52 protein-coding genes and 3 pseudogenes (2 of these 55 running past the window's edge) are annotated in these 56,416 nt (G+C 73.6%); 31 read left to right on the top strand and 24 right to left on the bottom strand.

Annotated elements, in window-relative coordinates; all coding sequences use genetic code 11:
• Together BJ961_RS10600 and BJ961_RS10595 are read right to left on the bottom strand one after the other, a co-directional pair.
• On the bottom strand, positions 1-1,004 hold the 5' portion of the coding sequence (locus tag BJ961_RS10600; protein WP_271321075.1) for a pyruvate dehydrogenase. Its footprint begins 739 nt before the window's first position; only the first 1,004 of its 1,743 coding nucleotides appear in the window; it begins with the start codon at positions 1,002-1,004; its stop codon lies beyond the left edge, outside the window.
• A 28-nt stretch (positions 1,005-1,032) separates the two neighbouring features.
• A pseudogene (locus tag BJ961_RS10595) lies at positions 1,033-2,432 on the bottom strand (protein phosphatase 2C domain-containing protein).
• 1,205 nt (positions 2,433-3,637) lie between these two features.
• On the opposite strand from BJ961_RS10595, the gene BJ961_RS10590 reads away from it, so the two are divergent.
• Together BJ961_RS10590 and BJ961_RS10585 are read left to right on the top strand one after the other, a co-directional pair.
• A complete protein-coding gene (locus BJ961_RS10590; protein ID WP_271321074.1) occupies positions 3,638-4,621 on the top strand; it encodes a helix-turn-helix transcriptional regulator in 984 nt (327 codons plus the stop codon).
• 62 nt (positions 4,622-4,683) lie between these two features.
• Positions 4,684-5,166, top strand: coding sequence for a DUF456 domain-containing protein (locus BJ961_RS10585; RefSeq protein ID WP_271321073.1), 483 nt, complete (start codon positions 4,684-4,686; stop codon positions 5,164-5,166).
• Here BJ961_RS10585 and BJ961_RS10580 read toward each other — a convergent pair.
• The 6 genes and pseudogenes from BJ961_RS10580 to BJ961_RS10555 form a co-directional block, all read right to left on the bottom strand.
• A complete protein-coding gene (locus BJ961_RS10580) occupies positions 5,129-5,671 on the bottom strand; it encodes a methylated-DNA--[protein]-cysteine S-methyltransferase (RefSeq protein WP_271321072.1) in 543 nt (180 codons plus the stop codon). The two genes, BJ961_RS10585 and BJ961_RS10580, sit on opposite strands and share 38 nt — an antisense overlap.
• Positions 5,668-7,103 (bottom strand): annotated as a pseudogene (locus BJ961_RS10575) (bifunctional transcriptional activator/DNA repair enzyme AdaA). The gene BJ961_RS10580 and the pseudogene BJ961_RS10575 overlap by 4 nt, the downstream one beginning before the upstream one ends.
• A gap of 128 nt (positions 7,104-7,231) precedes the next feature.
• A complete protein-coding gene (gene rsgA, locus BJ961_RS10570; RefSeq protein WP_271417010.1) occupies positions 7,232-8,356 on the bottom strand; it encodes a ribosome small subunit-dependent GTPase A in 1,125 nt (374 codons plus the stop codon).
• A 289-nt stretch (positions 8,357-8,645) separates the two neighbouring features.
• A complete protein-coding gene (locus BJ961_RS10565; RefSeq protein ID WP_271321071.1) occupies positions 8,646-9,191 on the bottom strand; it encodes a DUF1697 domain-containing protein in 546 nt (181 codons plus the stop codon).
• 49 nt (positions 9,192-9,240) lie between these two features.
• Positions 9,241-10,752: a cellulose-binding domain-containing protein gene (locus BJ961_RS10560; RefSeq protein ID WP_333782101.1), complete on the bottom strand. Its 1,512-nt coding sequence runs from the start codon at positions 10,750-10,752 to the stop codon at positions 9,241-9,243.
• 112 nt (positions 10,753-10,864) lie between these two features.
• Positions 10,865-12,184 carry a radical SAM protein gene (locus BJ961_RS10555; protein WP_271321070.1) on the bottom strand — a complete coding sequence of 440 codons (1,320 nt, stop codon included), beginning with the start codon at positions 12,182-12,184 and terminating at the stop codon, positions 10,865-10,867.
• A 107-nt stretch (positions 12,185-12,291) separates the two neighbouring features.
• On the opposite strand from BJ961_RS10555, the gene BJ961_RS10550 reads away from it, so the two are divergent.
• Both BJ961_RS10550 and BJ961_RS10545 read left to right on the top strand, forming a co-directional pair.
• Complete coding sequence (locus BJ961_RS10550) at positions 12,292-13,551, top strand: FAD-binding protein (protein ID WP_271321069.1); 1,260 nt, start codon at positions 12,292-12,294, stop codon at positions 13,549-13,551.
• Positions 13,552-13,590: 39 nt separating this feature from the next.
• A complete protein-coding gene (locus BJ961_RS10545; protein ID WP_271321068.1) occupies positions 13,591-14,184 on the top strand; it encodes a TetR/AcrR family transcriptional regulator in 594 nt (197 codons plus the stop codon).
• On the opposite strand, the gene BJ961_RS10540 is transcribed toward BJ961_RS10545, so the two are convergent.
• Positions 14,181-14,933, bottom strand: a complete 753-nt coding sequence (locus BJ961_RS10540; protein WP_271321067.1) for an isocitrate lyase/PEP mutase family protein — start codon at positions 14,931-14,933, stop codon at positions 14,181-14,183. The genes BJ961_RS10545 and BJ961_RS10540 overlap by 4 nt on opposite strands.
• Positions 14,930-15,400, bottom strand: coding sequence for a hypothetical protein (locus BJ961_RS10535; protein WP_271321066.1), 471 nt, complete (start codon positions 15,398-15,400; stop codon positions 14,930-14,932). The genes BJ961_RS10540 and BJ961_RS10535 overlap by 4 nt, the downstream gene beginning before the upstream one ends.
• A 115-nt stretch (positions 15,401-15,515) precedes the next feature.
• On the opposite strand from BJ961_RS10535, the gene BJ961_RS10530 reads away from it, so the two are divergent.
• Positions 15,516-16,055, top strand: coding sequence for a hypothetical protein (locus tag BJ961_RS10530; protein WP_271321065.1), 540 nt, complete (start codon positions 15,516-15,518; stop codon positions 16,053-16,055).
• A gap of 16 nt (positions 16,056-16,071) precedes the next feature.
• On the opposite strand, the gene BJ961_RS10525 is transcribed toward BJ961_RS10530, so the two are convergent.
• The 3 genes from BJ961_RS10525 to BJ961_RS10515 are packed head-to-tail and all read right to left on the bottom strand — an operon-like array spanning position 16,072 to position 18,727.
• Positions 16,072-16,734, bottom strand: a complete 663-nt coding sequence (locus tag BJ961_RS10525) for a response regulator (RefSeq protein WP_271321064.1) — start codon at positions 16,732-16,734, stop codon at positions 16,072-16,074.
• Entirely contained in the window at positions 16,731-17,888 is a 1,158-nt protein-coding gene (locus tag BJ961_RS10520) for a sensor histidine kinase (RefSeq protein ID WP_271321063.1), read from the bottom strand. Before BJ961_RS10520 ends, BJ961_RS10525 begins: the two co-directional genes overlap by 4 nt.
• Positions 17,885-18,727 carry a CPBP family intramembrane glutamic endopeptidase gene (locus BJ961_RS10515; protein WP_271321062.1) on the bottom strand — a complete coding sequence of 281 codons (843 nt, stop codon included), beginning with the start codon at positions 18,725-18,727 and terminating at the stop codon, positions 17,885-17,887. The genes BJ961_RS10520 and BJ961_RS10515 overlap by 4 nt, the downstream gene beginning before the upstream one ends.
• A gap of 161 nt (positions 18,728-18,888) precedes the next feature.
• Here BJ961_RS10515 and mmuM point away from each other — a divergent pair, with 161 nt between their 5' ends.
• The 6 genes from mmuM (at position 18,889) to BJ961_RS10485 (ending at position 24,311) form a co-directional block, all read left to right on the top strand.
• On the top strand, positions 18,889-19,806 hold the full coding sequence (gene mmuM, locus BJ961_RS10510; RefSeq protein ID WP_271321061.1) for a homocysteine S-methyltransferase: 918 nt from the start codon (positions 18,889-18,891) through the stop codon (positions 19,804-19,806).
• Positions 19,807-19,875: 69 nt separating this feature from the next.
• Complete coding sequence (locus BJ961_RS10505; protein ID WP_271321060.1) at positions 19,876-20,829, top strand: DUF4129 domain-containing protein; 954 nt, start codon at positions 19,876-19,878, stop codon at positions 20,827-20,829.
• Positions 20,830-20,861: 32 nt separating this feature from the next.
• The gene (locus BJ961_RS10500; protein ID WP_271321059.1) at positions 20,862-21,401 is read left to right on the top strand and encodes a hypothetical protein; all 540 of its coding nucleotides are present in this window, start codon (positions 20,862-20,864) and stop codon (positions 21,399-21,401) included.
• Complete coding sequence (locus BJ961_RS10495; protein WP_271321058.1) at positions 21,398-22,396, top strand: AAA family ATPase; 999 nt, start codon at positions 21,398-21,400, stop codon at positions 22,394-22,396. The genes BJ961_RS10500 and BJ961_RS10495 overlap by 4 nt, the downstream gene beginning before the upstream one ends.
• The gene (locus BJ961_RS10490) at positions 22,393-23,745 is read left to right on the top strand and encodes a DUF58 domain-containing protein (protein ID WP_271321057.1); all 1,353 of its coding nucleotides are present in this window, start codon (positions 22,393-22,395) and stop codon (positions 23,743-23,745) included. Before BJ961_RS10495 ends, BJ961_RS10490 begins: the two co-directional genes overlap by 4 nt.
• The gene (locus BJ961_RS10485) at positions 23,742-24,311 is read left to right on the top strand and encodes a hypothetical protein (protein ID WP_271321056.1); all 570 of its coding nucleotides are present in this window, start codon (positions 23,742-23,744) and stop codon (positions 24,309-24,311) included. The genes BJ961_RS10490 and BJ961_RS10485 overlap by 4 nt, the downstream gene beginning before the upstream one ends.
• 1,036 nt (positions 24,312-25,347) lie before the next feature.
• On the opposite strand, the gene BJ961_RS10480 is transcribed toward BJ961_RS10485, so the two are convergent.
• Positions 25,348-25,755, bottom strand: coding sequence for an ATP-binding protein (locus BJ961_RS10480; protein WP_381156938.1), 408 nt, complete (start codon positions 25,753-25,755; stop codon positions 25,348-25,350).
• A gap of 112 nt (positions 25,756-25,867) precedes the next feature.
• Here BJ961_RS10480 and BJ961_RS10475 point away from each other — a divergent pair, with 112 nt between their 5' ends.
• Entirely contained in the window at positions 25,868-26,686 is an 819-nt protein-coding gene (locus tag BJ961_RS10475; RefSeq protein ID WP_271321054.1) for a helix-turn-helix domain-containing protein, read from the top strand.
• Positions 26,683-26,856 carry a DUF397 domain-containing protein gene (locus BJ961_RS10470; RefSeq protein ID WP_271321053.1) on the top strand — a complete coding sequence of 58 codons (174 nt, stop codon included), beginning with the start codon at positions 26,683-26,685 and terminating at the stop codon, positions 26,854-26,856. The genes BJ961_RS10475 and BJ961_RS10470 overlap by 4 nt, the downstream gene beginning before the upstream one ends.
• Here the strand turns inward: BJ961_RS10470 and BJ961_RS10465 are convergent.
• Positions 26,810-28,318: a carboxylesterase/lipase family protein gene (locus BJ961_RS10465; protein ID WP_271321052.1), complete on the bottom strand. Its 1,509-nt coding sequence runs from the start codon at positions 28,316-28,318 to the stop codon at positions 26,810-26,812. The genes BJ961_RS10470 and BJ961_RS10465 overlap by 47 nt on opposite strands.
• 150 nt (positions 28,319-28,468) lie before the next feature.
• On the opposite strand from BJ961_RS10465, the gene BJ961_RS10460 reads away from it, so the two are divergent.
• Positions 28,469-28,783, top strand: a complete 315-nt coding sequence (locus BJ961_RS10460; protein WP_271321051.1) for an STAS domain-containing protein — start codon at positions 28,469-28,471, stop codon at positions 28,781-28,783.
• Positions 28,784-28,803: 20 nt separating this feature from the next.
• Here the strand turns inward: BJ961_RS10460 and BJ961_RS10455 are convergent, their stop codons facing one another.
• Both BJ961_RS10455 and BJ961_RS10450 read right to left on the bottom strand, forming a co-directional pair.
• Positions 28,804-29,454: a hypothetical protein gene (locus BJ961_RS10455; RefSeq protein WP_271321050.1), complete on the bottom strand. Its 651-nt coding sequence runs from the start codon at positions 29,452-29,454 to the stop codon at positions 28,804-28,806.
• A gap of 60 nt (positions 29,455-29,514) precedes the next feature.
• A complete protein-coding gene (locus BJ961_RS10450; protein WP_271321049.1) occupies positions 29,515-29,844 on the bottom strand; it encodes a hypothetical protein in 330 nt (109 codons plus the stop codon).
• A 127-nt stretch (positions 29,845-29,971) separates the two neighbouring features.
• Here BJ961_RS10450 and BJ961_RS10445 point away from each other — a divergent pair, with 127 nt between their 5' ends.
• Complete coding sequence (locus tag BJ961_RS10445; RefSeq protein ID WP_271321048.1) at positions 29,972-30,370, top strand: VOC family protein; 399 nt, start codon at positions 29,972-29,974, stop codon at positions 30,368-30,370.
• Here BJ961_RS10445 and BJ961_RS10440 read toward each other — a convergent pair.
• From BJ961_RS10440 to BJ961_RS10420, 5 genes and pseudogenes are all read right to left on the bottom strand, one after another.
• Positions 30,356-31,039: a helix-turn-helix transcriptional regulator gene (locus tag BJ961_RS10440; protein ID WP_271321047.1), complete on the bottom strand. Its 684-nt coding sequence runs from the start codon at positions 31,037-31,039 to the stop codon at positions 30,356-30,358. The genes BJ961_RS10445 and BJ961_RS10440 overlap by 15 nt on opposite strands.
• 10 nt (positions 31,040-31,049) lie before the next feature.
• Positions 31,050-32,075, bottom strand: coding sequence for an AraC family transcriptional regulator (locus tag BJ961_RS10435; RefSeq protein WP_271321046.1), 1,026 nt, complete (start codon positions 32,073-32,075; stop codon positions 31,050-31,052).
• Positions 32,076-32,108: 33 nt separating this feature from the next.
• Positions 32,109-32,898: pseudogene (locus tag BJ961_RS10430) on the bottom strand (copper homeostasis protein CutC).
• Positions 32,895-34,421 carry a M81 family metallopeptidase gene (locus BJ961_RS10425; protein ID WP_271321045.1) on the bottom strand — a complete coding sequence of 509 codons (1,527 nt, stop codon included), beginning with the start codon at positions 34,419-34,421 and terminating at the stop codon, positions 32,895-32,897. The pseudogene BJ961_RS10430 and the gene BJ961_RS10425 overlap by 4 nt, the downstream one beginning before the upstream one ends.
• Positions 34,422-34,477: 56 nt before the next feature.
• Positions 34,478-35,698, bottom strand: a complete 1,221-nt coding sequence (locus tag BJ961_RS10420) for an ROK family protein (protein ID WP_271321044.1) — start codon at positions 35,696-35,698, stop codon at positions 34,478-34,480.
• Positions 35,699-35,929: 231 nt separating this feature from the next.
• Here BJ961_RS10420 and BJ961_RS10415 point away from each other — a divergent pair, with 231 nt between their 5' ends.
• The 5 genes from BJ961_RS10415 (at position 35,930) to BJ961_RS10395 (ending at position 42,290) form a co-directional block, all read left to right on the top strand.
• Positions 35,930-37,738: a peptide ABC transporter substrate-binding protein gene (locus BJ961_RS10415; protein ID WP_271321043.1), complete on the top strand. Its 1,809-nt coding sequence runs from the start codon at positions 35,930-35,932 to the stop codon at positions 37,736-37,738.
• A gap of 61 nt (positions 37,739-37,799) precedes the next feature.
• Entirely contained in the window at positions 37,800-38,759 is a 960-nt protein-coding gene (locus tag BJ961_RS10410) for an ABC transporter permease (RefSeq protein WP_271321042.1), read from the top strand.
• Complete coding sequence (locus tag BJ961_RS10405; protein ID WP_271321041.1) at positions 38,756-39,649, top strand: ABC transporter permease; 894 nt, start codon at positions 38,756-38,758, stop codon at positions 39,647-39,649. Before BJ961_RS10410 ends, BJ961_RS10405 begins: the two co-directional genes overlap by 4 nt.
• Positions 39,646-41,367, top strand: coding sequence for a dipeptide ABC transporter ATP-binding protein (locus BJ961_RS10400; RefSeq protein WP_271321040.1), 1,722 nt, complete (start codon positions 39,646-39,648; stop codon positions 41,365-41,367). Before BJ961_RS10405 ends, BJ961_RS10400 begins: the two co-directional genes overlap by 4 nt.
• On the top strand, positions 41,364-42,290 hold the full coding sequence (locus tag BJ961_RS10395) for an ROK family protein (protein WP_271321039.1): 927 nt from the start codon (positions 41,364-41,366) through the stop codon (positions 42,288-42,290). Before BJ961_RS10400 ends, BJ961_RS10395 begins: the two co-directional genes overlap by 4 nt.
• Before the next feature lie 78 nt (positions 42,291-42,368).
• Here BJ961_RS10395 and BJ961_RS10390 read toward each other — a convergent pair whose 3' ends face one another.
• Positions 42,369-43,877 carry an FG-GAP-like repeat-containing protein gene (locus tag BJ961_RS10390; RefSeq protein WP_271321038.1) on the bottom strand — a complete coding sequence of 503 codons (1,509 nt, stop codon included), beginning with the start codon at positions 43,875-43,877 and terminating at the stop codon, positions 42,369-42,371.
• Between the two features lie 207 nt (positions 43,878-44,084).
• The gene (locus tag BJ961_RS10385; protein ID WP_271321037.1) at positions 44,085-45,257 is read right to left on the bottom strand and encodes a YihY/virulence factor BrkB family protein; all 1,173 of its coding nucleotides are present in this window, start codon (positions 45,255-45,257) and stop codon (positions 44,085-44,087) included.
• Between the two features lie 100 nt (positions 45,258-45,357).
• On the opposite strand from BJ961_RS10385, the gene BJ961_RS10380 reads away from it, so the two are divergent.
• The 11 genes from BJ961_RS10380 to BJ961_RS10335 form a co-directional block, all read left to right on the top strand.
• A complete protein-coding gene (locus BJ961_RS10380) occupies positions 45,358-47,001 on the top strand; it encodes an acyl-CoA dehydrogenase family protein (protein WP_271321036.1) in 1,644 nt (547 codons plus the stop codon).
• 249 nt (positions 47,002-47,250) lie between these two features.
• Positions 47,251-48,540, top strand: a complete 1,290-nt coding sequence (locus BJ961_RS10375) for a GAF domain-containing protein (protein ID WP_271321035.1) — start codon at positions 47,251-47,253, stop codon at positions 48,538-48,540.
• Positions 48,541-48,771: 231 nt separating this feature from the next.
• Entirely contained in the window at positions 48,772-50,085 is a 1,314-nt protein-coding gene (locus BJ961_RS10370) for a hypothetical protein (RefSeq protein ID WP_271321034.1), read from the top strand.
• Positions 50,086-50,176: 91 nt separating this feature from the next.
• Positions 50,177-50,749 (top strand): GNAT family N-acetyltransferase, encoded by a 573-nt coding sequence (locus BJ961_RS10365; RefSeq protein ID WP_271321033.1) that lies wholly within the window; start codon positions 50,177-50,179, stop codon positions 50,747-50,749.
• Between the two features lie 149 nt (positions 50,750-50,898).
• Entirely contained in the window at positions 50,899-50,982 is an 84-nt protein-coding gene (locus BJ961_RS36120) for a putative leader peptide (RefSeq protein ID WP_309475039.1), read from the top strand.
• Between the two features lie 151 nt (positions 50,983-51,133).
• Positions 51,134-52,831 (top strand): nitrite/sulfite reductase, encoded by a 1,698-nt coding sequence (locus BJ961_RS10360; protein ID WP_271321032.1) that lies wholly within the window; start codon positions 51,134-51,136, stop codon positions 52,829-52,831.
• Positions 52,828-53,007, top strand: coding sequence for a hypothetical protein (locus BJ961_RS10355; protein WP_003972819.1), 180 nt, complete (start codon positions 52,828-52,830; stop codon positions 53,005-53,007). The genes BJ961_RS10360 and BJ961_RS10355 overlap by 4 nt, the downstream gene beginning before the upstream one ends.
• The gene (locus BJ961_RS10350) at positions 53,004-53,714 is read left to right on the top strand and encodes a phosphoadenylyl-sulfate reductase (RefSeq protein ID WP_271321031.1); all 711 of its coding nucleotides are present in this window, start codon (positions 53,004-53,006) and stop codon (positions 53,712-53,714) included. The genes BJ961_RS10355 and BJ961_RS10350 overlap by 4 nt, the downstream gene beginning before the upstream one ends.
• A gap of 1 nt (position 53,715) precedes the next feature.
• Positions 53,716-54,324, top strand: coding sequence for an adenylyl-sulfate kinase (cysC, locus tag BJ961_RS10345; RefSeq protein WP_271321030.1), 609 nt, complete (start codon positions 53,716-53,718; stop codon positions 54,322-54,324).
• Positions 54,321-55,259 (top strand): sulfate adenylyltransferase subunit CysD, encoded by a 939-nt coding sequence (gene cysD, locus BJ961_RS10340; protein ID WP_271321029.1) that lies wholly within the window; start codon positions 54,321-54,323, stop codon positions 55,257-55,259. Before cysC ends, cysD begins: the two co-directional genes overlap by 4 nt.
• 2 nt (positions 55,260-55,261) lie before the next feature.
• Positions 55,262-56,416 carry the 5' portion of a sulfate adenylyltransferase subunit 1 gene (locus tag BJ961_RS10335; protein WP_271321028.1) on the top strand. Its footprint extends 201 nt past the window's final position, so the window shows 1,155 of its 1,356 coding nt (coding positions 1-1,155); its start codon is at positions 55,262-55,264; its stop codon lies off the right edge, out of view.

The raw sequence follows: 56,416 nt of genomic DNA, 5'->3' as shown, positions 1-56,416 counted from the left end.
CGGTCGAGGAAGCGGCGGTTCTTCTTCTCCTTCACCCGCGGGATCAGGCAGCGCAGCGTCTCCCGCGCGTCGCCCCACACCGCGAGGTCCAGCTTGGAGCGCCGGCCCAGGTGCTCGGGCCGGACGTCGATCTGGGCGATCTTCACGTCGTTCGGCAGGAAGGCGTTGTACGGGAAGTCGGTGCCGATCAGGAGCAGCAGGTCGCACTCGTGGGTGGCCTCGTAGGCGGCGCCGTAGCCGAGCAGCCCGCTCATGCCGACGTCGTACGGGTTGTCGTACTGGATGAACTCCTTGCCGCGCAGGGCGTGCCCCACCGGCGCCTTGAGTTTCCCGGCGAACGCCATGACCTCGGCGTGCGCGCCCGCCGTGCCGCTGCCGCAGAACAGGGTGACCCGGTCGGCGTCGTCGATCATCCGCACCAGCCGGTCGATCTCCTCGTCGCCGGGGCGGACGGTGGGCCGGGAGGTGACCAGTGCCGTCTCGGCGGCCCGCTCCGGTGCGGGCTCGTCGGCGATGTCGCCGGGCAGCGAGACGACGCTGACGCCGCCCTGGCCGACGGCGTGCTGGATGGCGGTCTGCAGCAGCCTCGGCATCTGCTTCGGGCTGGAGATCAGCTCGCTGTAGTGGCTGCACTCGCGGAACAGCTGATCGGGGTGGGTCTCCTGGAAGAAGCCCAGGCCGATCTCGCTGGACGGGATCTGCGAAGCGAGGGCGAGGACGGGGGCCATGGAGCGGTGGGCGTCGTAGAGCCCGTTGATGAGGTGGAGGTTGCCGGGACCGCAGGAGCCCGCGCACGCGGCCAGCTTCCCGGTGATCTGCGCCTCCGCCCCGGCGGCGAAGGCGGCGGTCTCCTCGTGCCGGACGTGCACCCATTCGATGCCGGAGTGGCGGCGCACGGCGTCCACGACCGGGTTGAGGCTGTCTCCGACGACTCCGTAGAGGCGTTCGACCCCGGCGCGAGTGAGGATGTCGACGAACTGTTCCGCGACGTTCTGTTTGGCCATGGCTCCAGCTATGCCACAGCGGGCGGCCTCACGCCTCCCAAACGGCGGCGGCCGTACGGTCGTCCGCGTATCCCTTGACCCGTACACCGCTGTCGCCGAGGAACTCGCCGAGGCCGGGCGGGGTGCGGTCCGCCCATCGCCGCGCCAGGAGTTCGCCCAGCTCCGGCTCGCTGAGCAGCGGCTCGGCGAGGCCCGTGGTGCACATCAGCAGCACGTCACCCGGGCGGGCTACGGAGGCCCGGAAGCGGAAGGGTTCGCGCTGCGGCTGGACGGGCGGGCCGTCGTGCGGACCGGGGGCCGCGGTGATGCCGAGGTCCATGGTGAGCCGGTCGCCGTCGGGCGTCTCGCTCGGCGCGTCGTTCACGTCGGGGGGCGTGCCGCCGGGCGGGCGTCGCGGCGCCGACCCGAAGCCGAGCACCGGCTCGCCGGTGACGTCGCCGACGCTCGGCTCCATGTTCCGCCAGGCGCCGTCGCGCAGCCGGAGCAGTCCGCCCGCGCCGACGCCGAAGAAGACCCGGGTGCGGCATCCGGGGTCGGCGGGCAGCAGCAGGCAGCGCAGGGACGCCGCGTACTCGTCCGGGGCGAGGCCCTGTTCGGCGGCGCCGGCGCGGAGCCGGCCGAGGCTGCGGTCGGTGAGGCGGTGCAGGCCGGACTTGAGTTCGCCGCGCCGGGCGGCCCGCAGGTCCTCGGCGAGCCGGGCGTGGCTGCGGCCCACGGCCCGGCCGATCCACCGGCACACCTCGGCCGCCGCCCGGTGCGCTCCGGGGTCGCGCGGACGCCGGTCGCCATCGCCACCAGGACCAGCGCCTGATCCCCGGCGCCGAACCGGGCGACGAGCAGCGCGTCGCGCCGCGGCTCGCCCCGGTAGCGCGCGGAGTCCCCGCGCACGGAGACGGCCCGCAGCGTGCACGTCCCGTACCGGGCGCCGTCGAGCACGGTGTCCGGAACCAGCCCGTCGAGACCGTCCGGGTCGGCGGGCGGCAACGCGGTCGGCTCGGCGTCGTAGGTGGGCGGCCCCGAGCCGACGTGACCGGGCTGCGAGGGGAGGAACGGGGGCGGCAACGGGGGCAGGTCGAACACGGTCCGGGGCGGCGGACCCACGGCGTCCGGCTCGGTGAGATCCGCGGCGCCGGTCCCCGAGGTGGTGAGCCCGCGCGGGCCACCGCGCCGCCCGGCGCTGCGCGGGGGCGCCTGGGACGCTGGGGACGGCGACGGAGGCGAGGGTGGCGGCGGCTGGAGCGGGGGCGGCGGCGCTTCCCCACCGGACGCCGGCCGGTCCGCCGGCTTCGATGTGCCGCCGGGCCACTCGTCCCCCGAGGACCCGGCGCCGACCCCGGGGCTCCTCGACGCCGCGGTGCCGGTCCGAGGCTCCCCGGCGGCACGGCGCGGGACCAGGGCTCCCCGGCGACGGCAGGCTGCCGGGCTCACGCTCCCCGGCAACGGCGGGGCACCGGGCCCCTGGCCCCCCGACGACACGGTGCCGGGCTCACGCTCCCCCGACGACACCGTGCCGCGCCGGGACTCCCCCGGCGGCACGGCATCTGGCCCCCGCTCCCCGGGCGACGCGGCCCGAGACCAAGGCTCCCCCGGCAACGGCAGGCTGCCGGGCTCACGCTCCCCCGGCAACGGCGGGGCACCGGGCCCCTGGCCCCCCGACGACACCGTGCCGGGCTCACGCTCCCCCAACGCCGCCGTGCCGGGCCGGGACTCCCCCGACGACACCGTGCCGCGCCGGGACTCCCCCGGCGGCACGGCATCTGGCCCCCGCTCCCCGGGCGACGCGGCCCGAGACCAAGGCTCCCCCGGCAACGGCAAGGTGCCGGGCCCCTGGCCCCCCGACGACACGGTGCCGGGCTCGCGCTCCCCAACGCCGCCGTGCCGGGCCGGGACTCCCCGGCGGCACGACATCTGGCCCCCGCTCCTCCGGCGACGCGGCGCCCGGCCCCGGCTCCCCGGCGGCACGGTGCCGGGTCGGCCCGGGCCCGGCGGGAAGCTCGCCGGGGCGGGGGTGTCGTGGGCGGGGGTTCCCAGGGGGCCCGGGGCGGGGCGGGTCCGCAGGGGGCGGTGGGGGCGCCGTGCTGCGGGGGCCGGGGACTCCCGGGGGCTTCGCCTGGGCCCACCAGGGGGCCCGGGGTTCGGGTGGGGGCGGCGGCGCGTCCCCGGTGTCGTGGTCCGGTCGGCGGGCCACCGTGCCCGATGCCGAGGCGAAGCGGTCGTCCAGGGAATCGGGCGCGACCGTCGGGCCGGTGTCGTCGGTGGAGCCGTCGTACAGCTGCCCCCACCAGTCGTCCTCAGGACCGGTGGGACCCGTGGGACCGGTGGGACTTCCCCCCTGCTGACTCATGCTCCTGATTGTCCACCGACGGAGCCGGATGGAAATGGGGCATCGGAGAATTCGGGCGGATCGGCGCGCGTCGGGCGGCGTTTCGGGGGACGCGTCGAACGGTTCTACGAGGTGGGGTGGCCGAGCGGTCCCACCCCCCACGGGAGAACCGCCCGGCGACGCCACCTTGGCAGAGTGACCGACGGTACGGCGATGATGTCCCGAGGCGGGTTTGCGCCGTGGCCGTTTTCCGCCACGGGTGTCCGCGCGGCCTGGTGGTGGTCATGGTTCTGGGGAGGGGCGACACCTGATGCTGGGAGTGCTGGGGCTGGAGGACACGCACGAGGCGGCGTACCGGGCGCTGGTGTCCGTGGGCGCGGCCGACGTGCCGGATCTGGCGCGGCGGCTGACGCTGGGCGAGCGGGACACCGAGCGCGCGCTGCGCCGGCTGGAGCAGAACGGGCTCGCCGCCCAGTCCTCGGCCCGCCCCGGACGCTGGGTGGCGGCCCCGCCGGGCGTCGCCCTGGGCGCCCTGCTCACCCAGCAGCGGCACGAGCTGGACCGGGCGGAGCTGGCGGCGGCGCTGCTGGCGGAGGAGTACCGGGCGGCGGCGGCCGAGCCGGCGGTGCACGACCTGGTGGAGGTGGTGACCGGCGCCGCGGCGGTGGCGCAGCGCTTCCTCCAGCTCCAGCTCGGCGCGAGCGAGGAGGTGTGCGCGCTGGTGACGGACAAGCCGGTGGCCGTGACCGGCATGGAGAACGACGCGGAGGAGCAGGCCACCGGGCGCGGCGTCCGCTACCGCGTGGTGGTCGAGCGGTCGGTCCTCGACCTGCCGACCGGCATCACCGAGCTGACCGCCGCCCTGGGCCGCGACGAGCAGGTGCGGGTCGTGGACCGGGTGCCGACCAAGCTGATCGTCGCCGACCGGTCGCTCGCGCTGGTGCCGCTCACCGCGCGCTCCTCGGAGCCGGCCGCGCTGGTCGTGCACGCCAGCGGCCTGCTGGAGCTGCTGTCGGGGCTGTTCGAGGCGGTGTGGCGGGAGGGCCTCCCACTGCGCCTGGGCGCCTCCGGCGTGAGCGAACACGGCCGGGACGCCCCCGACGCCACCGACCTGGAGATCCTCTCCCTGCTGCTCGCCGGGCTGACCGACGCGAGCGTCGCCAAACAGCTCGACCTGGGCCTGCGGACCGTGCAGCGGCGGGTGAAGCGCCTGATGGAGCTGACCGGTGTCACGACCCGCCTCCAACTGGGCTGGCACGCCTACGAGCGGGACTGGGTGGCCAGAACCCACTGACCGGCCACCGTCCACCACGGCGGACTTCTGCGGACCGCGCCGGACTCCGGCACCCTGGACAGATGGGAGCGTGGGACCTCCTGCTGGCCGGCCTGGTCATCCTGCTCGGGCTGTGCGGCGTCCTGCTCCCCGGCGTGCCCGGGTCGTGGCTGGTGTGGGCCGGGGTGCTGTGGTGGGCGCTGAAGGATCCGCGTCCGCTCGCGTGGGCGGTGTTCGTGGGCGCCACCGTCGTGCTGCTGCTGTCCCGGGCGGTGCGCTGGGCGCTGCCGACCCGCAGGAGACGCCGGGACGAGGCGATGCGTCGGCTGACGGCGTACGGGGGCGCGGGCGCCGTCCTCGGCTTCGTGCTGCTCCCCGTGCTCGGCGCGGTCCCCGGCTTCCTGGGCGGCATCTACCTCGCCGAGCGGCTGCGGCTCGGGCGGCACGGCGAGGCGATGGCGTCGCTGCGGACGGCGATGCGCACGGGTGGCGCCGACACCCTCGCGGAACTGTTCGCGTGCCTGCTGATCACCGGGGCGTGGGCCGGCGCGGTGCTGGCGGGGTGAGCGGGGCGCCCTCCAGGGACAGCAGCCGCGTCTTGCGGTCCAGGCCGCCCGCGTACCCGGTCAGCGAACCGTCCGCGCCGATCACGCGGTGGCAGGGGCGCAGGATCAGCAGCGGGTTGGCGCCGATCGCGCCGCCGACGGCGCGGACCGCCGGCCGGGAGGCCCCGATGCGCGCGGCGATCTCGCCGTACGTCGTCGTCGACCCGTAGGGCACGTCGTCCAGGGCGGCCCACACGCGCTCGCGGAAGGCGGTGCCCTCGGCCCGCAGCGGCAGCCGGAAGGCGGTCAGCTCCCCGGCGAAGTAGGCGGTGAGCTGCTCCTGGGCCGCCCGGAACGGCCCGGCGTCGTGCCGCCAGCCGTCCTGGACGTTCCGGCCGCCCTTCTGCCCGGGCACGGACAGGGAGGTGATCGCCCCGTCCGGGCCCGCGGTCAGCAGCAGCCGCCCGACGGGACTGTCGATCTCGTGCCAGTGGACGGAGGCCGTCGTGGTCGTCGTGGTCGTCATCGGTCGTTCTCCCACTCTCCTGCTGCGCGCAGGTGGTTCAGTGCGTACGAGCGCCAGGGGCGCCAGGTGTCGGGCAGGGCGGCGCCGGGCGGGGCGACGTCGGGGTCGCCGAGGGCGCGGGTGCGGACGGCGGCGGCGGTACGGGCGTCCACGCCGGGCACGGCGAGCAGGGCGCGCTCAGCGTCGTCCCGGTCGGCGCCCGGGTCCAGGCGTACGGCGCCGTCGGCGAGGGCGGCGGCGAGCGCGCCCGCGGGGCCGTCGGGCTCGGCCTGCGCGAGGGCGGCCGGTTCGGGGAAGAGGTGGGTCAGGGAGCCGCAGGGGGCGTCGAGCGCCTTGCCGTACCGCTGGACGAGCCGCTCGGCCTCCGTCCGCCCCACCAGGGCCCGCACCGCCAGTTCCTCGGGGTCGGCGGTGCCCGGTGAGCGCAGCCCGGGGCGGGCGGCGACCAGCGGGGCGAGCCGGGGATCGGTGCCGAGCCGCTCGTCGACGGCGTAGGGGTCGGCGTCGAGGTCGAACAGGCGCCGCAGCCGTTGCACGGCGGTGGTCAGGTCGCGGAGGTCGGTGAGGTGGAGGCGGGCCTCGAGCCAGCCGCCGCTGCCCGGGTCCGGGCGGCCCGGCCGTTCCTGGACGGCCACGATCCCGGTGCCGTGCGGCAGGCGCAGGGTGCGCCGGTAGACGCGGTGGCCGGGTGCGCCGCTCACCTCCTCGACCCCGGCGACGGCCTCCCGCTGGAGCAGGTCGAAGACGGGGCCGGGCTGGTAGGGGCCCCGGTGGGCGAGGCGCAGCGGGACGCCGGCCGAGGGGTGGCCGCGCGCCGGGCGGCCCGGTCGCGTGCCGGGGCCGTGGCGCGCAGCTCGCTCGGGGTGGCCGCGTACACGGCCCGGATCGTGTCGTTGAACTGGCGCACGCTGGCGAACCCGGACGCGAAGGCGATCTCGGTGACCGGCAGGCCGGTGGTCTGGAGCAGGACGCGCGCGGTGTGGGCCCGCTGGGCGCGGGCGAGGGCCACGGGTCCGGCGCCCACTTCGGCGGTGAGCTGCCGCTGCACCTGGCGGGCGCTGTAGCCGAGCCGGCCGGCGAGTCCGGTGACGCCCTCGCGGTCGACGACGCCGTCGCCGATCAGCCGCATGGCCCGGCCGACGACGTCGGCGCGGACGTTCCAGTCCGCGGAGCCCGGCACGGCGTCGGGACGGCACCGCCGGCAGGCCCGGAAGCCGGAGCCCTGCGCGGCGGCGGCCGTCGCGAAGAACCGCACGTTGTGCCGCTTCGGGGTGACCGCGGGGCAGCTGGGCCGGCAGTAGATGCCGGTCGTCTCGACGGCGAAGAAGAACGCGCCGTCGAACCGGGCGTCCCGGCTCCGCACGGCCTCGTACCTGCCGTCCTCGCGCGTGCTCGCGTACGCCGCGGTCGCCGCCGCCTCCGCGGCCCGCACCGTCTCCGCCGTCTCCGCCGTCTCCGCCGTCTCCGCTGTCCGTGTCACGCTGTCCAGTCTCCGCCAGACCGGAGGGCCGGGCTGGCGGGAATCGGACATCGCGTTGGACACGGCTGCCGGCTGTCGGGCTACCGCGGGCCGCCCCTCTTGGCCTCCATCGCGGCCTTGCCGATGGCGCCCCGGCGCTTCCACTCCTTGCGGATCTCGGCCCGCATCCGGGCGTCGGTCTTGGCGACGATGCGCTGGTTCTCCCGCATCAGCTTGCGGTAGCTGTCCAGCCGCCGCTCGGGCAGCGCACCGCTGTCGATGGCGGCGAGGACGGCGCAGCCGGGCTCGCTCTCGTGGGCGCAGTCGTGGAACCGGCATCCCTCGGCCAGCTCCTCGATCTCGGCGAACACCTGACCGACCCCGCTGCTCGCGTCCCACAGCCCGACGCCCCGCAGCCCCGGGGTGTCGATCAGCACTCCCCCGCCGGGCAGGGCGAGGAGGTTGCGGGTGGTGGTGGTGTGCCGGCCCTTGCCGTCCACGTCGCGGGTCGCCTGTACGTCCATGGCGTCCTCGCCGAGCAGTGCGTTGGCGAGCGTGGACTTCCCGGCGCCGGACTGCCCGAGCAGCACGGCCGTACCGCCGCCGACGACGGCGTTCAGGACGTCGAGCCCTTCCCTCCGCTCGGCGCTGACGGACAGCACCGGCACGCCGGGGGCGGCGGTCTCCACGTCCTGGACGAGGTACGCCAGGGTCACCGGCTCGGGAACGAGGTCGGCCTTGGTGAGGACGACCACGGGCTGCGCCCCGGACTCCCAGGCGAGCGCCAGGAAGCGTTCGATCCGGGCGAGGTCCAGTTCGACGGCCAGCGACACGGCGACGATCGCGTGGTCGACGTTGGCCGCCAGGATCTGCCCCTCCGACCGCTTGGAGGAGGTGGAGCGGACGAAGGCGGTACGGCGCGGCAGGTACGTGCGTACGTAGCGCGGGGTGCCGCCCTCGGGGTCGACGGCGACCCAGTCGCCGGTGCAGACGACGCGCAGCGGGTCGTGGGGGGTGACGAACGCGGTGTCGGCCCGCAGTACGCCGTCCGCGGTGACGACGTCGCACTGCCCGCGGTCGACCCGGACGACCCGGCCGGGCAGGCAGCCCTGCTCGGCGTACGGGGCGAACTCCGACTCCCACTGCGCGTCCCAGCCGTACGGGGCGAGCGGATGCGAGACACCGCAGAAGGCGGAAGAAGAGGCGGAGAGGGACGAGGAGGACAGGGAGGACGGGGAGGAGGAAGACGGGAGGTTCAAGGGAGACCCTTCACAGGGCGGCCCCGGCGTCCGCGTGCCGTACGCGGGAAGTGAGGTGGGTGTCAGCCGGTGGCCACGGAGGTGGACGTGACGAACTTCCGGATGCGGGCAGCGCCCGTCTCAGCGACAGTCATCGGTCGACACCTCCCGGGTCTCACACAGCGAAGGGCGGTGGCGCGGTGGCCACCGGAACGCGGCAACTCTAGCCACCCCCTCCTGGACGCGCCAGCCATTTACCTCGGTCGCGCCCAGCCGTTCAGGACGCGCCCTTCTTCGCGGCGGCGAGGATGTCGACGACGGTGTGGAAGAAGCGGGTCGTCGCGTCGCCACCGAGGTGGCGTTCCTGGAATCCCTTGGCGGCGGGCGCCCTGCCCTTGATCAGGTGCCACACCACGAAGGCCTCGTACCCGGTGGTCCCGATGATCTCCATGTCCTTCTTGGGGGAGAGCAGCGGCAGTTCCAGCGCCGGATCGATCGGCTCGGTGGTGAACACCACGCAGCAGCGCGTGCTGTCGGTGACGTCGACGTCCTTGAAGGGGTCGAGCGCGACCAGTTCCTCCATCTCGGGGACGGTGCGCAGGCAGACCGCGACCTCGTACCCGAGGGCCTCCCGCAGGTGGGTGCCGATGGTCCGGCTCAGCACCGACCGGTCCTCCTCGGGGGTCTCGAAGAAGACGTTGCCGCTCTGGATGTGGCTGCGGACCGCGTCGAAGCCCATGTCCCGGAACAGGCCGCGCAGGCGGTCCATCCTCACCGAGCGTCCGGGGACGTTCAGGCCGCGCAGGAATGCGAGATACAACAAGGGACCAGCCATCCTCTTCGCGGGGGATCGTGACGTCCGGGGAGCCAGGCTACGCGCACTCCCGGCCGTTCAGGGCGAAGTCGTACGGCGGTGCGTTCCTGCCGCTCCAGGAGGCGACGAAGCCGAAGGTGAGGGTGCCGTGCGCGGGCACGGTCCGGTTGTACGCGGCGGCGGTGGCGGTGATGCGGGAGCCGCTGCGGGTGTGGCTCGCGTCCCACATCTGGCCGATGCGCTGGCCGTCCGGGAAGGTCCAGGCCAACTGCCAGGAGTCGAGGGCCTCGTCGGTGGTGACGGTGACGGCGGCCTGGAATCCGTCGGGCCACTGGTTGACGAGGTCGTAGCGGACGCGGCAGGAGGCGGGAGCGGGGCCCGGGGCGAGGGGCTCCCCGGTGGGCGCGGTCGGTGTGGCGGTGCCCTGGGGTTCCGGGTCGGGGTCCTCGCGCGGCGGGGTCCTGTCCAGCGCGGGCCCGGTGACACCGATGGAGGGGGCGGCCCGGCGGGCGTCGACCGGCCCGCCGGGCCGGCCGTCGTCGGCGGTGCGGGCTCCGGGACGGCGATCGCCCGGCCGTCCACGGTGTCGGTGGCGGGCGGTGCGGCGTCGCCTTCGGTGGTGCCGAAGGGCATCAGGGAGACGGTGAGCGCGAGCAGGGAGACGAGGACGGCGGTGGCGAGCAGGCTCCCGCGTACGAGGCGGCCCCGACGGGTGCCGTCCGAGCCGTCGGGGGTGCCGTCCCCGCGGGCGTCGTCGGCCGGGCGCCCCGCCCCGAGCCGTGCCTCGGCGGCGCCGCGGCGGCGTTCCAGGTAGGCGCGGCCGCCCCAGCCGATCACGCCGTCGGCGAGGGCCGCGGGCGGTCCGGCACCGTCCGGGCGCAGGCAGGCGGCGGCCTCGGCGCAGTTGGGGCAGGCGGCCAGGTGGTGGGAGAGGTCGTCGGGGGTGTCGGCGGCGGGCGACCTGGTGACGGCGTCCAGCAGTCGGGCGTAGCCGCGGCACTCCGTGGCCGAGGGGGCGTCGAGGTGCCCCCGCCGGCAGCGGTCCCGGAACAGTTCGCGCACCTGGGCGAGTTCGTCGGACGCGGTGGCCGGGTCGAGCCCGAGGCGGCGGGCCACCACGGGCAGCGGCAGGGCCTCCACGTCGGCGAGCCACAGCAGTTCCGCGTCCGGTGTCTGCATGTCCCGCAGCCCGCGCAGCGCGAGCGGGCGGCGCGGCGGCGGTCCGGCGTGGCGAGCGGCCCGCTCGGAGCGCAGCCACAGCCGCAGGCCGGCGTCGAGGTCGTGGCCCTGCCCGGCGTTCTCCCAGGCCGCCGCGGTGGTGCGTACGGCGGTCAGGAGCAGCGCGATGCGGGGCAGCCGGGAGGCGCGGCGGGCGACGGTGCCGACCGCGTCGGCGGCGCGGACCTCGCGCATGCCGTGGGCGAACGCCTCGGTGGCCAGCCGGACGGCCGCCTCGGACCCGGCCGCGCACAGGTCGGCGTAGGAGAGCACCGTGTCCCAGCTCTCGGCGTGCAGGGCGGCCTCGGCGGCGTCCTGGGGGCTCGGCAGGTCGGGCATCGGACTCCTGCATCCACTGCGTCCAGAGGTGAGGCCAACTCACCGCACGGGTGACGCAGTTGGGTGGGGCCTCACGGCAGGCGCAGAGCTTCGCACGTCCTCGGCACGACTGACAAGCGCCGGGCTCACACCTCCACGGGCGCGTCCTCGGGCAGGCTGTCCATGAAGGAGCTGACCGAGAAGACGGCGTTGCCGGCGCCGGGCGGGCCGTAGCCGGGGGGCGAGGAGAGGCCGAAGTCGTCCATGGTCTGGCGGTAGGCCTGGAGCAGCCGGATGTGGTACTCCAGCGGTGCGCCGTCGGGGTTGGTCTTGCCGAGCGGGGTGGTGGGCTCGGGGCACCAGGTGGTGAAGCGGGGCGTGATGCCGTGCGACATGAAGAAGCGCAGGCCCTCGGTGGTGGACGCGATGGCCTCGTCGACGGTCTTGAAGCCGAAGGGCTCGGCCATCTCCACTCCCGCGACGAAGTTGGGGATGACGTTGCGGGCGCCGAAGACCTCCGTCGAGTCCAGGATGCGCTTGTGCCACTCGTCGCGGCCGACGTAGCGCTCCTTGCCGGGGCAGTACATCTTGAACAGGTACTCGTCCCACACCTCGAAGTTGGGGTGGTAGATCTGCACGCCGTAGTCCTTGAAGCGCTGGACGTCGGGCTTGGGCAGGGCCTGGGCGACGACCTTGCCGATCCAGCGGCCGGGGAAGTGCTCCTCGATGGCCTTCGCGTACCGCCCGTAGAAGTCGGCCTCGTCCAGGCCCTGGACCTTCGACGTGATCGCGCCGCCGGTGAGCGTGTACGCGGTGGAGATCTTGGCGGTGTCGTACTTGTCGATGATCTCCAGCGCCTCGAGGACCTCGTCGACGTCCTTCACGCCCGTGTACGGCCGCCCGGCCGCCTTGTGCTGGCGCCAGTTGTGGTTGATGTCGCAGTACTGGCACTCCTCCTTGGCGCCGAAGTACTGGCAGACGCGGAACGCGGTGAGGTAGATCAGGTAGCCCCACTGGATGGTCGGGGCCACCTCCATGACGGACTTCCCGTTGGAGAGCTTGTGCCGGTAGTACTCCGGCATCGGCGGCACGCCGACGTCGGAGATGCGCCTGCCGTCGAGGTAGAGGCCGAGCCGGCCCTCCTCGTCGGCGGCGACGCGGTAGGGGGAGGCCGGGTTCACGCGGACCGAGACGACGGTGCGGCGCAGGTCGTAGGGGCCGCCGGTGAGGATGATCTCCTCGGGCGGGCGGCGCAGGGCGGCCTCGCCCAGCTCGGGCAGGGTGCCGTGGTCGAAGGAGAAGATGAAGTACGACTTCGGCTTGACCTCGCCGTCCTCGTTGTCGCTCAGCGCGGAGGGGTCGAAGGCGACACCGCCCCGCAGCAGGTCCTCCTTGAAGACTGCCTCGCGCGGTACGTTCGGGAACCGCTCCATCAGATCCTCGACCAGCGCGGTACGGCTGTCCATCCCGTGTCTCCTCCCAGCTCCGGCGTTCGACTTCTCACGGTATGCCCCCGCCGGAGCGGCTTCCCGCCCGGGGCCCCCTCCAGGCGTGCCGGGTAGGTTTCCGCACCATGAGCGACATCACGGTGACCAACTGGGCGGGCAACATCACGTACACGGCCAAGGAGCTGCTGCGGCCGCGGTCCCTGGACGCCCTGCGGGCCCTGGTGGCGGACGGCGGCCGGGTGCGGGTGCTGGGCAGCGGGCACTCGTTCAACGAGATCGCCGAGCCGGGTCCGGAGGGCGTCCTGCTGTCGCTGGCGGACCTGCCGTCCGAGGTGGACGTGGACACGGGCGCCCGTACGGTGCGGGTCGGCGGCGGCGTGCGGTACGCGGAGCTGGCCCGGCTGGTGCACGCGCGGGGGCTGGCGCTGGCGAACATGGCGTCGCTGCCGCACATCTCGGTCGCCGGTTCGGTGGCGACCGGCACGCACGGCTCCGGGGTGGGCAACGGTTCGCTGGCGTCGGTGGTGCGCGAGGTGGAGCTGGTAACCGCCGACGGTTCGACGGTGACCGTCGCGCGGGGCGAGGAGCGGTTCGGCGGCGCGGTGACCTCGCTGGGCGCGCTGGGCGTGGTGACCGCGCTCACCCTCGACCTGGAGCCGGCCTACGAGGTGGAGCAGCACGTCTTCACCGAGCTGCCGCTGGCCGGCCTGGACACGGCGACGTTCGACGCGGTGATGGGGGCGGCGTACAGCGTCAGCCTGTTCACCGACTGGCGGGCGCCGGGCTTCCGGCAGGTGTGGCTGAAGCGTCGCACCGACCGGCCGCTGCCGGACTTCCCGTACGCGCAAGGGGCCACCGGGAAGATGCATCCGGTGCCGGGCATGCCCGCGGTGAACTGCACGGAGCAGTTCGGCGTGCCGGGGCCCTGGCACGAGCGGCTGCCGCACTTCCGCGCCGAGTTCACGCCCAGCAGCGGTGCCGAACTCCAGTCGGAGTACCTGATGCCGCGGGAGCACGCCCTGGCCGCCCTGCACGCGGTGGACGCGATACGCGACGTGCTCGCGCCGGTGCTGCAGACCTGCGAGATCCGCACGGTCGCCGCCGACGCGCAGTGGCTGAGCCCCTCCTACGGCCGGGACACCGTGGCCGCGCACTTCACGTGGGTCGAGGACACGGCGGCGGTGCTGCCGGTGGTGGGGCGGCTGGAGGAGGCGCTCGCCCCGTTCGCGGCCCGCCCGCACTGGGGCAAGGTGTTCACGACCCCGGCGGACGAGCTGCGCGCCCTCTACCCGCGGCTGGCCGACTTCCGGGCGCTGGCCGGGGCGCTGGACCCGGCGGGGAAGTTCACCAACGCGTTCGTGCGCGGGGTGCTCGCGCTGGCCTAGCATGAAACCTAGGAGCCCTAGGAAGCCGGAAGGTGGCCCATGCCCCGAGTGGGTCTCACCACGGACCGCGTCGTCGCGGCCGCCGCCGATCTCGCCGACGAGGCCGGGTTCGAGGCCGTCACGGTCTCCGCGCTCGCCCGGCACTTCGGGGTGCGGGACGCCAGTCTGTACACGCACGTCCGCGGCCTCCAGGACCTGCGCGTGCGGGTGGCGCTGCTGGCCGGCGGCGAGCTGATCGACGAGATCGCGCAGGCGGTGGCCGGCCGGGCCGGGAAGGAGGCGCTGGTCGCGTTCGCGGGCGCCTACCGCGCGTACGCCCTGCGCCACCCCGGCCGCTACGCCGCGACCCAGATCCGTGTCGACGAGTCCCTCGTGGCGACCGTGGCCGACTCCCCCGCCATGCGCCGCACCGCCGAGATCACCCACGGCATGCTCCGCGCCTACGGCCTGGGCGAACCCGACCTCACCGACGCGGTGCGCCTGCTGCGCAGCACCTTCCACGGCTACTGCGCCCTGGAGGCGGGCGGCGGTTTCGGCGCCCCGCGCGACGTCCGGGCGTCCTGGGACAAGGCGGTCGACGCCCTGCACGTGGCGTTGGAGAACTGGCCCCGGGAGGAGAGGGCGGCGGGCTAGCCTGCCGGGTCGCGCACCTCGTCGTACGTGGGTGTCGGGCCGTCCGGGGCCCGGCCCGCGCGGATGCCGGTCGCCGCGTCGAGGGCGGCGCCCAGGGCCCGCCGGTAGAGCAGCGAGCCGAGGCTGACGCGGCGCACGCCGAGGTCGGCGAGGTGCGCGAGGGTGGGTCCCGCGGGCGTGTACAGGATGTTGAGAGGCACGTCGAAGCGGGCGGCGAGGGACGCGATGCGGGCGGGGTCGGTGAGTCCGGGGACGAAGAGGCCGTCGGCGCCGGCCTCGCGGTAGGCCTCCAGGCGCCGGGTCGTCTCCGCGGCGTCGCGGTCGCCCGACCAGTACGTGTCCGTGCGGGCGTTGACGAACAGACCGGGGGCGGCCGACCGGACGGCGGCGATCTTCGCGGCGTGCCGGTCCGCCAGCCCCCCGCCGTCCTCCAGGTTGATCCCGACGGCTCCGGCCGCCGCCAGCTCCCGCGCGAACTCGCCCACGGCGTCGGGGTCGTCGCTGAAGCCGTCCTCCGCGTCGACGGACAGCGGGAACGCTTCCGCGCCCAGGACGCGCGCCAGCCGCAGTGTTTCGCCGCGGGTCGCCGACGCCCCGTCGGGCAGCCCGTGCGCCGCCGCGACGCCCAGGCTGGTCGTGCCGACCGCCGCGAAACCCCGTCCGGCGAGGGCGAGGGCGGAGGCGTGGTCCCAGGCGCACGGCAGGAGCAGGGGGTCGCCTTCCCGGTGGAGTGCGGCGAAGGCGGTCACGACAGGTCCCCGATCGCGTCGGCGTAGTACTCGGATTCCGTGAGGTGCGCGGCGAGTTCGCGGAAGCTCCAGCCCTCGCCGGGCGAGTGGTCGAGCTGTTCGTCGGTGAGCGCTTCGAGACGGTTGGCCCAGATCCGGGCGAGCCGGGTGAGGCGGCTGCGGGCCTCGTCGAGGTCCTCGGGCGTGAACGGTGCGCGGTCCGCGTCCGTGGTGGTCGTGGAGGCGTGCCAGTGGTCGGGCTGCGTCTCTTCTCCCGCCAGCCGGGCCTCCAGCTCCGCGAGATGGTCGATCAGGTGGTCGGCGACGCGTCGGATCGCCTTGTGCGGGGTGTAGAGGCGGTCGCCGGCGTGTGCGGGCCGCCCGTCCCAGCGGGTCCAGGTGGCGGCGAGGGCCAGGACGTGGTCGACCGTGCCGGTGACGGCCTCGGCGGGCGTGCGGGTGGCGGCGGCGGTGGATGTGTCGCTCATGTCCCGCACGCTAGGCGCCGGTTGCTTCGGCGCCGGCCGAACTGTTCCCGGCGAACGCGGGTACCCGGTCTTCACCGCACGTCCACGCCTTCCCCCCTGGGACATGAGAGGTGACATGGCAAGCGCAGAGAGAAGCGACGACCGTCCGCGGCTGCGGTGGCAGGACAGCCTGTGGGGCATCGGGGTGATCGCCGCCCTCGTCGTGGGCGTCGGGGTCCGACTGGTCCTGGGCGGCGTGTCGGCGTGGCCGTCGGCCGTGCTGGGCACGGTGCCGCTCGCCGTCTGGATGGTGTGGTGGGTGCGCCGTCGGCGCGTGCGCGACGCCCGAGCGGTCGGTACGGAGCCGGACGACGTACCCGCCATGGAGCGGCGGATCCTCAAGGGCGGACCGGCGCCCCGGGACCCCGGGGAGCGGCGGGCGATGGCGGCGCTGGTCGACTCCCGTCAGCGAAAGCTGCGGCGCAACCGCTGGTGGGCGTTCCCCATGCTGGCCCTGATCTTCTTCGGCACGTCCGCCCTGTGGTTCTCGTCCGGCTCGGTCGGCGCCGGAAGCCTGATGCTCGGCCTGGCGGTCGTGTTCATGGGCTGGCTGACCTGGTACCACCTCCGCTTCGACCGGCGTCTGTCGCGGATGCGCGACCGGTTGCGGAGTTGAGCGGCCGTACGTCGCGTCAGGTCACCAGCCCGTGGCGGTAGGCGAAGACGACGGCCTGGACGCGGTCGCGGAGGTTGAGCTTGGTGAGGATGCGGGACACGAACGTCTTCACGGTCTCGGGGCTGATCACGAGGGACGCGGCGATCTCGCTGTTGGACAGGCCGTCCGCGATGAGGCGCAGCACCTCCATCTCACGGGGCGTCAGCGGGATGTCCCGGGCGGCGCCGGCTTCGGCGGGCCGGATGCGGGCCGCGTACCGGCCCACCAGGCGCCGGGTCACGTCGGGGTCGAGGAGTGCCGCGCCCATGGCGACGGTCCGGATGCCGTGCAGCAGCCGGTCGGGCGGCGCGTCCTTGAGCAGGAACCCGCTGGCGCCCGCGCGGAGCGCCTCGTAGACGTACTCGTCGAGGTTGAACGTCGTCACGACGAGCACCTTGACGGGGTGCTCCACCCCGGCGCCGGCCAGCAGGCGGGTCGCTTCGAGGCCGTCGAGGACCGGCATGCGGATGTCCATCACCACGACGTCCGGGCGCAGTTCACGGGCGAGGTCGACTCCCGCCTGCCCGTCTCCGCACTCGCCGACCACCTCCAGGTCGGGCTGGGCGTCGATGATCGTCGCCAGCCCGGTGCGGATCAGCACCTGGTCGTCGCAGATCACGACCCGGACCGGCGTGCTCATGCCGTGCTCCCCCCGGGTATCCGGGCGCGGACGACGAAGCCGCCGCCGTCCGCGCGGTCCGCGCTGAACTCCCCGCCCAGCACGTCGACCCGTTCGCGCAGGCCGGCCAGGCCCCGCCCGCTCCCGCCGGGTGACGCGGCCCCCGTGCCCGAGCCGTCCGTGCCCACTTCCACCGTGATCTCCCTTTCGCCGTGGCGCACCAGGACCGAGGTCTTGCCGCCGTGGTCGTACTTGAGGGCGTTGGTCAGGGCCTCCTGCACGACGCGGTAGGCCACGAGGTCGGCGCTCCCGGTCGAGGCCGCCGGTGTGCCGTCCTCGGTGAACTCCACCGGCTGCCCGGCCCGGCGTGTCTGCTCGACCAGGGTGAGCACCCGGCCGACCGGTGGCGTCCTGGGCTCGGCGGTGCCGTGGTCCGGGTTGAGCAGTTCGAGCAGGTGCCGCAGGTCGGTGATGGCCCGGCGGCCGGTGTCGCTGACGGCGGCCAGTGTGTCGTCGAGCCGCTCGGGTGCGGCGGTCAGGTACCTGGCGGCCTCGGACTGCACGACCATCGCCGTCACGTGATGGGTCACGACGTCGTGCAACTCGCGGGCGATGCGGGAGCGTTCGGCGGTGCGGGCGTCCTCGGCGGCCCGGCTGCGGCGTTCGGCCTCCGCGGCGCGCGCGGAGCGCATCCACGCGCCGATGCCCCAGGCGAGGGCCAGCACCAGGTAGAACGAGACGAACTCGATCACCGATTCGCCGGGCCCGCGCCGGTACAGCTCGACCGACACCCCCACGAACGCCACGGTGGCGGCGGCCAGGGTGGCGCGGCGGTACTTCTCCAGGTACGACCCCGCGCTGATCAGCGCGATGGGCAGTGCGGTGCCCGCGAACAGGTGGTAGCCGCGGATCTGGTCGACGGCGAAGCCGAACGAGACGAGGGCGACGCAGACGAGCGGCCACCGCCGGCGCACCGCCAGCGGGACGGTCTGGAGGACGGCCGCGACCCCGGCGAGGGCGTCGGCGGGGCGGGTCGGCAGGCCCCCGACCTCCGTGCCGTTGCCGCGGAGCGCCGGCAGCAGCGACGCGACCAGGAGCAGCAGCCCGAACGGGAGGTCCCGGACCGTGACGTCGAGTCGGCGCCACAGGTCCAGGAGCCGTCGGCGATCGATCACCGGGGAAGTGTAGCGGTGGAGTTGGCGGCCGCGGCACGCCGCCGCGAGCCGAACGGCACGATGTGCCCGCGCCGGTGCGCCAGCCACAGGAACACGAGGGTCAGCAGGACCCCGAAGCCCACCGAGTACACGCTGCCCTCCGGCCCGAAGTCGCCGCCGGTGAGCAGCTCCGGACCCGACATCGTGGCGTCCAGCAGGCCCTTGTTGTCGCCGTTGCCGGAGACCACGGTGCTGAAGACGCCGGCCGCGGCGAAGTTCCAGCCGAAGTGCACGCCGATCGCCAGCCACAGGCTGCGGGTGGCGGCGTACGCGGCGGCGAGCATGAATCCGGCCTCGACGGCGATGGCGAGGGCGCCCCACAGGGTGGCGTCCTCGTTGAGCAGGTGCATGAGGCCGAACACGATGCCGGTCAGGCCCAGGGCGAGGTACGTGCCGAGGTGCTCCTCGATGATCCGGAACAGGACCCCGCGGAACAGGACCTCCTCCGTCGCGGCGGCCCCGGCCATGAAGCCGACCAGCCCGATCGCGCCCGGCACCGAGCCCAGTCCCTCGACCTCGTAGTGCCCGGAGGTGAAGAGGTTCACGATGACGGCCGAGAACAGCCCGACCCCGATCAGCACCCCCCACCCGGTCTTGGCGACGGCGTCCTCGCGGGCCACGTCCAGGGCCTGGCGGCGTTCGGTGCGCCGCACCACCCACGCGTACACGAACACCACCAGCGCGGCCGCCGTGAGACCGACGACCAGGGTGAGCCAGTCGTTGTCCTGCACCGCCTGGATGGCCATGCCGCCGATGGCGTAGGCCACCAGCACGGCCAGGAACTGCCACACGAACCTCACGGGGGGACTCCTTCGTCGGGCCCGTGACCGAGTGCCGCGGGCTGTACCGGACGCTACGGATCCGGCGGCCGGAGATCGTCACCTCACGGTGGACACCTGCCTGTAGCTCGCACGGGGGACAAGGCACCCGAGCGCGGGTCGGCGGGCCGTAGCCTCATGCCATGACCAGCGCCTTCGCCGCCGCCCTCGCGGGCTCCCCCGCCTCCGGCCCGCTCGTCCTCGACGGCGGGATGTCGAACCAGTTGGAGGCGGCCGGGCACGACCTGGGCGACGCGCTGTGGTCGGCCCGGCTGCTGGCCGAGGACCCCGAGGCGATCACGAGGGCCCATCTCGCCTACTTCGAGGCGGGCGCCGACGTGGCGATCACCTCCAGCTACCAGGCCACCTTCGAGGGCTTCGCCCGGCGCGGCATCGGACCCGGACGAGCCGCGGAACTGCTCGCGCTCAGCGTCGAGTCGGCGCGTGAGGCCGCCCGCCGGGCAGGCCCGGACCGCCCCCGCTGGGTGGCGGCGTCGGCGGGCCCGTACGGGGCGATGCTCGCGGACGGCTCCGAGTACCGGGGACGGTACGGCCTCGGCGTGCGCGAACTGGAGCGCTTCCACCGCCCCCGCCTGGAAATCCTGGCCGCCGCGGGCCCCGACGTCCTCGCCCTGGAGACGGTGCCGGACACCGACGAGGCGGCGGCCCTGCTGAGGGCGGTGCGCGGACTGGGCGTGCCCGCCTGGCTGTCGTACACCGTCGCGGGCGACCGCACGCGGGCCGGCCAGCCGCTGGAGGAGGCGTTCGCGTTGGCCGCCGACGCGGAGGAGGTGATCGCGGTGGGCGTCAACTGCTGTGCCCCCCAGGACGTGTCCGGCGCGGTCGAGACCGCCGCCCGCGTCACCGGCAAGCCGGTCGTCGCCTACCCCAACAGCGGGGAGAGCTGGGACGCCGACGCCCGTGCCTGGCGCGGACGTTCGTCCTTGACCACCGAGCGGGTACGGGACTGGCGGGAGCAGGGGGCCCGGCTGATCGGCGGCTGCTGCCGGGTGGGGCCGGACACGATCACGTCGATCGCGCGGGCACTGGCCCTGGGATGAGCGGCCCCGCCTGTGCCAAGATGGCGCTGAACAGGCGTTCGGGGGGCGAGGGGTTCAGCGGGGGACGGCATGGAAGACGGGGAGCGGACGCGACACCGGGCGGCGCCGGGGGCGGTGATCGCCGTCTCGGTGGTCGGGGCGCTGGCCGTCGCCGCGCTCGCGCTGCGGCCCGCGGAGGGCCTGCTGCATTCCGGCATGGGGCCGATCGGCCACTGGGGCTTCGTGGTGATCGGGACGTCCGTCGCCTGGATGCTCGGGGCCGTCTCGGCCGTCAACCACTTCCGTCCCCGTTTCGGTGCCGACCGCTTCTCGCTGCCACCGCGCGAGGAGCGGCTGCGGGAGATCGCCGCGCCACTGCTGCTCGCCGGGGTGGGCGTCATCGGCGTCCTGGCCATGGTGCTGCACCGGTTCTCCACGGGCGGCAACACGTCCGGCCCGCCCCTGCCCGCCGCGACCGCGCCCGCCCCCACACCGACCCGCACCCTTGTCCCGCCGCCGGTGCACCACGGGAACTCGGACGGCCCTTCCTCGCTGCCGCTGTACCTCGTGCTCGCCGCGCTGGCCGCGATCGTCGTCGCGCTGATCGTGGTGGCCGTCGTACGGCGACTGCGACGGTTCGGACTGCGGGTGCCGCAACGCCCCGGCCCGGCGGGTCCCGCGGCACAGGACGAGGACGCGCGGCTGCTGCTGTCCGCCGTGCACTCGGGCCGCCGCGCCCTGGAAGACACCGGTGACGACGCCCGCGCGGCCGTCATCGCCTGCTACGCCGCCATGGAGGACGCCCTCGTCGCGTCCGGCGTGCCCCGCCACGCCTCCGACAGCCCCGCCGACCTGCTCACCCGCACCGCCGACGCCGGTCTCGCCCCGGGTCGGGCCGCGCCCCGGCTCACGGCGCTGTTCCGCGAGGCCCGTTACTCCTCGCACCCGATGGACACCGCCCACCGGGACGCCGCCGCCGACGCCCTGGAGGAGATCGCGGCACTGCTCGCAGACCACAACCAGGACCAGGAGGCCGGGCGGTGAACCGACCTGCGGGAGGACCCCGGGGACAGGACATGCTCACCCTGCGCGGGCTCGCGCTGCTCGGCGGCGCGGTCGCCGGCTCCGGCGTGCTGCTCGTCCTGCTCTTCGACGGTCCCACCGCGGCCGGTGCCCTCGTCGCCCTGCTCGTCGCGGCGGCCCTGCTCGTCGCCCGGTACGTCACCGGGGCGGGCGCCCTCGACGCCGGGCACCGGGACGAGGTGCGGCTGCTGAGGACCCGGCTGCCCGGCATGGGCGAGTGGCGCCGCAACGTGAGCACGTCCACCGGATCCGACGGCGCCCTCTACTACCGCGCGGTGCTCCGGCCCGAGCTGCGCCACCTGTATGCCGCCGCGCTCGCCGAACACCACCAGGTGTCCCTGGAGCACCAGCCGGAGCGGGCCGCCGAGCTGATCGGCCCCGAGCTGTGGCCGTGGCTGGGTCCGGTGCCACCGGGCACCGGACCCGACGGCGAGGTCCCGGTCGACGTGCTGCGCCGCCTCGTCGACCGGCTCGAAGTACTCGGCGCACCCCGCACCCGTAGCCCCCGTACCGCTAAGGACCAAGCGACGTGACGACTCCTTCCACGCCCCGGCCGCGTACCGCCGAGCAGGTCGGTGAGCAGGCCGGTGCCGTACTGCGCGAGATCGGCCGCGCCGTCGTCGGCAAGCCGGACGCGCTCGAACTCGTGATGCTGGGCGTGCTGGCCCGCGGCCACGTCCTCGTCGAGGACCTGCCCGGACTCGGCAAGACACTCCTCGCCCGGTCGTTCGCCACCACGCTCGGACTGGACTTCCGCCGCATCCAGTTCACGCCCGACCTGCTGCCGTCGGACGTCACCGGAACACCCCTGTACGACCAGCGCACCGGCGAGATGGTGTTCCACCCCGGGCCGATCTTCACGCACCTCCTGCTCGCCGACGAGATCAACCGGACCCCGCCCAAGACGCAGGCCGCGCTGCTGGAGGCGATGGCCGAGTCACAGGTGACCGTGGACGGCGAGACCCGGCCGCTCGCCGACCCGTTCCTGGTCGTGGCGACCGCCAACCCGGTGGAGTACGAGGGCACGTACTCCCTGCCCGAGGCCCAGCTCGACCGGTTCCAACTGCGCGTGAGGATGGGATACCTGACGGCCTCGGAGGAACTGGCGATGTTGCGGGCCCGGGTCGACCGGGCCGCACCCGAGACCGTCCTCGAAAGGCTCGCGGGGCCGGAGGACGTCGTGGCGTGGCGGGCCGTCGTGGAACGCGTGGAGATCGACGACGACCTGCTGGAGTACGCCGTCGCGCTCGTCGGCGCGACCCGCGAGCACCCCCAGATCAGCATCGGCGCCTCCCCGCGCGGCGGACTCGCCCTCGTCCAGCTCGCCCGCGCCCGCGCCGTACTGGACGGCCGCGACTACGTCGTCCCGGAGGACATCAAGAGCCTCGCGGTGCCCGCCCTGGCCCACCGGGTGTCGCTCCGGCCGGAGTTGTGGGTGCGGGAGACATCCACGGACGACGTACTGCGCGAGATAGTCGCCGGCGTCGGTACGCCGACCACACGCCGCACGGCCGCAGTGCCCTCGTGACCGCACCCGAGCCCGCACCCGACCCCCGGCCGAACGCGGTGGTGGTCCGCGCCCTGGAAGGCCGCACCTCCCCGTCGCAGCCGCCGCCCCCACCCCCGGACGGCCCACGCCCCAGTGAGCGCACGCTGCGCCTGCTGACCGTCGCCGCCGTGGCACTGTCCGCCGCGCTGCTCACCGGCCGGGCATGGCTGCTCGCGCTCGCGGCGGCGCCCCTGGTACTGCTCGCCCTCGCCCTGCCCCGCGCCCACGCCCGCCGCGTCGAAACGTCGACGACCGTCGAACCGAGGCGCTGCTTCGAGGGCGACACGGTCACCGTACGCATCTCGGTGGCCCACGACGGTGACGCCGTCCGCCTCGACCCCGGTCTCACGCTCGGCCCCGGCCTGCGCCTGGACGAGGTCGTCGTCGGCCCGTCCCCGGTGACGCTGCGCCACACGGCACTGAGCTGGGGACGCTGGTCGCTGGGCCCGGTCGACCTCGACGTCTACGACACCGGGGGCACCGTGCGACGCACCGTCCGCGTGGAGGCCGCCGAGGTGTCGGTGTTCCCGCGGGCCACCCAGGCGAGGTTCACGCCGATCCCGGCCCGGCTGCCGCAGCGGCTCGGCGAGCACGCCTCACCGCAGTCCGGGGAGGGCGTCGAGGTCATCGGCGTGGGCCCGTGGGTGCCCGGGGAGCGGCAGCGCCGCATCCACTGGCCGTCGACGACCCGGCGCGGGTCCGTCCAACTGCACCGGTTCGCGGCCGAACGGGCCGCCGACACGGTGATGCTGCTCGACGCGTTCGGGGACGTCCTCGACCCGGTGACCGGGCTGTCGTCCCTGGACGAGACGGTACGGGCCGCCGCCGGGCTCACCCGCGCCTACCTGCGCACCCACGACCGGGTGGGCGTCGTCTCCACCGGCGGCACCACACGCTGGCTGGCACCGGGCACCGGGGACGCGGCGTTCTACCGCATCGTCGAAAGCGTCCTCGACGTCCGCAAGGACCGCAGCTTCGGCGGCCCCGGGCTGGAACGGGTCCCACCGCCCGCACTGCCCGAGGGCGCCCTCGTGTACGTGTTCACCCCGCTGAGCGACGCACGCATCCTTCAAGTGCTGCGGGACCTCCAGGCACGGGGGCGCCGCCCCGTCGTGGTGGAGATCCCGAGCGGCGATCCCCAGGTCGAACCCGGGGACACAGCAGGAGAGTTGGGACTGCGCCTGTGGCGGGCGGAACGCGACGCGATGCGCTTCGCGCTGCGGGACAGCGGGGTGCCGGTACTCCGGCACGTCGTGGGCGAGTCACTTGACCTGGCCCTGGCCCCGCTGCTGTCGGGGCGGATCGGCGGAAGGGGGCGTCCGGGATGACGGTGCCGGACACGCGGGTCGGCCTGCGGGAGTACCTCGGCTACTGGATCGGCACCGTGCCGGTGCGGGTGCTCGCCGTGGCCGCCGTGGTGATGGCCTGGCGGCCGTGGACGACGGTGGACACGGCGGGCGGGGCGGTCCCACTCGTCTGCGCGGTCGCCTTCGCCGCGTGGGCGGCACCCTCACTGGACCTGCGTCCCTCACTGGAGTCGACCCGGTGGTTCCACCGGCTGCCGCGCCACCGTACGACGGTGCTGGCGGCGGGCGTCGTGGTGATCGCGGCGTCCGGCGACCCGGCCTGGTGGGAGGGCGCCTGCGTGGTGGGGCTGCTGGTGGCCTACCTGGTGACGAGCGAGACGTGGCCCTGGCGATGGGGTCGCGGCACCGCACGCGCCTGGACCGAGGCGGTCGCGGCCTGCGCGGGAGCCGGCGTGGTGGCGGCCGCGGCGGAGGTCCCGGTGACCGGTGCCGGGTCCGGACTGGGCCGGGTGATCGCCGCGGGCGTGGTGGTCGGCGTGGCGGTGGGAGCGGTGCTGACGGGCGCTCGGTGGCGGGGCGGCAGGTAGCTGGGCAGGGGCCTCCGGGAGCTTCGGGGCGTAGGAGGAGTGACCGTGGGGCCACTCGCTTCCTTGCCAGTGTCGTGCCTCCACGACCCGAGTAAAGGGCGCTCCGCGTCGGCTCCGCCGATGGCCCTGCGGGCCACCCTTGACTCGGCTCGCTCCAGCACGAGGGAGAAGCGAGCGAGCGGCCCGGGAAAACGGGTGGCCGACGCACACCGGTCCCTCAGGCCAGCCACCCAGTCCCCGGCACGAGGAACGCACCAGCACCTCACATGCACGCCACGCCGCGTCAGCGTCCAACGGCCAGTGGGGCAACCGGCCAAGAACGAACAGCCATGGACACGCGGTCGTGTGCAGCCGACCCGGGCGGGCGGCTGCGGTCGGGCGGGCGGCCGTGGGCAGCCCACCGCGGGCGGGCGGGTGCGGTCGGGCGGGCGGGTGGGCGGGCGGCCGCGGGCGGTTACGTCCTGGGGAGCACGAGAACCCTCGCCCCCTCCGGGACCCCTCCCAAAAACCGAGGACAAAATCGCGATTTTGTCCTCGGTTTCCGACAAGCCCCCGCCCCCCGCCGCCATCAATCCCCCGACCAACTGTCACCACGCCCACCACACACCCGGCGGCACCCATCACCCACCACACATCCGGCGGCACCCATCACCCGCCGGGCTGCACCCACCGCCCAACACGCACCACCCACCAAGGCGGCAGACGCCAAACCCACCACGCACCACCCACTCAACGGCGCCCACCACCCACCGGGCGGCAGACGCTAAGCCCACCCGGCGTGCTGGCGAGACGCGAACGCGCCCCTCACGCCGGACGACCGGCAAACCGGCGGCAGGGACCGACGTACCCGGGACACCCACCCTCCCCCGGCCGCCCGCACGCTTCTCACCCGTGCTGGAGCGAGCCGAGTCAAGGGTGGGCCGCAGGCCCATCGCCGAAGGCGACGCGCAGCGACAGCGGAGCGCCCTTGACGCGGATCGCGGAAGCACGACACTGACCAAGAAGCGGGCGGCCCCACAGCCACTCTTCCAACTCCCTATGCATCACCCACCTCACACCACACGACCTTGCCGGGCCCCCTCTCCCCCACGCCCCACTTGTTCGCCAGTTCCGACACCAGCAACAGCCCGCGCCCGCCCTCGGCCGACCCGCCGGGGTCGTCCAGGGGCACGGCCGGCACCCCGCCCCCACTGTCGTGGACCTCGACACGTACGCCGTCCCCGCACGGCAGCAGCCGCAGCCGAAATCCCCGGCCGGGCGGCACGCCGTGCACCAACGCGTTGGTGGCCAGTTCGCTCACGCACAGCACCACGTCGTCGGCGCGCCCGCGCACACCCCAGTCGGCGAGCACCTCCCGTGCGAAGGCCCGCGCGGCGGGGACGGACCGGCGTTCACGGCGGTAGAAGCGCTCACGTGCGGACGAGGGTGGAGTTTCGTTGTTCACAGTACGAGAGTTACGCTCCGTGGCCATCATGAAACAGTGCGCATGGCAGTACGGCAGGTGTGTACGGGTGCGCGATGGTGAACGTACGGGCACGGGTGGGGAGTTGGACCTCATGGGTACGACGGCACGGAGAAACGCCTCCGCGATGAAGATGGTGGGCGCGCTACTCGCCCTCTACCGACAGGCGGCGGGGCACACCCAGCGGTCCCTGGGCGAGCGTTTCGTCATCGGCGAGCAGCAGATCGCCTCGATCGAACAGGGCCGACGCCCGCTGAAGCCGGATCTCGCCGAGCAGCTCGACGAACTCCTGGAGACCAAGGGTGCGTTGTCGACCGCGTTGAGCAGGATGCCGGAGGTGGACCTGGTTCCGTTGTGGGCGGAGGAGTTCCTGGACAGGGAGCGGGAGGCCATCGCCATCTCTGTCTACGACAACCTGGCCGTGCCCGGCCAGCTCCAGACAGAGGGGTACGCGCGAGCGGTCTTCCGCAGCCGCGTTCCCGTCTACGAGGAGGACGAGATTGCACTGCGGGTGGCGGCCCGCATGGGCCGCCAGGAGATTCTGCATCGCAAGGTGCCGCCCACCACGAGCTTCGTGATCTGGGAGGCTGCCCTGCGCGATCGACTGGGCGGAAGGGAGGTCTACGCAGAACAGATCCAGAAGCTGCGCGAGCACGCGGAAATGCCGGGGATCACGCTCCAAGTACTGCCGCTCGGACGCACCTCGCATGCCGGACTCGACGGGGCGTTCGTCCTGATGGAAACGCCCGAGTACCAGCGGCTCGCCTACATGGAGACACAGCGTGGCAGCCACCTGATCGCCGACCCCGAAGGGGTGGGGATCCTGACCCAGAAGTATGCGATGCTGCGGACGCAGGCCCTCAACACCGAGGAAACCAGGTCCCTGTTGGACCGTCTTCTGGGAGAAGCATGAGCGACACGGCACTCGAGTGGTTCAAGTCGACCTACAGCGGCAGCGAAGGCGGCCAGTGCGTCGAGGTCGCCCACGAACCCACCGCCATCCACATCCGGGACTCCAAAGCCCCGCAGGGACACGTCACCGTCGGACCAGACGCCTGGGCCGCGTTCCTCGGGGACCGGTGACGTCGGCCTTCCACAGGTCGTACTCGGCGTCGAGCGGACCGTAGGCCGTACGCGGGTCGCCGTCGCCGAAGACTCGCACGGGGTGGGTGGCGTCCCAGGACTCCCAGCCGGGGTCTCCGGACTCGGCGAAACGCACCCACGCCCCGTGCATCGCGTCGGCCAGGGCCTGCGGCGCGCCCTCTCCCGCGAGCCTGCGCGCGTCGGGGCCGTCGCCGGAGTCGAAGACGAAGCCCAGCTCCAGGGCGTGGCAGGCGCCAAGGCCGGGGAGGTTGGACGGCCAGGCGAAGTCGTAGACGTACGTGGGCGCGGGCCGTGCGTCGGCCACGCGGTGCATCGGGACGCGGAGCAGGTGGTCGGTGACCAGCTGGCCCACGGTCTCGGCGGCCCCCGCGTCGGGGCGCAGCGCGCGGTAGCCGCGGATCACCTCGTTGCCGCAGTGGCAGCGGGCGCGGGCGCCCGAGAGGGCCACCGTGCCGAGTCGGTCGACGCGTTCGAGGAGGCCGCCGGGGACGAGCCAGAGCCGGTACTCGTCGCGGGTCCAGCCCATCATGAGGTCGACGCCCGGTGCCGCGTCGCCGTCGACGAGTGCTTGCAGCGGGTCGCGGGGCAGCACGTCGCCGTCGACGACGATGCCGAATCCGGGTCCGCCGAGTACGGGGCTGCTGAATCGCCCCACCTCGGCCTGGGCCCGTAGCAGCTGGGCGCGGTCGGCGGCGGCGAATGCCTCGGCGGTGGCGGGGATCTTCAGGCGGGTGGCGATGCGGCGGACCATGCGCCGTACCTTGTCGCGGTCGGTGGCTTCGGGTGCGCCGCTCTGGAGGACGGCCCGCCGGAACAGGCCCTGGGCCTGAGGTGCGGCGAGGAGCGCGCCGGTGCTGATGGCGCCCGCGGACTGGCCTGCGACGGTGACCCGGTCGGGGTCGCCGCCGAAGGTTTCGATGGAGTCCCGCACCCACTGGAGGGCGGCGATCTGGTCGCGCAGGCCGGCGTTCGCGGGGGCGTCCGGGAACAGGCCGTAGCCTTCGACACCCAGACGGTAGTTGATCGACACGCATACGACGCCGTCGCGGGCGAAGGTGTGGCCGTCGTAGACCGGCACGGCGGAGGATCCCCTGGTCAGGGCGCCGCCGTGCAGCCAGACGAGGACGGGCAGGTGGGCGCGGGGGCTCGGTTGCGGGGTCCAGACGTTGAGGTTGAGGCAGTCGTCGCCGGGGATCGTCGGGTCGGAGAGGTATCGGGCGAAGGCCTCGGAGTACGGGGGTTTCGGCGCGGTGGGGCCGAAGGAGCCCGCGTCTCGGACGCCGTCCCAGGGCTCGGGGGGTACGGGTGGGCAAAAGCGGCGGGGTCCGAAGGGGGGTGCCGCGTACGGGATGCCCCGGAACACGGCGACTCCGTGCTCGTACCTGCCGCGTACGGCGCCGTGCACCGTACTGACCACGGGGTTCGTCTGGCCTGACCGCATGCGCCCACCAGCCCTTCGCCGCACTGTCGTACCGCACAGGTCACAGCGCCACGGCACGCGGATCTATTCCGGGCCGCCCCTGTCGTCACGGCTGAGGGACAATGGAGACCACGCACGCCACGCGCGCGCCGGGCCATCGAGGAGGCTGTCGTGACGGACGCACCGGTAAGGATCGCCGAGGCCGACGAGGACCGCGCCGTGCTGGCCTTCTCGGGGGACCTGGACGCCCCCGCGCTGCGTGTGCTGGAGGAGTCGCTTCTCGACCCGCGGCTGCGGAGGCCGAAGGCGTGGATCCTGGACATGAGCGGCCTGGACCACATCGATCTGGCGTGCGCGTACGCGCTGCTGCGGACGGTGACCGGTACGCCGGAGCCGGTCGCTCTCACCGTGCGGGGTGCCCGCCCGGCTGTTCACCGGACCCTGCGGCAGGCGGGGCTGGACACGGTGGCGGCCTTCACGGCGTAGCGCACCGGTCGCGGATCGGGTCAGCCGCCCACGTCCACGTGGTTGTCGGGGGCCCCGTCGCCGTACGGGGGCAGGTCGCCGCGCTCGACGGGTGCGGGAGGGGCGGGGTCGACGGAGGGCAGGAGGCGGTCGGTCTCGGCGGCGTCGGGGCGGTGGGCGGCGAGGGCGGCCGCGTTGAGGACGTCGCGGGGTACGGCGTCCGTCTCGGCCGAGACGCGGACGACGTGCCCCTTCTCGGGCAGGGCGTACTCGTGGCGTCCGGCCCCGGTGCGGTACCAGGCGACGCCGTCTCGCTCGCAGGTGGTGTGCTCGCCGGGCATGTCGCCGACGGGCTGCTCGGGGCAGGTGCCGGCGGTGATCGTGCCGCGGTCGACGGCGAGGCGCAGTTGGGCGTTGGTCTCGCCGTCGACCCAGGTGGCGGAGAAGCCTTCGTCTCCGAGGACACCGACGGACTGCTGGGCCAGGGTGAACCCGGGTGCTTCGGTGATGTAGACCAGTTCGGGGGCGATGCCCATCGCCTGGGCGCGGGTCCGCAGTTCGGCCCCGTCGGCCGCGGGGGCGGCGGTCGAGGGGGGAGGTGCCGGGCGGCCCGCGTCCGCCTTCTCGGAGCCGCAGGCGGTGAGCAGCAGCGGGGCCAGCAGCACCGGCAGAACGCGCGCGTGACGAATCATGCGGCCATCCTGCCGTACAGGTGTTCCACGGGTGTGTTCCGCGGGCGGTTCCGGTCGGGCTCAGGGGCGGTGGGCGGCGGCGTCCTTCGTCAGCTTGACGGCCTGGCGCAGGCTGAGGCCGGGGGCCGCTTCGCGCAGGGTCTTGACCGCGCGGACGGAGTCGACGGGGCCCTCGTGGCCGGCCGCGGTGAGGCGTTCGTGGACCCAGCGGGCGAGGAGTTGCGCGTCGGGGGCCGCGGCGGCCTGCTCGACCAGGGCGGCGGCGCGCTCCAGTCCGGGCCGTTCCTCGGGCGTCGCCTCGGCGAGGGCCTGACGGATGCGGTGCGCGACGATGTCCGCGTCGCGCAGGAGAAGGACGTTGAGGTCCGGTGGGGCGAGTCGTCCGATCATGGGGCCATGGTCGGCTCGGTGCCGGTTTCCCTTCAAGGGACTTGAGGAGGTTATGAGGCACGGGCGCGGCGTCCGGGTGTCCGTTTTCTTCAAGACCGGGGCCGTGCGCCCCGCCTACGGTGGCTTCATGACCGCACGATTCGACGCCATCAGCCTCATCGTCTCCGACATGGCCGCGTCCGTGGCCTTCTACCGTCGGCTCGGTTTCGCGTTCCCGGAGGGGTCCGGGGAGCTGCCGCACGCCGAGGCCGGGTTGCCGGGCGGGATCCGGCTGCTGCTGGACACCGAGGAGTCCGTCCGTTCGTTCACGCCCGGATGGGAGCCGCCCACCGGTGGCGGGCGGCACTCACTCGCCCTGCTGTGCGACACGCCCGCCGAAGTGGACTCCCTCTACGCGGAGTTGACGGGCGCGGGCTGCAAGGGCGAGCGGGAGCCCTGGGACGCCCCCTGGGGGCAGCGGTACGCCGTCCTCGGCGACCCCGACGGTCACGGCGTCGACCTGTTCGCGCCGCTAGCCGCGCAGTAGTTGGAGAGGTGTCGCGCCCGTCAGTTCCCGTATGTCCCGCGTCAGGTGGGCCTGGTCCGCGAAGCCGGTCCGGGCCGCCGTCTCGGCGAGGGGGGTGCCGTTCCGGGCCAGGGCGAGGGCGCGTTGCAGCCGCAGGACGCGGGCCAGCGTCTTGGGGCCGTAGCCGAAGGCGGCCAGTGAGCGGCGGTGCAGCTGGCGGGCTCCGATGCCGAGTGCGTCGGCGGTGGCGGCGACCGGGCGGCCGGCGTCGAGGGCGGTGACGATCCGGGCGAGCAGCGGGTCGGGGGGCCCGGTGTCGGCGGCCCGGGACAGCGCGGCCCGCTCCAGGCCGGTGGCCGGGTCGGGGGCGGCGTTGACCCGGGCGGTCAGGTTTCGTGCGCGGGCGGCAGGCCAGAGGTCGGTGAGGTCGACGCGGCGGTCGCGCAATTCGGCGGCGGGCACGCCGAGGAGCGCGGGCGCGGTGCCGGGGTGGAAGCGGACGCCCGCCCAGCCGCCGGGGGTGCCGTCGGTGAGGTGGGCGCGGGTGTCGGGGCCCGCGACCAGGAGCCGGCCGTCGTACCAGAGCAGGTCCATGCAGCCGTCGGGCAGCACCCGTCCCGGGCCGGGCCGCGTCGGGGTGTTGGTCCACACCACCGCGCCGGTCAGCCGGGACGCCCGTTCCGCGTACACGCGTGCCAGGTTACGCCGGAGCCGGTGTCACGCCGGAGCCCGAAGCCGGGGCCGGAGCCGAAGCCGGGGCCGGGGCCGGGGCGGGTTCGGGGGCGGTCCCGGGGGCGGGGTGGGCGCGGTACTCCTGCGGGCTGACGCCGTAGACCCGCTTGAAGGCGGTGGACAGGGCGAACGCGCTGCCGTAGCCGACCTGGCGGGCGATCGCGCCGAGGGTGTCCTCGCCGTCCCGCAGCCGGTCGGCGGCCAGGGCGAGACGCCAGCCGGTGAGGTAGCCCATGGGGGGTTCGCCGACGAGGTCGGTGAAGCGGCGGGCGAGCGCGGCGCGGGAGACGCCGGTCTTCGCGGCGAGGGACGCGACGGTCCAGGCGTGGGCCGGATCGTCCTGGATCAGCCGCAGCGCCCGGCCGACGACCGGGTCGCCCATCGCCCGGTACCAGGCGGGCGCCTCGGCCGACGGCCGGGCGAACCAGGCCCGCAGTGCGGCGATGACGAGCAGGTCGAGGAGCCGGTCCAGGACGACCTCCTGGCCCGGCTCGTCGCGCGTGACCTCCGTCATCAGCAGCGGGGTGAGGGGGTTGTCCCACGCCTCGGAGGTGAGGGACAGCAGCGGCGGCAGCGCGTCGAGGAGACGGCCGCCGATCTCGCCGCGGACCAGGTAGGTGCCGATGAGGAGGACCGCCTGGCCGTCGGCGTGGTCGCCCCAGGTGCGGACGCCGAGGTCCATCGAGCCGTTGAGGGGGCGCCCGTCGGGGTAGCTGCACGCGCCGCCCGGCAGGATCACCGCCTGCGGGGCGGTGGCGGGGTCGTCGGCGCAGACGTACGGGTCGGGGCCGCGCGCGATGGCCAGGTCCCCGGCCCGCAGGCGCAGCCCCTCCCCCGTGCCGGGCACGATCCAGGCGTCGCCGCGGACCATCAGCATCACGGTCAGCGGTGCCCGGTCCTCGACGCGCACGGCCCAGGGCGGGTCGAAGCAGGCGCGGATCATGAAGGCACCACGGGCCCGGGGGCCCTCCAGCAGTCCGGCGAGTGCGTCCACGGTGCCAGTGTCCCGGTCGGGTCCGCGGGCCGTTCACCGAGGGGCGCCTCCGGGCTGCTCCCCCGTCCGTCCGACCGCCGCGTCCAGTGCCCTCCTCGCCTCCGCGACGACGGTGCCGTCGGTGACGAAGTGGGTGTCGTCGGCGGCGGAGGTGCCGCCCGCGCCGAGGGGTACCCAGCCGGCCGCGCGCCGGGGCGTCGCCCGGGACTTGGCGGACAGGTGCACCGAGGTGGCGCCCGCCGCCAGCAGACCGGCGATGTCGCCGGGCCGCACCCCGCCCCCGGCGGCCACGTCGACGCCGGGGCCGCGGCGGCCATCGCGGTGAGCACGGCCCTTCCCCGCTCGCGGTGGACGCGCCGCCGGAGGTCAGGACGCGGGTGGTGCCGAGCCCGGGCAGCGCCGCGACGGCGGCCACCGGGTCGCTCGCCTGGTCCACCGCCCGGTGGAGCGTGACCTGTGCGGCGGGGTCGGTGTCCCGCGCGGCGCCGGCGAGCGCGGCGAGGGCGTCCGTGTCGAGGGCGCCGCCCGGGGTCAGTGCTCCGACGACGACGCCGCGGGCGCCCGCGCGCAGGGCGGTACGCACCTCGGCGGTCATCAGGGCGACCTCCTCGGCGTCGTACACGAAGTCGCCGGGGCGGCAGCGGACGAGGACGTGGACGGGCGGCCCGGACTCGACGGCCGCCTCGACCGTCGCGGTCGAGGGGGTCAGGCCGCCCAGTTCGAGTCCGGTGCACAGTTCGACGCGGTCCGCCCCGTGCTCGCGGGCGGTGCGGGCGCCCGCCGGGGACACGACCGCGATCTCCAGGCTGGGGCGGGCGCTCACTCGTCGGCCCCGGTCAGCGGCTGGTCGGCGGCGGGGATCAGGCGGGCGGTCAGGTCCGGGTCGGCCATGGCGGGGTCGAAGGGGAACATGGGCCGGTGGATGCGGTGGTGGCCGAGCCGGACGAGGTCCTGGTCCACGCCGCCCGGGGTGAGGGCCATCTTCCAGTCGGCGGACATGGCGAACAGTTCGGGCTCCAGGTAGCCGATCTTCACGACGACGATGTCGGCGCCGCGCGGGTCGAGGTCCAGGTCGGTGAAGTCGTGCTCGTGGTGGTAGGGCTTGCGCAGTTCGGTGAGGATCACGTAGGCGCTGCCGACGCGTATCACGGCCTCGGTCCGCGCGTCGCGGTCGCCGAGGCGGACGGCGTGCACGACGCCGGTGAGGGTGACGGGTCCGGCGTGGCGGTCGTCGACCTCGGCGCCCGCCGTCACCGTCACCGTGGCGCCGACGCCCGCTTCGGCCGCGTGCCGGACGGCCTCGGGGCCGGGCACCGAGGCGTACAGGACGGTCGGCCCGTCCTCCTTCTGGAACTCGGGGCGGGCGAGCAGCCGGGTCAGGCCCCAGGTCACGTCGCCGGCGCCGCCCGCGGTCGGGTTGTCGCCGGTGTCGCTGACGTAGTACGGGCGTCGCTCGCCGGCCAGGGCCTCGTCGAGGATGTCGTCGAAGGTGCCGGTGGGGGCGACGAAGTCGAAGTCGTGGCGGGCTTCCCAGAAGCCGCGGGCCAGCCGTTCGGCGCCCGCCGCGACCGCCTGCTCGTCGTGGCCGGTGACGACGACCGCGGCCCGGTTGCGGGGTTCGTCCGCCCAGGCGTAGCCGACCCAGATCGCCGCGTCGATCACGCCTTCCCCCGCCTCGACGCCGGGCACGGCTCCGTACACGCTCTTCGCGGGCTCGATGCGGGTGGAGGTCTGCTCACCGGCCAGCAGGACGGGTACCGGCACCCATGCCTTCAGCGGGCGGGGGGCGCCGGAGGCGAGGTGGGTCAGCAGGTTGCGTACGGCGCGTTCCTTGGTCTCCATGTGGTCCTCGTGCGGCGCCATCCGGTAGCAGGTGATCAGGTCGCTGCGGTGGACGAGGGCGCGGGAGACGTTGCCGTGCAGGTCCATGGAGGTGGAGACGATCACGTCGTCGCCGACGACGGAGCGCACCCTCTCCAGCAGTACGGCCTCGGCGTCGTCGACGCCCTCGACGGTCATGGCTCCGTGGATGTCGAACCAGAGGCCGTCCAGCGGGGGCAGGGCGGCGAGCCGGGTGAGGAGTTCCCCGGTGAGTTCCTCCCAGGCCGCGGCGGTGACGGTGCCGCCCGGCAGCGACTTGCCGACCAGGGCGCCGTGCCAGTCGGCCGCCTCGCGCAGTTCCCCGCCCGCGGCGAGGAACGGGTAGCGGTCCATGACCGCCTGGCCGCGGGAGGGGTGGAAGGCGGGGGCCTCGGTGCGGGCGGGCGAGAAGGTGGACGACTCGATGCCGAGTCCGGCGACGGCGATGACGGGGCGGCGGCGGGAGGGGGTGCTGGGGTGCGACATGGCTCCTCGTTCGTGCGGGGGGGTGCGTGGGTGGTGCGCGGGTGCGTGGTGTGGGTTCAGGGGGTGGGGGTCTGGAACCGGTCCGGGTCCACCTGTGCTCCGCCGACCTCGCGCAGGGCCTGCGCCAGCGCCCGCTGGAGGGCGAACTGTCCGGCGCCCACGAGGCCGGCGTCGGCGCCGAGGACGGCGCGTTCGATGGCGAGGTGCTCGGTGACCAGGGGGTGGCAGCTCTCGTAGAGCTGGCTGCGGACGGCGGCGACGAACGGTTCGAGGGTGGAGAGGATGCCGCCCAGGTACACGGCGTCCGGGTTGAAGAAGTTGACGTTCGCCGCGAGCACCTGACCGAGGTAGGTCCCGGCCCTTCGCACCGCCCGGTTGGCTTCCGGGTGCGCGTCGGCGGCCAGCCGCACCACATCCTCGGCACTGCCGACGTCGACGCCCTCCTCCCGCAGTACCCGGACGAGTGCGGCGCCCGAGGCGACCGTCTCCAGGCAGTCGGTGTTGCCGCAGGAGCAGGGCGTGTTGTCGCCGCGGGCGATCCGGATGTGGGTGATCTCCCCGGCCGCGCCCGTGCCGCCGCGGTAGAGCCGGCCGTCGACGAGGGCCGCGGCACCGATCGCGGTGCCCGTCTTCACCATGATCACCTGCTGGTGGCGTCCCCGGCGGGCGGTGTGCTCGCCAACGGCCATGCAGTTGGCGTCGTTGTCGGCGGTGGCCGGGACCGCGAAGCGCTCCCGCAGCCAGGACTCGACGGGGAAGCGGTTCCATCCCGGCATGCGGGAGGGCTGCACGACGCGTCCGGTGGCGGTGTCGACCGGGCCGGGCAGGGAGAGGCCGACGCCGCGCAGGCGTGACCTGCCGTGGCGTTCGACCAGCTCCTCCAGGGTGGCGGCGAGCCCGGTCAGGGCCGCCTGCGGGCCGTCGGCGATCACCAGCGGCACGGTGGAGACGTCGCGCAGCTCGCCGCCCGGCAGGACCACGCCGACACGGGCGTGGCTGCCGCCGAGGTCGGCGGCGACGGCGAACTCGTCCTGACCGCCGAGTCTGAGCACCTTGCGCGGGCGTCCGCCGGTGGAGGACTGGGTCCCCTCCTCGGCGACGAGGCCGTGCTCCACGAGCTGCGCCACGGCCACCGAGACGCTGGAGGCCGCGGCGCCGAGCAGCTCGGCCAGCTGGGCCCGGGAGGTCGCCCGGCCGGAGGCGACGAGTTCGAGGGCGCGCGCCGCCAGCGCGGACGTACCCGCCGTCCTCCGGCCCCGCGTACTTATTTCATTCATGAACGTGCTTACTTCCCCATGGTCGGTCCGATGCAGACAGTACGCCTGAAACGCCGTCCCGTGAATGGCGATCAGCGCAGCGTTTCGCGACAGCGACAACGTCCGGACTTTTTTCAGAAACGGAGATACTTAGTTGTTACGCAACTTTGTTTGTGCATCCACCGAGTCAGGCGTTAGCTGACCTCTACACCCACATTCGCCGCGCAGGCCCCTGTCATCTGGAGGAGATACATGTCCCCTGCTCGCACAGCGACACGCCGACGCCGGGCGCTCGTCGTCGGCGCAGGCGCGGCCGTGGGCGTGCTGCTCAGCGGCTGCGCGGGCGGCGTCTCGGCCCCCGCCGGCTCGAAGGACGAGATCAACTACGCCCTCCCGGCGAACTTCACCCCCAACTGGATCGTCCCGATCGGGACACCGGGGCACCTCAACACCAACAACGCGTCCATATCCCAGTCCATCTGGGAGCCCCTGATCGCCTACGACGGCTCCACCGGCGAGATCGGCTGGAACAAGGACAACTCGCTGGCGACGGACGCGAAGTTCGCCGCGGACGACAGAAGCGTCACCATCACCCTCGGCGACCGGCACTGGAGCGACGGCGAGCCGGTCACCTCCCGGGACGTCGAGTTCTGGTTCAACCTGGTCAGGGAGAACAAGAAGTCCTGGGCCAGTTACAGCCCGGGCAAGGCGCCGGACACCTGGACCTCCTTCAGGACGATCGACGACCGGCACTTCACGCTCGACTTCGACCGGGCCTACAACCAGCAGTGGATGCTCGCCAACGAGCTGAGCATGATCCGCCCGATGCCCCAGCACGTGTGGGACAAGACCGGCGACGACGGCGCCGTCTCCGACCTCGACCGCAGCCCGGAGGGCGCCAAGAAGGTCTGGACGTACCTGATCGACGCCGGCAAGAAGATCTCCCGCTACGCGAGCGACCCGCTGTGGAAGACGGTCAGCGGGCCGTACACGCTCAAGTCGTTCTCCACGTCGGGCAGGGTCGAGCTGATCGAGAACGAGAAGTACGACGGCGGGGGCGCGGCCCACGTCGAGCAGATCAACCTGCTGTCCTTCACCACCGTGGCCGCCGAGGAGAACGCGCTGCGGGCCGGCACCGTCGACTACGGCTACATCAGGGCCTCCGACCTCGGGATCAAGAAGTCCTTCACGGACCTCGGCTACCACGTCGAGCGGTGGTCCGGCTGGGCGGTGACCTACATGCCGTACAACTTCAACAACCCGGAGATGGGCGCGGTCTTCCGGCAGTTGTACGCCCGGCAGGCCATCCAGATGTCCGTCGACCAGAAGACCCTGTCCGAGGTCCTCTACAACGGCACCGCGGAGCCGACCTACGGCCCCGTCCCGCAGGGGCAGGCGTCCGCCTTCCTCTCGGACGAGCAGAAGGCCGAGCCGTACCCGTTCTCCAACTCCAGGGCGCGGAAACTGCTGACGGACCACGGCTGGACCCCGGAGGACGGCACCATGGTGTGCACCTCACCGGGCGAGGGCGAGGGGCACTGCGGCCGGGGCGTCGAGAAGGGCACCGAGTTCAGGATGCGGGTGCTCGCCCAGTCCGGCTCCACCGAGACGGACAACATGATGAGCGCCCTGCAGTCCTCCTTCGAGGAGACCGGCATCGACTTCGACATCAAGACCGCGCCGGTCAACTCGGTCCTCTCGCAGACCGGCCAGTGCGAACAGGACGACCCCGCCTGCACGTGGCAGCTCTCCTTCTTCGGCAGCGCGGGCAGTTGGTACTTCCCCGCCTACCCCAGCGGTGACGCCCTCTTCGCGAGCGGCGGCGGTTCCAACTTCGGCGGCTACTCCAACCCCGAGGTGGACCAGCTGATCGACCGGACCACCACCTCCTCCTCCCCCGACGCCATGCCCGCCTACGGAACCGCCCTCGCCGAGGACCTGCCCGTGGTCTGGCTCCCCGAGCCCGACTACCAGGTCTCCGTGATCAGGGACGGGCTCGGCGGCTTCGCCCAGGACTCCCTCGCCAACTTCCACCCCGCCATGTGGGCGTGGACCGAGTGAGCCCCCGCCCGGCCCCTCCCACCCGCAGCTGCCCCGCCCCCACCCAGCCACCCGGAAACCCATGAGCACATACTCCTTCCTGATCAGGCGTGTCCTGCAGGCCCTGGCGGTGGTCCTCCTCGTGACCGTCGTGGTGTTCTGCCTGCTGCACGCCCTCCCCGGGGGCCCCGCCCGCGGCATCCTCGGCCCCCAGGCCACCGCCTCGCAGATCACCGCGTTCAACCACGAACAGGGGCTCGACAAGCCCCTGCCGGTTCAGTACGTGTACTACCTGAACCAGCTGATCCACGGCGATCTCGGCATGTCCTACACCCTCAACGAACCCGTCTCCCAGCTGATCACCGAACGGCTGCCCAAGACGCTGCTGCTGACCGTCCTGTCGGCGGTCATCGGCCTGCTGTTCGCGGTGCCGCTCGGCGTGTGGCAGGCCGTGCGCCGCAACAAGCCGGTCGACTACGTCATCACCACGCTCAGCTTCATCGCCTACTCCACTCCCGTGTACTTCCTCGGGCTGATCCTGGTCCTCGTCTTCAGCCAGGTCCTGCCCTGGTTCCCGGCCCAGGCACCCCAGGGCAACAGCGTCGCCGACGTCCTCTCCCAACCGCAGGGACTGGTCCTGCCGGTGGTGGCCGGCGCGGCCACGATGGTCGCCGTCTTCAGCCGCTACATGCGCTCGGCCACGCTGGAGAACCTCACCGAGGACTACGTGCGCACGGCGCGGGCCGGCGGCTCCCGCCCCCGGGCCATCCTCACGCGGCACGTCTTCCGCAACTCGCTGACCCCGGTGATCGCCATGCTCGGCTACTACATACCGGTCCTCTTCGGTGGTGCGCTGGTGGTGGAGCAACTCTTCAACTACCCCGGGATGGGTCTGCTGTTCTGGACCGCCGCCCAGTCCTCCGACTATCCCGTGCTGCTGGGATGCGTCCTGGTCATCTCGATCGCCACGGTGACCGGAACGCTCCTGGCCGACGTCCTGCAACGCGTCGTCGACCCCCGAGTGAAGGCAGGCCGGTCATGAGTTCCCTCACCTCCCTGGACGCGCTCGCCGCGAAGCCCGAGCGCGCCGCATCCGGCGCCCGGCTGGCGGTCCGCCGCTTCCTGCGCAACCGCCTCGCCGTGGTGGGGCTGGGTGTCGTGGTCTTCTTCGTGCTGTTCTGCTTCGTGGGGCCGCTGCTCTACTCCACCGACCAGACCCACACGCTGCTCCAGCAGGTCAACCAGTCGCCCAGCGGCTCCCACTGGCTCGGCACCGACGCGGTCGGCCACGACGAGCTGGGCCGGCTGATGTACGGCGGCAAGGTCTCGCTGATCGTCGGTCTGTCGGCCGGTGTCCTCGCCACGGTCATCGGCACCCTGTGGGGCGCCGCGGCCGGTTACGCGGGCGGCTGGATCGACGCGGTCATGATGCGCGTGGTGGACGCGGGCATCGCCATCCCCGCCCTGTTCATCCTGCTGGTGGTCTCCGCGATCACCACCCCCGACCTGACCGGTCTCGTCGTCATCCTGGGCCTCATCTCCTGGCTCGTGCCCTCCCGGCTGGTGCGGGCGGAGACCCTGACGCTGAAGAACCGGGACTTCGTCCTCACCCTCCGCGCGATCGGCGGCGGTCACACCCGCGCCATCACGCGGCACATCCTGCCGAACTCGGTGTCGACCGTCATCGTGGCGGCCACCTTCCAGATCGCCGACGCGATCCTGCTGGTGGCCTACGTCTCCTACCTGGGCCTGGGCGTCCAGCCCCCGTCCACCGACTGGGGCGGCATGCTCTCCTCGGGCATGACCGCCGCGTACTCGGGCTACTGGTGGCTGATCGTGCCGCCCGGCCTCGCCATCATCCTGGTGGTGTGGGCGTTCAACGCGATCGGAGACGGGCTCCGGGACGCATTCGACGTGAGGGGGCGCGCATGAGCGCCGTTCGACGACCGGCCGCTGCCGCCGCCGGGGACCACATCCTCGACCTCGACGACCTGGGCGTCGTCTTCACCACGGAGACCGGCACGGTGCGGGCCGTGCGCGGCGTGTCCCTGCACGTCGCGCCCGGCGAGACGCTCGCCCTGGTCGGCGAGTCCGGCTCGGGCAAGTCCACCGTCGCGCTGGCCGCCATGGGGCTGCTCGCCGGCAACGCCCGCGCCACCGGAACGGCCGTCGTCGACGGCACCGACATCGTCGGCGCCGACGAGGAACAGCTGTCCCGGCTGCGCGGATCGACCGTCTCCATGGTGTTCCAGGAGCCGGCCACCGCGCTCGACCCGCTCACCCGGGTCGGCAAGCAGATCGCCGAGGTCATCCGCAACCACCGTCGGGTGTCCGCGGCGGACGCCGCCGCGCGCGCCGTCGAACTGCTCCGCCGCGTCGGCATCCCCGAGCCGGAGCAGCGGGCCCGCTCCTACCCGTTCCAGCTCTCCGGCGGCCAGCGCCAGCGCGTCGTCATCGCCATGGCCATCGCCAACGAACCGGCGCTGCTGATCGCCGACGAACCCACCACCGCGCTCGACGTGACCGTGCAGGCCGAGATCCTCGACCTGCTGCGGCGACTGGCCGCGGAGACCGGCACGGGGGTCCTCCTGGTCACCCACAACATGGGCGTCGTCGCGGACTTCGCCGACCGGGTCGCGGTGATGTACCAGGGCGCCATCGTGGAGACCGGACCCGTGGACGACGTACTGCTGCGCCCTTCGCACGACTACACCAGGCGACTGCTGTCCGCCGTACCGCGGCTCTCGGTCGCCGAGGCCGACGGGCCCGGTGGGCGGCGGGCGCGGGAGGCCGACGCCGCACCGGCCGGAGAACCGGCGGTGGAACTCAGGGACGTCTCCGTGGTCTTCGGCCGCGGGAAGCACGCGGTGCACGCCCTGAAGGGTGTCTCCCTCGCCGTCCACCCCGGGGAGACCCTCGGCCTGGTGGGCGAGTCGGGCTCCGGGAAGTCCACCGCCTCCCGGGTGGCGCTCGGTCTGATCGCCCCGACGGCCGGCTCCGTGACGCTGTTCGGCGCCGACCTGGCCCGCACCCGTGCGCGGGCGCGGCGTGCGCTGCGCGCGGGCATCGGCGTCGTCCTCCAGGACCCGGTCGCCTCGCTCGATCCCCGTATGACGGTCGGCGAGTGCGTCGCCGAACCGCTGCGGGTGCACCGCGGGCGACTGTCCGGCAGGGAACGGGAGTCCCTGGTCGGCGACGTCCTCGACCGGGTCAGGCTGCCGCGGGAGGTGGCCCGGCGGGCGCCGCGCGAGCTGTCCGGCGGTCAGCGCCAGCGCGTGAGCCTCGCCCGCGCCCTGGTCCTCGAACCGCGGCTGCTGGTGGCGGACGAACCCACCAGCGCCCTGGACGTGAGCGTGCAGGAGGCGGTCCTCGAAGTGATCGGCGAACTGCAGGAGGAGCTGGGCTTCGCCTGCCTCTTCGTCTCCCACGACCTGGCCGTCGTGCAGCAGTTCGCGCGCCGGGTGGTCGTGATGCGGGCGGGACGGGCGGAGGAGCAGGGGCTCACGTCGGCGACGCTGCTGCACCCGGAGACCGACTACACCCGGCGTCTGCTGGCGGCGGTGCCCGTGCCCGACCCCGTGGTCCAGCGCGGCCGCAGGGCGGAGCGCCTGGCGACCCTCGCCGCGGGGCGGACGGAGGAGCAGGGGTGAGGGGTCACGACGCCCCGGTCTTCGCCGGGGTCGACATCGGGGGCACCACCACCCAGGTGGTGCTCTGCGACGAGGAACTGACGGTGCTCGACCGCGCGGAGACGGCCACTCCGGCCGGTTGTGGCGGCCGGGCGATGATCGCCGCGGCACTCGACGCGCTCACGGTCGTACGGGCGCGTACGCCGGGGCGGCTGGCCGCCGTGGGGGTGGGCGCGGCCGGAGTGGTCGACGCGGCCTCCGGTCACATCCTGGTGGCGAGCGACTCGTTCACCGACTGGGCCGGTTTCCCCGTGACCGCCGCCCTGCGTACCGCGCTGGGCGTCCCCGCCTTCCTCGACAACGACGTCAACGCCTTCCTGCGGGGCGAGGTCGCGTGCGGTGCGGCGGCGGGCGAGGCGGACGTCCTCGGGATGACCCTGGGCACCGGCGTCGGCGGGGCGTTGTGGACGGGCGGCGAGCTGCGCGCCGGCGCCCACGGTGCGGCGGGCGAGATCGGCCACATCCCCGGCTTCGGCGACCTGCCGTGCACCTGCGGCGGCCGCGGCCACCTGGAGACGCTGGCCTCGGCCCGGTCCATCCGTGCCCGCTACGGCGAGCGCACCGGGCGGGAGCCGACCGCCCGCGAGGTGGCCGAGGCGGCGCGGGACGGGGACGCCGACGCCCGTGCCGTGTACGCGGCGGCGGGCGCCGGTGTCGCTCGCGCGATCGTGATGACCGCCGGTCTCGTCGACATCGGCTCGGTCGTCATCGGCGGAGGTGTCAGCGGCGCCTGGACGCTGCTCGAACCCCTGATCCAGGAGGCGCTCGCCGCCGAACCGCCGATCAGCGGCCACCCCGTCAAACTCGTACGGGCGGCCCTGGGGACCGACGCGGTGCCGCTGGGCGCGGCGGCCCGGGCCCGCCACGAGCTGACCGCCCGCTGACCACGGGGCGGCGGGCGAGGCGGAGGCCGGAGCTCCGGAAACCCGGGGCTCCGGCAGCGCCGGGACGAAGCCTCGGCGTCAGAGCGTGATCATGGTCTTGCCCTGGTCCCAGTAGGTGCCGTGGTTGGTGCGGACCGCGACGCCGCCGTCCTTGGTGTGGACGAACAGGTCGGCCTTGCCGTCGCCGGTGGCGTCGCCGAACTTGAGCGTGCCCATGTCGCTGCCGTCGACGAAGCGTCCCCAGCCGCTGGACCAGTGTGTGCCGCCGTCCCAGTAGGTGCCCTGGTTGACGCGCACGGCGACGTTCCCGTCACTGGTGTGCACGATCAAGTCGGCCCTGCCGTCGCCGTTGACGTCGGCGAAGTACAACCGGCCCATGTCCTTCCAGGTCAGGAAGCGTCCCCAGCCGCTGGACCAGTGCGTGCCGCCGTCCCAGTAGGTGCCCTGGTTGACGCGCACGGCGACGTTCCCGTCACTGGTGTGCACGACCATGTCGGCCCTGCGGTCGCCGTTGACGTCGGCGAAGTACAACCGGCCCAGGTCGCTGCCGTCGACGAAGCGGCCCCAGCCGCTGGACCACTGCGTGCCCTGGTCCCAGTAGGTGCCCTGGTTGACGCGGACGGCGATCTTCCCGTCACTGGTGTGCACGACCATGTCGGCCCTGCCGTCGCCGTTGACGTCGGCGAAGTACAACCGGCCCAGGTCCTTCCAGGTCACGAAGCGGCCCCAGCCGCTGGACATGACCCGGCCCGGGGCGAAGGCCTCGCCCTGGTTGCGGTGGACGACCACATCGCCGTTCGAGCGCAGGACGACCAGATCGGCCTTGCCGTCGCCGTCGACGTCCGCCGAGTACGTCCGGTCACGGTTGCGGACGTCCTTCACCCAGTCCGCCAAGCCGTCCACCCTGGCGTCGATCGCGCCGGTCCGGGTCTCCGTCTCGCCGAGGCACCCGCCCTGCCAGGAACGGCTGTGGACGGCGGTCAGCTCGGCACCGCTCCCCGTCCCGCGCAGGGTCGGGCCGCCGGTGTCCCCCTTGCACACGGACACCCCGTCCTGGCCGGTCAGGGCGACGGTGGTGTCGGTGGTGGAATCCACCCGGAACGCACCGGTGTGCACCTGGTTCGGGACCCATTCCGTGCGGGTCCGCCCGAAGCCTGCGCCGAGCAGGGTCTCGCCCGCCACGGGGGCGTTCGCGGCCAGTGCCACCGGTTCGACCGTGGTGACGGGCTCGGCGAGCCGGACCATGGCCACGTCCCGGTCGTCACGCGGGACCACCTCGACGATGTCGAGGGTCCTGCCGCCCAGGGTCGCCGTGGACTTCAGCGCGGGCTTGCCGGCCCCGACCTCGTCGCCCGGGGTGGCCGCGAAGCAACTGGTGGCGGTCAGCAGCCACTGCTGGTGCACCAGGGCGGCGGAACAGCCGCGCATGGCGTCGCCCTCGCCGATGCGGAGCCGGGCGGTGAAGGCGTGCTCGGCCGCGGCCGCGGGCTCGCCGGACACCGCCTGTGCGGACGGCGCCGCGGTGAGCAGGGCGGCGGCGGCCGCCAGGACCATGCCGCCGGCCAGAGCGCCGCGGGCCTGCCGCACGCGTATTCCAGTGTGGGACAACGTACTTCCCTTCTTCGGTGACCGGGTGACGTACGACCGTGAAGTGGCTGGGAGTTCGTATGAGCAGCGGAAATCAGCTGACGCGTGACGCATCGTACACAGGCCGTCCCGAAGTGCCGCACAGTAAAGTCACCGACCGTCCGGCCTCCCTTCACGAGAAGCGCACTCGGTAGGGGAATCGCCGCCTCAGGAGGCCTCGGGCTTGTCGTGGTCGTGACCGTCGTGGTGGTGGTCGTGGGCGTGGTGGTGGTTCGCGGGCGGCGGGCTCTTCGGGTGGGTGCGCAGGCGGGCCGTGACGTCCTCGGGCGGCAGGAAGCGGGACCAGCGTTCCGGGAACTCGGAGGGCATGTCGGGGTCGCCCTCGCCGCCGGAGGAGGTGCGGGCCACGTACTCGGCGACCTGGGCCTGCCGCAGCCGCTCGTTGGCCTCGCGGGCGGCGGCGGTCGCGGCGGCCGGCCACACCCGGTCGATGGCCGCGTTGACGGCGGCGCCGACGAGCACCGCGAACGCGGATACACCGATCCACAGCAGCACGGCGACGGGCGCGGCCAGTGAGCCGTAGATGGTGGGGCCCTCGACGGTGTTGGTGAGGTAGATACGCAGCAGGAAGCTGCCGAGGACCCACATGGCGAGGGCGACCAGCGCGCCGGGGACGTCCTCGATCCACGGGGAACGCACGGGCACGGACACGTGGTACAGGGTGGTCAGGAAGGCCACGGACAGGATGATCACGACCGGCCAGTACAGGATCTGCACGACCGTCGTCGACCAGGGCACGACCCGCACCACGGCGTCCGGTCCCGCCACCATCAGCGGCAGCGCGATGGATCCGATCACCAGGGCCACGATGAACAGCAGGAAGGCCATCAGGCGGGTCCTGACGATGCCCCGGACGCCGTCGAGGCCGTACATCACGGTGATGGTGTCGATGAAGACGTTCACCGCGCGGGAGCCCGACCACAGGGCGAAGACGAAGCCGATGGAGATGACGTCGGGCCGGCCGCCCTTCATCACGTCGTCCAGGATCGGCTCGGTGATCTGCTTGACGCCCTTCTCGGAGAGCACCGCGCGGGAGGCGTCCAGGATGTTGGTGCGCAGGCTCTCGGTGGTGTCGGCGCCGATCCAGGAGTCGACGTAGCCGAGCAGTCCGAGGAGGCTCAGCAGCAGCGGCGGCACCGAGAGCAGGGTGAAGAACGCGGCCTCGGCGGCCAGGCCGAGGATGCGGTACTCCATGCACGAGTTGACCGTGTCCTTGAGCAGCAGCCAGGCGGTCCTGCGTTTGGACACGTTCCGGTACAGAACCCGGGCGCGGTGGAGCCGGCCGGAGGGCCGTTCGGGGGAGTCGCTTGCTGGCTGCACGCCCTAAAGGTATCCGGCGTGGAGGGTGGCACTCATCCGCGGACGCCCGCCGGTCCCGTCCCGGCCCGCCGGGGTCCCGCGGCACGGTAGGTTCACGTGCATGGCAGGCAGCACCCACACCGTGACCAATCAGGCGCCGCCGCTGACCGGCTACGACGTCTTCACCGCCGACCGGGCCCTGACGGAGGCGGTCGAGCGGCATCTGCCGGCGGAACTGCGCGCGGAGGCGGTGGCGGAGCTGTCGGGCACGGGCCGCGGCTGCGGGGCGCTCCAGACCCAGGAGTGGGGTGCGCTGGCCAACGACAACCCGCCCGTCCTGCGCACCCACGACCGGTACGGCCACCGCGTCGACGAGGTCGACTTCCACCCCGCCTGGCACCGGCTCCTCGGCAAGGGCGTCTCGGCGGGCCTGACCGACGCCTGGTCCCGGCCGGGCGGGCAGGTGCGGCGCGCGGCCGGGTTCCTGATGTGGACCCAGGTGGAGGCGGGCAACTGCTGTCCGCTGTCCATGACCCACGCGGCGGTGCCCGCCCTGCGCGCCGACCCGGATCTGGCCGCCGAATGGGTGCCGCGGCTGACCTCCCGGGTCTACGACCGGGAGCCGCGTCCGGCCCGGCTGAAGGCCGGGGCGCTGTTCGGGATGGGCATGACGGAGAAGCAGGGCGGCAGCGACGTCCGGGCGAACACCACGTCGGCGCGGCCGCTGGCCGAGGAGGGGACGTACGGGCTGACCGGGCACAAGTGGTTCTGCTCGGCGCCGATGTCGGACGCCTTCCTGGTGCTGGCGCGGGCACCGGGGGGCCTGACCTGCTTCCTGGTTCCGCGCGTGCTGGCGGACGGCGCCCGCAACGTGTTCCTGATCCAGCGGCTCAAGGACAAGCTGGGCAACCGGTCCAACGCCTCCGCCGAGGTCGAGTTCGCCGGGACCTGGGCGCGGCGGGTCGGCGAGGAGGGGCGCGGGGTGGCCACCGTCCTCGGCATGGTGGCGGCGACCCGGCTCGACTGCGTGCTGGGGTCGGCGGGCCTGATGCGGCAGGCGGTGGCGCAGGCGGTGCACCACTGCACCCACCGCGAGGCGTTCGGCGGGAAGCTGGTCGACAAGCCGCTGATGCGCAACGTCCTCGCGGACCTCGCGCTGGAGTCGGAGGCGGCCACCACGCTCGGGCTGCGGCTGGCGGCGGCCCTGGACGCCGCCGAGGACGGGGACGAGCGGGAGCGCGCGCTGCTGCGGCTGGCGGTGCCGGCGGCCAAGTACTGGGTGACCAAGCGGTGCGCGCCGCTGGTGGTGGAGGCGGCCGAGTGCCTGGGCGGCAACGGGTACGTCGAGGAGTCGGGCCTGCCCCGGCTGGTGCGCGAGTCGCCGCTGAACTCGGTCTGGGAGGGCGCCGGGAACGTACAGGCACTGGACGTGCTGCGGGTGCTGGAGCGGGAGCCGTCGGCCCTCGACGCGTATCTGACGGAGGTGGGTGCGGCGCGCGGGGCCGATCACCGGCTGGACGCGGCGATCCGGGACCTGCTGACGGAGCTGGCCGACCTGGCGGACGCGGAGGGGCGGGCGCGGCGGCTGGTGGAACGGCTGGCGCTGGTGCTCCAGGGCGCGCTGCTGGTCCGGTACGCGCCGCCGGAGGTCGCCGACGCGTTCTGCGCCTCGCGGCTGGGCGGCGACGGGGGCGCGGCCTTCGGCACGCTGCCGCCCACACTGGACCTGGCGTCGGTGGTGGAGCGGGCCCGGCCGGTGGCCTGATCCCGACGCTCCCCGCGTGCGGCGCGGGGGTGGTGCTGCGCCGACACGGCACCACCCCCGCCACACGGGCCCGTTCAGGCCGCGTACGCCGCTCGGGACGGCGTGTTCCAAGTTTGGCCACCGGTACGGGCGTCCACCAGGGTTGCAAGGGGTTGCAACTTGCGGTCGGCTGTGTGCGGACTGTGTCCTCACGGCCTGGGCAACCGGCCGGTATCAGACGAACATTCGGCTTCCGGAAGGACGGGTCCCGTGGCGCTCTCGCCGATGGACGTAGCGCAGTTCGCCACCGTCGACACGGCGCGTGCGGCCCGGATGCTCAGCGAGGTCCGTTCCGCGAGACTCTCCGGCGGGCGGGCTCCGGTGGCGCCGCGTCCGGTGATCGAGCAGTCCTGGGAGCGGATGCTGCGCGGCGGCGTCGATCCGGAGCAGGACGTCCGCTCGGGGCTGCTGGCCCCCGACGAGGTGCGGCGGCGTCGCGAGTCGTCGGAGCTGCGGCATGTCCTGCCGGTGCTGCGGGAGGCGTTGCTGTCGGTGGCGGACGTGGCCCACCACATCATGGTCGTCGCGGACGGGGACGGCCGGGTGCTGTGGCGGGAGGGCAGCGCGCGGGTGCTGCGCCGGGCCGACGGGCTCGGGTTCGAACTCGGGGCGGACTGGCGGGAGGAGGTGGTCGGCACCAACGGCGTGGGGACTCCGGCGGTCACCCGGCGTCCCGTCCAGGTCTTCGCCTCCGAGCACTTCGTACGGTCGCAGGCGACCTGGACCTGCGCCGGGGCGCCGATCACGGACCCGCGCAGCGGCCGGCTGCTCGGCGTGGTCGACGTGAGTGGACCGCTGGAGACCATGCATCCGGCCACGCTGGCCTGGGTCGACTCGGTGGCGAAGCTGGCCGAGGCCAGGCTGCGGGAGCTGCACGTGCAGTCGCTGGAGCGGCTGCGGGCGGTGGCCGCGCCGGTGCTGGCCCGGATCGGGGGGCGTGCGCTGGTGGCCGACCGCGACGGCTGGACGGCGGCGGTGGCGGGGATGCCGTACCTGGAGCGGGTGGCGCTGCCCGGGTCGCCGGAGGCGGGGACACGGCGGCTGCCGGTGCTCGGGGCGTGCACCGTGGAGCCGCTGGCCGAGGGCTGGCTGGTGCGCGCCACGGTGGAGCCGGTGCCGCAGGGCGCCACCCGGATCGTGCTGGACCTCGGGCAGTCGCGCCGCTGGTCGGTGCGGGTGCTGGGGGGCGCGGAGGACTGGACGCGGGAACTGAGTCCGCGGCACGCGGAGTTGCTGTACCTGCTGGCGGTGCGCCGGGGTGGGCGCAGCGCGGCCGGGCTGGCCGAGGACATGTTCGGCGACCCGGCCCGCACGGTGACGGTACGGGCCGAGATGTCGCGGGTCCGCAGGTACCTCGGGGCGCACCTGGAACACCGGCCGTATCGTTTCTGCGAGGACGCGGAGGTCGAGGTCCTCCTGCCGGCCGACCCCCGTGACCTGCTCCCCCACTCGACGGCACCGGCGGTCGTGGAGGGCAAGGCGTCGATGCGGGTGCCTTGACCGCGGGGCGCCCGGGCGGCGGGCGGGACGCTCTCCGGGCCGTCTGCCGGAGGCCCCGGAGGCCCCGGTGCCCCCGGACGGCTGTAAAGACGGGTTGATTTCGCATATTTGCATCGTCCGCGTCCCCCGACCCGTCCGTCTGTCGTAGCATCCTCTACGGGCCGCCCCATCCGCTCCTCGGTCAACGCGACCACCGTCGAGCGCAGTTGGTTCGGTGCCGGTGGAGGTTCTATGAAGCAGCGCGGCAGACACCGCCGACGCAGACGGGGCAGGGCACTGCGCGCCGCCCTGACCGGCGCGGCTCTCGCGCTGACCGGCGCGGCCACGCTGATCAGCGCCTCGCAGGCCACGGTGGCCGACGATCCGGGCGCCCTCGAACCCCTCACCTCCGCCGCCGAGACGGACGCGCTGCGGCTCACCGAACACCGCGTACCGCGGCCCTGGCTGGACCGGCTCTCCGCTTCCATGGGCGACCCGGTGGGCGTCGACACCGTCCTCGACTCCGCCGACCACACGCTGCGCGACGCCGGCGACTGCACGGCCGGGGCGCGCGAGGCACTGCCCGTCTCCCCCGCCGCCACCCGCGCGTACTGCTGGGACGACGCCGACACCGACGGCTGGCGGCCCGGCGCGGTCACCACCTCCGGGGACGCCGACGAGGACGGCCTGTGGGGCACCCACCGCGTCATCCTCTCCGCCTGGTCCCGCGACGACGGCACACCCGAAGGGGGCCTCGCCCGGGTCTCCTTCGTCGACGCCGACGACCCGGACCGCCTGGGCTACACCTCGGCGCTGCTCGCCGTACCGGTCGACGGCGGCCACGACTACCGGGGGCTCGACTCCCCCGTCACCGGCATGGTCTGGTACCAGGACAAGCTGCTGGTCACCTCGTCCGCCGGAGACCGCGACGCGCTGTACGTGTACGACGTGGAGCGGGTCCAGCGCGCCACCACCGCGGCCGACGCCGTCGGGCGGGTGCCCGGGGGCTGGGCGGCGGGCGGCAACCGGTACGTGCTGCCCGCCATCGCCTCCTACCGCCTCCCCGACACCGACGGCGCGGCCCGTCCCGGCGCGATCTCGCTGGACCGCAGTACGGCCCCCGACAGTCTGGTGGCCGGCGAACGGGTGGACGCGGACGGCGACCGCCCCACCCGCCTGTGGCGCTACTCGCTGAGCACGCTCGCGGACCCCGAGCGCACCGGGCTGCCCGTCACCGACTCCGCCGGGCACGTGCACGCGGTGGAGGCGTACCGGACCGGGGCGGCCGAGGTCGGGGGCGTGCTGTCGTACCGTCCGCCCGGGGCGGCACGGTCCGACTGGTATCTCGGACGTGCGGCCGGTGGACAGGACGGACGCGGGACCCTGTGGCGCCAGGACACGGACGGCGCCCGGGCCACGGAGTGCGGGGCCGACCAGTCGCAGCAGTGCTGGAGCGGGCGGGCGGGATCGATGTCGTACTGGGCGCGGACCGGCGAGGTCTGGTCCCAGTCGGGCCGCATGCTGTTCGCGCTGCCGCTGACGTCGATCCGGGACGCGCTCGACTGACGCGTCGCGTCCGGCGTCCGCCCCGGCACCCGTTCCGGCCGTTCGGGGCGGGGATCGACAGATCCGCGGAGCGGATGGTTCCCTGACCGGCATGACCAACATCGCCGTGACCACGTGGTCCCTGGAGCAGACGGCGCCCACCGATCTGCTGCCGGCCGCCGCCCCGGAGGGGGACGTCAGGATCGTCCGCGCCGAGGTGCCCTCGCCCGAGTTCAGCCGCTTCCTGTACGCCTCGGTCGGCGGCGACATCCGCTGGACGGACCGGCTCGGCTGGAGCCACGCGCGCTGGCGGGAGCACCTGGAGCGGCCGGGCGTGGAGACCTGGGTCGCCCACGACCGGGGCACGCCCGCCGGGTACGTGGAGCTGGCGCCCGGCGACGACGGGGTCGTGGAGATCGAGTACTTCGGCCTGATCCCGGCCTTCCGCGGCCGGCGCGTCGGCGGCCACCTCCTCTCCTACGGCACCGCCCGCGCCTGGGACCTGGCCGAGCGCTGGCCCGGGCTCGCCACCACCAAGCGGGTCTGGCTGCACACCTGCAGCAAGGACGGCGCGTACGCGATGGACAACTACCAGCGCCGGGGCTTCCGCCTGTTCGACACCAAGGTGGAGGAGGAGGCGGACGTCGCCACACCGGGGCCGTGGCCGGGCGCCTTCCCCCGCTGAGCCGCTCCGACACGCCTGTTTCCGGCCGTCCGACCAGCCAGGTCACCGCACTGTGACCAACGACACCCTTGTCTCACTCTACGGGACAAGGGTGTCCGCATTTTGGATTAAGCTGGACCAGTAACAGATCGCCGTGCCACGCTTCCGTCATGCCTGGAACTGGAATTGCCTTGGTGAGTCGGCGCCACGTCGACCTCGGCCGCATGTCCAGCGCCATCTGTCCGGGCCGCTGAGAGCACCCTCCAGCACCTCCGGATTTCCCGCATTCGCCTCGCTCCCGCGCAATGACGCGCACGCGTGTCTCCTCTGTGTCCACGTAGTGCCATGCGCCATGCGCGCAGGTCAGAGCAGCATTCCGCCTGTCTTGAAGGACGTGTGTCAACCATGGCCGCCACGCCACCCAACCCCGCTGCCGCGACCCCACGCCGCAAGGTGAGCCGTCACCGCGGCGAGGGCCAGTGGGCGGCCGGGCACTTCACCCCGCTCAACGGCGCCGAGCAGTTCAAGAAGGATGACGACGGTCTCAATGTGCGGACACGCATTGAGACGATCTACTCCAAGCGGGGCTTCGACTCCATCGACCCCAACGACCTGCGCGGACGATTCCGGTGGTGGGGCCTGTACACCCAGCGCCGCCCCGGCATCGACGGCGGCCGCACCGGTCTCCTGGAGCCCGAGGAGCTCGAGGACGAGTACTTCATGATGCGCGTCCGCATCACCGGCGGCCGGCTCACCACCGAGCAACTGCGCACCATCGGCGAGCTGTCCGAGACGTACGCCCGTGGCACCGCCGACATCACCGACCGGCAGAACATCCAGTTCCACTGGGTCCGCATCGAGGACGTGCCCAGCATCTGGGAGCGGCTGGAGGCCGTCGGCCTGTCGACCACCGAGGCGTGCGGCGACTGCCCGCGCGGCATGCTCGGCTCCCCGGTGGCCGGAGTCGCCGAGGACGAGATCATCGACGGCACGGCCGCCCTGGACGAGATCGCCCGCCGCTACCTCGGCGACCCGCGCTTCTCCAACCTGCCGCGCAAGTACAAGACGGCGGTCTCCGGTTCCCCGCTGCTCGACGTCGCCCACGAGATCAACGACATCTCCTTCGTCGGCGTGGTCCACCCCGAGCACGGCCCCGGCTTCGACCTGTGGGTCGGCGGCGGGCTGTCCACCAACCCCAAGTTCGGTGTGCGGCTGGGCGCCTGGGTGCCCGAGTCCGAGGTCCCGGACGTGTGGGAGGGCGTCACCTCCATCTTCCGCGACCACGGCTACCGGCGGCTGCGCAACCGCGCCCGCCTGAAGTTCCTGGTCGCCGACTGGGGCCCGGAGAAGTTCCGGCAGGTCCTGGAGGACGACTACCTGGGCCGCAAACTGCTCGACGGCCCGGCGCCCGAGATGCCCGCGCAGCAGTGGCGCGACCACATCGGTGTGCACCGCCAGAAGGACGGCCGCTTCTACGTCGGTTTCGCCCCGCGCGTGGGACGCATGGACGGCTCGGTGCTCACCAAGGTCGCCGAGCTGGCCGAGAACCACGGCTCGGGACGGGTCTCCACCACCGTCGAGCAGAAGATGATCGTCCTCGACGTGCCCGGCGACCGGGTCGACTCCCTCGTGGAGTCCCTGGAAGCGCTCGACCTGCGGGTCAAGCCCTCCCCGTTCCGGCGGGGCACGATGGCCTGCACCGGCATCGAGTTCTGCAAGCTCGCCATCGTCGAGACCAAGGAGCGCGGCAGCGACCTGATGGACGAACTCGAGCGCCGGATGCCCGAGTTCGACGAGCCGCTCACCATCAACATCAACGGCTGCCCGAACGCCTGCGCCCGCATCCAGACCGCGGACATCGGCCTCAAGGGCCAGCTGATGACCGACTCCGAGGGCCGGCAGGTCGGCGGCTACCAGGTGCACCTGGGCGGCGCCCTCGGCCTGGAGCCGAGCTTCGGCCGCAAGGTGCGCGGCCTGAAGGTGACCTCGGACGAGCTGCCGGACTACATCGAGCGCGTCCTCACCCGCTTCCAGGCCGAGCGCGAGGACGGCGAGCGCTTCGCCGCCTGGGCGGCCCGGGCCTCCGAGGAGGCTCTGTCGTGAGCGAGCGCGCCGCGCCCTTCTACTGCCCCTACTGCGGCGACGAGGACCTGCGTCCCGGTGAGCAAGGACACGGCGCCTGGGAATGCGGGGCCTGCAACCGCGCCTTCCAGTTGAAGTTCCTCGGGCTGCTCGCCCGGGGTCTTCAGCCCAACTCCACGGGAGGGGAACCGATATGACGACGCTTCAGGAAGAACACACGACCGACGACCTCAGGGCGCTGGCCGAGCGGGCGGGCCGCGAGCTGGAGGACGCCTCCGCGCTGGAGATCCTCCGGTGGGCGGCCGAGACGTTCGGCGACCGGTTCTGCGTGACCTCCTCCATGGAGGACGCGGTCGTCGCCCACCTCGCCTCCCGCGCCCTGCCCGGCGTGGACGTGGTCTTCCTCGACACCGGTTACCACTTCCCGGAGACCATCGGCACCCGCGACGCCGTCGAGGCCGTGATGGACGTGAACGTCATCACGCTCACCCCGCGCCGGACGGTCGCCGAGCAGGACGCCGAGTACGGCCCGAAGCTGCACGACCGCGACCCCGACCTGTGCTGCGCGCTGCGCAAGGTGAAGCCGCTGGAGGAGGGGCTGGCGGGCTACCGGGCCTGGGCGACCGGGCTGCGCCGCGACGAGTCCGAGACCCGGGCCAACACGCCGGTCGTCGGCTGGGACGAGAAGCGGGGCAAGGTGAAGATCTCGCCCATCGCCAAGTGGTCACAGGAAGATGTGCAAACGTACGTCACCGAGCACGGCGTCCTCACCAACCCGCTGCTCATGGACGGCTATGCCTCCGTGGGCTGCGCGCCCTGCACCCGTCGTGTGCTGGAGGGCGAGGACGCCCGCGCCGGACGCTGGGCGGGCCGCTCCAAGACCGAGTGCGGACTGCACGGCTGACATGACGACCACCACCCGAGCGACGCCCACCGGGCCGACCGGCACCGGGCCATCGAGATCCAGGGAGAACCACGTGACGACCGGAGCCACCGTCTGGCTCACGGGGCTGCCCAGCGCCGGCAAGACCACCATCGCCCGCGAGCTGGCCGACCGCCTGCGTGAGGAGGGCCGGCGCGTCGAGCTGCTCGACGGCGACGAGATCCGCGAGTTCCTCTCCGCGGGCCTCGGCTTCGACCGTGCGGACCGGCACACCAACGTGCAGCGCATCGGCTTCGTCGCCGAACTGCTCGCCCGCAACGGCGTCACGGCGCTGGTCCCGGTGATCGCGCCGTACGCGGACAGCCGCGACGCGGTCCGCGAACGCCACGGGGCGAACGGCACGGCGTACGTCGAGGTGCACGTCGCCACGCCCGTCGAGGTCTGCTCGGTACGCGACGTGAAGGGCCTGTACGCCAAGCAGGCCGCGGGTGAGCTGACGGGACTCACCGGGGTGGACGACCCCTACGAGGAGCCCGTGAAGCCCGACCTGCGCATCGAGTCGCAGGACCAGACCGTCCAGGAGTCCGCCGCGGCGGTCCACGCCCTGCTCACCGAAAGGGGACTGGCATGACGACGACCGCCGCAGCGGCCCGGGAGGGTACGGCGGGCCCGTACGCCCTCTCCCATCTGGACGCTCTCGAGTCGGAAGCGGTGCACATCTTCCGTGAGGTGGCGGGTGAGTTCGAGCGGCCGGTGATCCTGTTCTCCGGCGGCAAGGACTCGATCCTGATGCTGCACCTGGCGCTGAAGGCGTTCGCCCCGGCCGCCGTGCCGTTCTCCCTGCTGCACGTGGACACCGGGCACAACTTCCCCGAGGTCCTGGACTACCGCGACCGCGCGGTCGAGCGGCACGGGCTGCGGCTGCACGTCGCCTCCGTGCAGGACTACATCGACCGCGGGGTGCTGCGCGAGCGCCCCGACGGCACCCGCAATCCCCTCCAGACGCTGCCGCTGACCGAGAAGATCCAGGCGGAGAAGTTCGACGCGGTCTTCGGCGGCGGGCGCCGGGACGAGGAGAAGGCGCGGGCCAAGGAGCGGGTGTTCTCGCTGCGGGACGAGTTCTCCCAGTGGGACCCGCGCCGTCAGCGCCCCGAGCTGTGGAACCTGTACAACGGCCGGCACGCCGCCGGTGAGCACGTCCGCGTCTTCCCGCTCTCCAACTGGACCGAGCTGGACGTGTGGCAGTACATCGCCCGCGAGGGCATCGAGCTGCCGCAGATCTACTACGCCCACGAGCGCGAGGTCTTCGCCCGCTCCGGCATGTGGCTGACCGCCGGCGAGTGGGGCGGCCCCAAGGACGGCGAGACGGTCGAGAAGCGGCGGGTGCGCTACCGCACGGTCGGCGACATGTCCTGCACCGGCGCCGTCGACTCCGACGCCGACGACATCGAGAAGGTCATCGCGGAGATCGCCGTCACCCGGCTCACCGAACGCGGCGCCACCCGCGCCGACGACAAGATGTCCGAGGCCGCGATGGAAGACCGCAAGCGCGAGGGGTACTTCTAACCATGACCAGCACCACAGAACCCGCCGAGCCGCTGTCGGTCTGGCAGTTGTCGGAGACGACGCTGCTGCGCTTCGCCACCGCCGGCTCGGTCGACGACGGCAAGTCCACGCTGGTCGGCCGTCTCCTGCACGACTCCAAGTCGGTCCTCACCGACCAGTTGGAGGCCGTCGAGCGCGCCTCCGCGAGCCGCGGCCAGGACGCGCCGGACCTCGCGCTGCTCACCGACGGCCTGCGGGCCGAGCGCGAGCAGGGCATCACCATCGACGTGGCCTACCGCTACTTCGCCACCCCGCGCCGCCGGTTCATCCTGGCCGACACCCCCGGGCACGTGCAGTACACGCGGAACATGGTCACCGGCGCCTCCACCGCCGAGCTGACGGTGATCCTCGTCGACGCCCGCAACGGCGTCGTCGAGCAGACCCGCCGGCACGCCGCGATCGCCGCCCTGCTGCGCGTCCCGCACGTCGTCCTCGCCGTCAACAAGATGGACCTGGTCGACTACCGGGAGCCCGTGTTCGCGGCCATCGCCGAGGAGTTCACGGCGTACGCCACCGAGCTGGGCGTCCCGGAGGTCACCGCGATCCCGATCTCGGCGCTCGCCGGGGACAACGTGGTGGAGCCGTCGGCGGTCATGGACTGGTACGGGGGCCCGACCGTCCTCGAGCACCTGGAGACCGTCCCGGTCAGCCACGACCTGGCGCACTGCCACGCCCGGCTGCCCGTGCAGTACGTGATCCGGCCGCGCACCGCCGAGCATCCCGACTACCGCGGGTACGCGGGCCAGATCGCGGCGGGCACCTTCCGCGTCGGCGACGAGGTCACCGTGCTGCCGTCGGGCCGCACCTCGAAGGTGTCCGCCATCGACCTGCTCGGCGAGCCCGTCGACGCCGCCTGGACACCGCAGTCGGTGACGCTGCTCCTGGAGGACGACATCGACGTCTCCCGCGGCGACCTGATCGTGCCCAGCGAGGACGCCCCGGCGACCAGCCAGGACGTCGAGGCCACCGTCTGCCACGTCGCCGACGCGCCGCTCACCGTGGGCCACCGGGTCCTGGTCAAGCACGGCACCCGCACCGTCAAGGCGATCGTCAAGGACATCCCGGCCCGGCTCACGCTGGACGACCTGTCCCTGCACCCGCACCCGGGGCAGCTCGCC

The organism is Streptomyces lienomycini (assembly GCF_027947595.1).
Lineage (GTDB): Bacteria > Actinomycetota > Actinomycetes > Streptomycetales > Streptomycetaceae > Streptomyces > Streptomyces lienomycini.
The sequence above is the reverse complement of the archived record's forward strand: the minus strand, read 5'-3'. Positions and strand labels throughout refer to the sequence as shown.

Coding starts and splice junctions, on each gene's coding strand:
- BJ961_RS10410 (WP_271321042.1), top strand. CDS start 37,800: ATGAGCACATACTCCTTCCTGATCAGGCGTGTCCTGCAGGCCCTGGCG.
- BJ961_RS10455 (WP_271321050.1), bottom strand. CDS start 29,454: ATGATTCGTCACGCGCGCGTTCTGCCGGTGCTGCTGGCCCCGCTGCTG.
- BJ961_RS10400 (WP_271321040.1), top strand. CDS start 39,646: ATGAGCGCCGTTCGACGACCGGCCGCTGCCGCCGCCGGGGACCACATC.
- BJ961_RS10405 (WP_271321041.1), top strand. CDS start 38,756: ATGAGTTCCCTCACCTCCCTGGACGCGCTCGCCGCGAAGCCCGAGCGC.
- BJ961_RS10475 (WP_271321054.1), top strand. CDS start 25,868: ATGGGTACGACGGCACGGAGAAACGCCTCCGCGATGAAGATGGTGGGC.
- BJ961_RS10445 (WP_271321048.1), top strand. CDS start 29,972: ATGACCGCACGATTCGACGCCATCAGCCTCATCGTCTCCGACATGGCC.
- BJ961_RS36120 (WP_309475039.1), top strand. CDS start 50,899: ATGCCTGGAACTGGAATTGCCTTGGTGAGTCGGCGCCACGTCGACCTC.
- cysD (WP_271321029.1), top strand. CDS start 54,321: ATGACGACGACCGCCGCAGCGGCCCGGGAGGGTACGGCGGGCCCGTAC.
- BJ961_RS10525 (WP_271321064.1), bottom strand. CDS start 16,734: ATGAGCACGCCGGTCCGGGTCGTGATCTGCGACGACCAGGTGCTGATC.
- BJ961_RS10560 (WP_333782101.1), bottom strand. CDS start 10,752: ATGCAGGAGTCCGATGCCCGACCTGCCGAGCCCCCAGGACGCCGCCGA.
- BJ961_RS10500 (WP_271321059.1), top strand. CDS start 20,862: ATGCTCACCCTGCGCGGGCTCGCGCTGCTCGGCGGCGCGGTCGCCGGC.
- BJ961_RS10530 (WP_271321065.1), top strand. CDS start 15,516: ATGGCAAGCGCAGAGAGAAGCGACGACCGTCCGCGGCTGCGGTGGCAG.
- BJ961_RS10465 (WP_271321052.1), bottom strand. CDS start 28,318: ATGCGGTCAGGCCAGACGAACCCCGTGGTCAGTACGGTGCACGGCGCC.
- BJ961_RS10580 (WP_271321072.1), bottom strand. CDS start 5,671: ATGACGACCACGACGACCACGACGGCCTCCGTCCACTGGCACGAGATC.
- BJ961_RS10550 (WP_271321069.1), top strand. CDS start 12,292: ATGAGCGACATCACGGTGACCAACTGGGCGGGCAACATCACGTACACG.
- BJ961_RS10450 (WP_271321049.1), bottom strand. CDS start 29,844: ATGATCGGACGACTCGCCCCACCGGACCTCAACGTCCTTCTCCTGCGC.
- BJ961_RS10545 (WP_271321068.1), top strand. CDS start 13,591: ATGCCCCGAGTGGGTCTCACCACGGACCGCGTCGTCGCGGCCGCCGCC.
- BJ961_RS10425 (WP_271321045.1), bottom strand. CDS start 34,421: ATGTCGCACCCCAGCACCCCCTCCCGCCGCCGCCCCGTCATCGCCGTC.
- cysC (WP_271321030.1), top strand. CDS start 53,716: ATGACGACCACCACCCGAGCGACGCCCACCGGGCCGACCGGCACCGGG.
- BJ961_RS10370 (WP_271321034.1), top strand. CDS start 48,772: ATGAAGCAGCGCGGCAGACACCGCCGACGCAGACGGGGCAGGGCACTG.
- BJ961_RS10505 (WP_271321060.1), top strand. CDS start 19,876: ATGGAAGACGGGGAGCGGACGCGACACCGGGCGGCGCCGGGGGCGGTG.
- BJ961_RS10360 (WP_271321032.1), top strand. CDS start 51,134: ATGGCCGCCACGCCACCCAACCCCGCTGCCGCGACCCCACGCCGCAAG.
- BJ961_RS10420 (WP_271321044.1), bottom strand. CDS start 35,698: ATGAATGAAATAAGTACGCGGGGCCGGAGGACGGCGGGTACGTCCGCG.
- BJ961_RS10585 (WP_271321073.1), top strand. CDS start 4,684: ATGGGAGCGTGGGACCTCCTGCTGGCCGGCCTGGTCATCCTGCTCGGG.
- BJ961_RS10365 (WP_271321033.1), top strand. CDS start 50,177: ATGACCAACATCGCCGTGACCACGTGGTCCCTGGAGCAGACGGCGCCC.
- BJ961_RS10535 (WP_271321066.1), bottom strand. CDS start 15,400: ATGAGCGACACATCCACCGCCGCCGCCACCCGCACGCCCGCCGAGGCC.
- BJ961_RS10590 (WP_271321074.1), top strand. CDS start 3,638: ATGCTGGGAGTGCTGGGGCTGGAGGACACGCACGAGGCGGCGTACCGG.
- BJ961_RS10380 (WP_271321036.1), top strand. CDS start 45,358: ATGGCAGGCAGCACCCACACCGTGACCAATCAGGCGCCGCCGCTGACC.
- BJ961_RS10415 (WP_271321043.1), top strand. CDS start 35,930: ATGTCCCCTGCTCGCACAGCGACACGCCGACGCCGGGCGCTCGTCGTC.
- BJ961_RS10485 (WP_271321056.1), top strand. CDS start 23,742: ATGACGGTGCCGGACACGCGGGTCGGCCTGCGGGAGTACCTCGGCTAC.
- mmuM (WP_271321061.1), top strand. CDS start 18,889: ATGACCAGCGCCTTCGCCGCCGCCCTCGCGGGCTCCCCCGCCTCCGGC.
- BJ961_RS10555 (WP_271321070.1), bottom strand. CDS start 12,184: ATGGACAGCCGTACCGCGCTGGTCGAGGATCTGATGGAGCGGTTCCCG.
- BJ961_RS10470 (WP_271321053.1), top strand. CDS start 26,683: ATGAGCGACACGGCACTCGAGTGGTTCAAGTCGACCTACAGCGGCAGC.
- BJ961_RS10350 (WP_271321031.1), top strand. CDS start 53,004: ATGACGACGCTTCAGGAAGAACACACGACCGACGACCTCAGGGCGCTG.